Below are 55206 nucleotides of genomic sequence, written 5' to 3'. Positions count from 1 at the left end.
CGTCCGCGAAGCCCCGCACGGGGCGATGTGGAACGCCGATCCGGCCGGATACGAGGAAGCCCTGAGGCGCTTTCTCACCCCTCTTATGTGAAGGCCGTGTGCCGGACGGGACAGGGAGGGTGCATTCTCCCCGTATGTCCCCCTGGCGACCGGCGATAATGGCTGGTTCCGTTTGGGCTTTCGGCCGGTGACGGGCGAGACTGCTTCCGTGACGTCCCGAAAGCCTGATGAGCAGTTGGCTCGCGACTCCAGACTCCGACTCGTCTCCCCGCGTTCCGTCGCCGCGGCCCGCAAGGCGGTGACCGACCGACGCGCCCGTACCGCCTCCCGGCCCCCGGCGGGCACCCCGGCAACGGCCGAACTCGCGAACCGGGCCCGGGCCTCGCTCGCCGACGCCGTACGGCTCGCCCGCTGGGCCGAGCTCAACCTCGGCGCGGGCGACGGAGGCCGACCCGCGCCGGCGGGGGCGCTGCCCGCGCCCGATGTGGAACGGGCCGCCGCTGAACTGAACCTGACACACGGGCAGATCCGGGTCGGCTGGGACCGCGCCCGGCTCGCCGGCCTCGTGGAAGTCCACGGCGGCCACGCCCGGCCCGGCTGGCGGCTGCGCGCCTGGGACCGCGACGACACCGCCGTACTGCGCGGCTGGGTCGCCCTGTTCGACGCCTGGTCGCTGGTCCACCCGGCCCCCGCCGACATCGCGCCCGCGGTCGTCGCCGAGGTGGTCGAGGCGATGCCCCAACTGCTGTCGCTGCTCCAGCTGTCCGCCGGTCCCGTGACCGTGCCGGACCTGCTGGACCTGCTCGGCCAGCGGGTCACCGAACTGCGCGACGAGCGGTGCGAGGTCCCCTACGACACCCCGGTGCACGAGACTTCGCCCTCTGACGGGACGCCGGCCACCGCCGACGCCGGGGCGGCCGGCCTCGATGTGGCCGTCGCGGTCGCGGAAGCCGCCCACGCGGCGCCCGTCCCGCTCGCCCGGCTGCTGCGCTGGGCGCTCGGCGGACTCGCCGCCGTCGACGCCGTCACCCTCGGTCCCGCGCAGGCCACGCTCACCCCGCTCGGCAGCTGGGCCGTCTGGGTCAAGCTCGAACAGATCTGCGTCGCCGCGCAGAGCCCCGCCGGCAACATCGAGCAGTCCGCCGCCGCGATGCTGCACGGCTGCGCCCGGCTCACCCCGGGACCGGCCCGCGCCGAGTACCAGGCCTGGCTCGCCGCCCGGCCCGTCCGTCACGCCGTCAGCGAGCTGCTGCACGCCGCCCGAGGGGAGGACGCCCTGCTGCGGGGCCTGGCCTTCGAGGCCCTGCGCGTGGTCGGCGCCCCGGCCGAACCCGAGGTGCGCGCCGCCGTACGCGACGCCGCCCTGCGGCCGTACGCCCTGCTCTGGCTCGCCGAGCACGACGGGGTCGATCCCGACGAGGCCCAGGACGTGCTCACCGCCGAGGAGTCGACCTGGCTCTGGGTGGACACCGCGGCCGCCATCGCCGACCACGGCGAGGCCGACCTGCTGGCACGCCACCTCGACTCGGCCGTCCGCACCACCGTCCCGCGCCTGCTGGACGAGGTCCGCGCGGTCGGCCATCCGCGCACCGTCCAGGTCCTGGTCGCCCTGGCCGCCGCCCACCCGGACCCGGCCCTGGCCAAGGCGGTCCGCCGGGCCGCCTTCCAGGTCCACACCGGCGGCGCGTAGCGCCCGCAGGGCTGCGTACCTGAATACGGAGGAACGCGCCGCGGGTCTCAGACCTGCGGCGCGTACGTCCCGAAGCTCCAGATGTTGCCCTCGGCGTCCCTGGCCATGTAGTCGCGGGACCCGTAGTCCTGGTCGGTGGGCTCCATCAGGATCTCCACGCCGTGCTCCGCGGCCCGCCGGTGATGGGCGTCCACATCGTCGACCACCACGTAGACCCCCGCGGGACCCCCGCCCTCCATGGCCTTGTCGAAGACGCTGCCGGTGCCCTTGCTGCCCAGCATCACCAGGCCGTTGCCGTAGGCCAGTTCCGCATGCATCACCGAGCCGTCCTCGCCCTCGTACACCGCGACCTGGCTGAAGCCGAAGGCCTCGGTCAGCAGCTTGACGGCCGCCTTCGCGTCGCGATATCGCAGCGTGGGACAGATGGACGGAACGCCTGCCATGACGACCACTCCCTCTCGTGACGGTGATCTGCGTCACAGCATGGCAGGAGCCGCCGACAGTCAGCGGAAGGTGTTGCACTGGGCCATGTCGCCCGTGCGGTACCCCTGGTAGAACCACTGCTGGCGCTGCTGGGCCGAGCCGTGCGTCCAGGACTCCGGGGTCACCCGGCCCTGGAACTTCTCCTGGATCCGGTCGTCGCCGACCGCGGCCGCCGCATCCAGGCCGTCCCTGATGTCCTGGTCGACGAGGCGCGTGATCAGGGGCCGGCCCGTGGACTCGTCCGGGGTCCTCGTCGCATTGTGCGCCCAGACCCCGGCGTAGCAGTCGGCCTGGAGCTCGGCCCTGACCGCGTTGCTGTTCGCGCCCGGCTGTCCGCCCAGGGTCTTCTGCAGGGTGCCGGTCAGGTTCTGGATGTGGTGCCCGTACTCGTGGGCGACGACATAGGCCTGGGCGAACGGGCCGCCGCTCGCGCCGAACTTCGTCCTCAGGTCGTCGAAGAAGCCGAGGTCCAGGTAGACCTGTCGGTCGGCGGGGCAGTAGAAGGGGCCGACCGCCGAGGTGGCGGTCCCGCAGGCGGTGTTCACGCGGCCGGTGAAGAAGACCGTCGACGCCGGGCCGTACCGGCCGCCGCGCCGGGTGAACTCTTCCCTCCAGAAGTCCTGGGTGCTGTTGACGACCGCGACCAGCCGGCAGTCCTCCCGCGCGTTCGCGTCCCGCCCCTTCTTGCAGGACTGTTCCACCTGACTGGCGGACGACGCGGTCGCCACCGGCTCCGGGTTCCCCGAGGACAGCCCCAGTTCGTCCGGGCCCACGCCGAAGAGCAGCCCGAGGACCAGTGCGACGAGGCCCGCGATACCGCCGCCGATGGTCGCCCGTCCGCCCGGGATGCGGCTGCCGCGTTCGTCCTTGACCTCGGAAGTGTCCAGATCGGCGTCGTCGTCGAACTGCATTCCGCACCGCCCTCGATTCCACGTGGCCGCGCCAGTGGCGCGTATCACCCGGTCCATCCTGATACGTGCCCCGGTCCGCCGGGGCGCTCCGTGGGCCGAACGGGGGGGCCGGCAGGGGTGCGGGCGGGGGTGCGGGCGGGGCGTGCGTCAAGGGCCGGACGCCCCCATAAGCAGTTGCACACCCCCGGTAGAATGAATCCCATGGCAAATCTCCTCGCGGATTAGCGGCGTCGAAGCATCGCGTCCTGCCCCCCTTCCGCCGTCCCCCCGCCCTGGAGTATTTCCGTGATCACCGCCACCGGCATCGAGCTGCGCGCCGGCGCCCGCGTCCTCATCGAGTCCGCCTCGTTCCGCATCGCCAAGGGCGACCGCATCGGCCTGGTCGGCCGCAACGGAGCGGGCAAGACCACCCTCACCAAGTGCCTGGCCGGCGAGGGCCAGCCCGCCGCCGGCTCCATCGCCCGCTCGGGTGAGGTCGGGTACCTCCCGCAGGACCCGCGCACCGGCGACCTGGACGTGCTCGCCCGCGACCGGATCCTGTCCGCCCGCGGTCTCGACGTCCTGATCAAGAAGATGCGGATGAACGAGGAGCGCATCGCCACCGGCTCCGGTGCGACCCGTGAGAAGGCGCTCAAGCAGTACGAGCGCCAGGAGACCGAGTTCCTCACCAAGGGCGGGTACGCCGCCGAGTCCGAGGCCGCGACCATCTCGGCCGCCCTCAGCCTGCCCGACCGGGTCCTCGGCCAGCCGCTGCACACCCTCTCCGGCGGTCAGCGCCGCCGCGTCGAGCTCGCCCGGATCCTCTTCTCGGACGCAGACACCCTGCTCCTCGACGAGCCGACCAACCACCTCGACGCCGACTCGATCGTCTGGCTGCGCGACTACCTGAAGAACTACCGCGGCGGCTTCGTCGTGATCTCCCACGACGTCGACCTGGTCGAGACCGTGGTCAACAAGGTCTTCTACCTGGACGCCAACCGCTCCCAGATCGACGTCTACAACATGGGCTGGAAGCTCTACCAGCAGCAGCGCGAGGCCGACGAGAAGCGTCGCAAGCGCGAGCGCCAGAACGCCGAGAAGAAGGCCGCGGCCCTGAACTCGCAGGCCGACAAGATGCGCGCCAAGGCGACCAAGACCGTCGCCGCGCAGAACATGGCCAAGCGCGCCGAGCGCCTGCTGTCCGGTCTCGAGGCCGTCCGCGTCTCCGACAAGGTCGCCAAGCTGCGCTTCCCGGACCCGGCGCCCTGCGGGAAGACCCCGCTGACCGCCGAGGGCCTGTCGAAGTCCTACGGCTCCCTGGAGATCTTCACCGACGTCGACCTGGCCATCGACAAGGGCTCCCGCGTCGTCATCCTCGGCCTCAACGGCGCCGGCAAGACCACCCTGCTGCGCCTGCTCTCCGGCACCGAGAAGCCGGACACCGGCACGGTCGTCCCCGGCCACGGCCTCAAGCTCGGCTACTACGCCCAGGAGCACGAGACCCTGGACCCGGAGCGCACGGTCCTGGAGAACATGCGCTCCTCGGCCCCCGACCTGGACCTGGTCGCCGTACGCAAGACCCTCGGCTCCTTCCTCTTCTCCGGCGACGACGTGGACAAGCCGGCCGGGGTCCTCTCCGGCGGCGAGAAGACCCGGCTGGCCCTGGCCACGCTGGTCGTCTCCTCGGCGAACGTGCTGCTGCTCGACGAGCCCACCAACAACCTCGACCCGGCCAGCCGCGAGGAGATCCTGGGCGCGCTGCGCACGTACAAGGGCGCGGTCATCCTCGTCACGCACGACGAGGGCGCGGTCGAGGCGCTGGAGCCGGAGCGGATCATCCTGCTCCCGGACGGCGTCGAGGACCTGTGGGGCCCGGACTACCGGGACCTCGTCTCCCTCGCCTGAGGCTCGCCGGGGGTGCCCGGCGACTGCCCGGCGGGTTGATCCAGTTCCTTATGGATCATTCGGCTCAGGCGTGATCCATCATCTGAGTGAGACGGTCTCGTACCTCTGCGCTCTGTACGACGGCCCCGGCCGTGCCCGCCGGGGCACGCGGCCGGGGCCTTCTTTTTTCGGCGTCCGGCCCCTGACCTGGCGATTCCCGGCGAGGGTGGAGAAGTGTGACGGACGTCATGCAGCGGAAGAGAAGATTCCGTTCTGCTGATGTGTCCACCGGTCGAGAAATGCCGCCGTACCGACCTTGCTGAATGGGTGGCCAGGAAGCCGGGGAGGGGTGATCATGAGAAGTCCAGAGCGCACTTCCCATGAGGAGGCACGGGTGGCCGAGACTCTGAAGAAGGGCAGCCGGGTAACCGGCGCCGCGCGCGACAAGCTCGCGGCAGACCTGAAGAAGAAGTACGACTCCGGTGCGAGTATCCGGGCGCTGGCCGAGGAAACCGGCCGGTCCTACGGATTCGTCCACCGGATGCTCAGCGAGTCCGGAGTCGTGCTGCGTGGTCGCGGTGGCGCGACGCGTGGCAAGAAGGCGGCTTCGGCCTGACCCTGAACCCTGGCCGTCAGGCCCGGGGCCGGGGCGGAAGACGCTTGCCTGCCCACACCGCGGTTCCTTCGGTGACCCCCGGTCGGCCGTGTGGCCGATCGGGTGGTTACTGTGCAGTCACTTAGGCCGGGATTGCGGCCGACTGCACACCGGAGGCACCAGATGGCTCTGCTCGACAAGGACGGCGTACGGCTCACCGTGGACGACTCGGTCGCCACGGTGACACTGACCAATCCGGCCAAGCGAAACGCTCAGTCCCCCGCGCTCTGGCGGGCGTTGACGGAGGCCGGAAGGTCGTTGCCGGGCACCGTCCGGGTCGTGGTGCTGCGCGGTGAGGGCAAGTCCTTCTCCGCCGGACTCGACCGGCAGGCGTTCACCCCCGAGGGTTTCGAGGGTGAGCCGTCCTTCCTCGATCTGGCGCGCGGTTCGGACGAAATGCTCGACTCGACCATCGCCGAGTACCAGGAGGCTTTCACCTGGTGGCGACGCAGTGACATCGTCTCCATCGCCGCCGTACAGGGCCATGCGATCGGCGCCGGCTTCCAGCTCGCGCTGGCGTGTGACCTGCGGGTGGTCGCCGACGACGTGCAGTTCGCCATGCGCGAGACCAGCCTGGGCCTCGTGCCGGACCTGGCGGGCACGCAGCCGCTGACCTCCCTGGTGGGCTACGCCCGCGCGCTGGAGATCTGCGCGACGGGCCGCTTCGTGCATGCCGAGGAGGCGGAGCGGGTCGGGCTGGCCAACCTGGTCGTCCCGGCCGATGAGCTCGACGCGGCGGTGCAGGACCTCACGACGGCGCTGCTGGCTCCGCCGCGGGATGCCGTGATCGAGACGAAGGCGCTGCTCCGCGAGGCGGTGTCCCGCCCGTACGACGACCAGCGCTCGGCGGAACGCGCCGCCCAGGCCCGCCGCCTCCGCGACCTGGCCGGTCTCTCGGACTGACCCCCCCCGCCGACTCCGACGCCGGCAGGCTGATTCCAGCCCTGCCGGTGTCAGGGCGCGGTCCACCGGGAACGGCGGACGGGCGGGGAGGGGACGGCCCCGCACAGCGGACCGGCCCTCAGGGGATCAGAAGGGCCTTGCCCGGGATCTCGCGGGCTTCGATCGCGCGGTGCGCGTCCGCGGCCCGTGCCAGGGGGAACCTCCGCGCGATCACCGGGCGCAGCCGCCCCGCCGCCGCCTCGGCCAGCGCATGGCCCGCCAGGCGGGTGATCTCCGCCGGAGGGAACTGGACCTCCGCGATCCCCCGCAGAGCGATCCCGCGCTGTTGCACCTGCGCCGGGTCCGGCTCCGTGAAGCCGCCGCCGGGGGCTCCGTGCGCCGAGACCCTCCCCCCGTCCCGGACCAGCCCGAACCCGGCCGTGCCCAGCTCGCCGCCGACCCCGTCCAGCAGGACGTCCACCGGACCGCCGACCGCCTCGGTCCAGCCCGGTTCCGTGTAGTCCACCGCCCGGTCCGCGCCCAGCTCCCGGACCAGCGCCAGCTTCCGCTCGCCCCGCGCCGCCCCCACGACGTACGCCCCCGCCGCCACCGCCATCTGCACCAGCAGCGTCCCCATCCCACCGGCCGCGCCCAGGATCAGCACCCGCTCGCCCGGCTCGATCCCGACGCCCAGGGCGATGCCCGAGCCGGTCACCCCGTCGTGCGCCAGCGCCGCCGCCTCCGCCGATTCCAGTCCCTCCGGGACCGGGACCAGCAGTTCCACCGGGACCCGCACCAGTTCCGCGTACGTCCCCTTCGTACCCGGTGCGGCCACCACCCGCCGGCCCCGCCAGCCCGGGTCCACCCCCTCGCCCACCGCGACGACCGTCCCCGCGGCCGCACCGCCCGGAACGTACGGCGGGTGGATGCCGAAGGACTCGCCCCAGCCCCCGCGGATCTGCGTCTCCACGTAGATCGTGTCCACGGCCTCGGCCCGGACCAGCACCTCGCCCGGCCCCGGGACCGGGTCCGCCACCTCGACCGGTACCAGGACCTCCGGACCGCCGTACCCGTCCACCCGTATCGCCCGCATGACATCCCCCTCGTTCGCCATTCGCCATTCGGCATCCGGAACGCGCCGAGGCCTTTCGGCCTTGATCGCTGGGCCCACTCTCGGACCTCGACCGCGGTTGAGGTCAAGCGGCGGCAGGAGTCCGGTCCGGCCGACCGGCGTAGTCCCGGCGCGCCGCAGCGCCCGCGCGCTTACCGTGGTGCGGAGTGAGTCCATCCGCGCGAAGGGACACGCGATGACCGAATCCGCATCCGGGGGCGCCTCCCGCAACCCGGCCGACCGAGGCCGCACCAGCATTTCCGACGGGGTGGTCGAGAAGATCGCCGGACTCGCCGCCCGCGAGGTGGTCGGTGTCCATGCCATGGGCAGCGGCAGCGGCCTCGCCCGTACGTTCGGCGCGGTCCGCGACCGCGTCCCCGGCGGCGCGAAGTCGTCCGTCACCCGCGGGGTCAAGGCCGAGGTCGGCGAGGTGCAGACGGCCCTCGACCTGGAGATCGTCGTGGATTACGGCGTGTCGATCCGCGACGTGGCCCGGGCCGTCCGTGAGAACGTCGTCGCGGCGGTCGAGCGGATGACGAGCCTGGAGGTCGTCGAGGTCAACATCGCGGTCAGCGACGTCAAGCTCCCCGACGAGCCCGACGAAGAGCCGGAGTCCCGACTCCAGTGAGGGAGCCCGCATGAGGATGGCGGTCGTCGGCCTCTTCGCCGGCATGGCGCTGGCCTTCGCCGGATACTTCGGCGGTTTCGGGGCCTTCCTGCTGGTGGCGGCGCTCGGTGCCATCGGCTTCGTCGTGGGCCGGTTCCTGGAGGGGGACCTGGAACCCGGCGACTTCTTCCGCCCCCGCGACCGCGACAGGTGAGGCCCTGATGAGCACGCCACGGGCGACCCCGCCGCGGGTGCCGCCGGCCGAACGGGGGGCCACCCGGATCGCCGACCGGGTCGTCGCCAAGATCGCGGCCCAGGCCGCCCGGGAGGCGCTCGCCGCGCCGGCGGCCGCGGGTACCGGGCGCGCCGCCGGGCCCGCGGCCCCCGCCGGCGCCGGTCCGGCCGCCCCGCACGCCACCGTCACCGTGCACCACGACATCGCCCGGGTACGGGTGAGCCTCGAGCTCGACTACCCCGGCGACCTCGCCGCCCGGTGCGCGGCCGTACGACGCCAGGTCGTCTCCCGCATCGAGGAGTGCGCCGCCATGTCCGTACCCGAGGTCGACATCGACATCGAGCACCTGCACTCCGCGCACACCGGCTCCGTACGGGACCGGAGGAAGCTGCGGTGACGGCGCCCGCCGCCGGCCGTGCGCCGGCCCCGGACCCGGCCCCGGATCCCGGCCCCGCCCCGGTCCGCGTCGCCCGGTTCCGGTCCGCCCGGCGGGTCCCGGCCGCGCTGACCGCACTGGCCGTTCTCGGGGTGGCGGGCCTGTTCCTCTACGACCTCGCCGCCGTACGGACGGGCCGTCCCGGGATGCAGTGGCGCCGCGAACTCGCCCACCAGCTGGAGCGGCAGACCCCCGCGGACCCGTGGGTGCTCGGGTGCGCCGGGGCCCTCGTGCTGGCCGGGGCGGTGCTCCTGTTCCTCGCGCTGGCCCCCGGGCTCCGCGGGATCCTGCCGATGCGGCCGGCGGACCCGGACGCCGGGGTACGGGCCGGGCTCGGGCGCAAGGCCGCCGCGCAGGTGCTGCGGGACCGGGCCATGGAGGTGTCCGGGGTGCAGTCGGCACGGGTCGCGGTGGGCCGGTCCCGTGTCGCGGTCCGGGCCGCGTCGCACTTCCGGGAGCTGGACGACGTACGGGCCGACCTGGAGGCGGTGCTCGCGGTCGGCATCGGGGAACTGGGCCTCGCACACCCGCCGCAGCCGCGGGTACGGGTCACCCGGGCCGCCGTCGGGAAGGGGTGAGGGGATGCTCGGGACGGTGAACCGGATCCTGCTGGGGATCATCGGCCTCGTCCTGCTGGCGACGGGGGCGGTGCTGCTTGCGGCGTACCGGCCGCTCGGCGGCCGCAACGAGCCGCTGCTGACGCAGGCGACCCGGCAGCGGTTCTGGCACGCCGAGGGCTGGTGGTGGTGGGCGGTGCTCGCCGGGCTCGGGGTGTGCGTGGTGCTCGCGCTGTGGTGGCTGCTGGCCCAGCTGCGGCGCGGGCGGCTGTCCGCGCTGGCGGTGGACACCGGGGACGGGGCGTTCGCGGTGCTGCGGGGGCGGGCGCTCGAGGAGGCGGTGGCCGCCGAGGCGGGAGCGCTGGACGGGGTCGCCCGGTGCAGCGTCGCGCTGCGCGGGCGGCAGGGCGGACGCAGCCGGCGCGGTGCGCCCAAACTGCAGGTGGACCTGGAGCTGGAGCCGCACGCCGTCCCGGCCGATGCGCTGGCCGCGCTGGCCGGGCCGGTGCTGGACCACGCCCGGTGGTCGGCGGGCCTCCCGGGACTTCCCGCGGAGGCCCGCTTCCGCATCACCTCCCACCGGGCCCGCCGCGTCACCTGACGGCGGCCCGGGGGACCGGGCGGGCTCAGAAGCCGTGTCGGGAGCCGCCGTCGACCGGGAGCATGATGCCCGTCAGGTACGAGGCCGCGGGCGAGAGCAGGAACGCCGCCGAGCGGCCGAACTCCTCGGGGGTGCCGTAGCGCCGCAGCGGAATGCCGGACTCGTTGGCCGCGCGGGACGCCTCGGCGTCGCCCGACAGCGCGTCGAGCTCGCGGACGCGGTCGGTGTCGATCCGGGCCGGCAGCAGCCCGACCACGCGGATGCCGCGCGGTCCGAGCTCCACCGACAGGGACTTGGCGAAGCCCGCCAGCCCCGGCCGCAGGCCGTTGGAGATGGTCAGCCCCGGAATCGGCTCGTGGACCGAGCCCGACAGGACGAAGCCGATGACCCCGCCCTCGCCCAGCTCGGCCGCGGCCGCGCGGGCCAGCCGTACCGCGCCCAGGAACACCGACTCGAAGGCCGCCGCCCACTGCTCGTCGGTGTTGCTCGCCACGAAGCCCGGGGCGGGGCCGCCGACGCTGATGAGGATGCCGTCGAGGCGGCCGAAGCGTTCCTTCGCGGTGGCGACGAGCGCGGCCGCCGCCTGCGGGTCGGCGTTGTCCGCGGCGACGCCCACCGCGTTCGGACCCAGCGAGGCCGCCGCTTCGGCGGCGCGCGCAGCGTCTCGGCCCGTCACGATCACCTTCGCGCCGTCCGCCGCCAGTTCGCGCGCCGAGGCGAAGCCCAGGCCGCGGGTGGCGCCGGTGACGACGTAGACACGGTCTTTCAGTCCAAGATCCATGCCCGACACGCTACGCCGTCGGCGCCGGCTCCCGCTCGGGGGTGGCACCGGCCGCCGCGGCCGCCGCACGGTCGCGCTTCTCGCGCCGTACCAGGACCAGCCAGCCCACCGGCACCGACGCGGCGAACAGCCACCACTGGACGGCGTACGCCATGTGCGGGCCGATCGAGTCGTGGTCGGGGTCGGCGACCGGCTCGGGGCTGCCGCCCGCCGGCGCCGGAGAGGTGAGCTCCAGGTAGCCGCCGAGGACCGGCTTGCCCAGGTACTGCGCCTGCTGCGCGCTGTTGATCAGCATCACCTGGCGGTCCGGCAGGCCCTTGCGGTCCTTGATGCCGCTGCCGCCGCTGGTCTCGTCGGCCTTCAGCCGCCCGGTGACCGTCACCTCGCCCGCGGGCGCCACCGGCACCGGCGGGTACGCGCGCGGGTCGTCGCCGCCGGCCACCCAGCCGCGGTTGACCAGGGCCACCCGGCCGTCGGCCAGCACCAGCGGGGTCAGGACGTGGAAGCCGACCTTGTCGTCGTTGTCGGTGCGCATCCGTACGACGACCTCGTGCGCGGTGTCGTACGTCCCGGTGGCGGTGACGGCACGCCAGTAGTCGGCCCGCGGGACCGTGTGGCCGGGGGAGGTCACCTCGGTCATCGCAACCGGCTTCGCGGACAGGTTCGAGGCGATCAGTTCGTTCTGGGCGACCCGGTGCTCATGGCGGTGGTACTGCCAGAACCCCAGCTTGATCATCGCGGGGATGAGGGCGAGGGCGACGAGGGTGAGGCACACCCATTGCCGGGTCAGCACAAAGCGGTACACGCCCACGACGGTACCCCCAGCCGGGAAGACCCCGGTGGCCGGGTGGCCGTCCGGGGTCGGGAAGGGGGACGGGGGAGGGGGAACGGGGGAGCGTCACACGCGGTCGACGATGCCCACCTTCCCTTCCGCCCGGGCGCAGTGCGCCCCGCAGAACCACTGGCCCTCGACCTCGACGCCCTGCCCGATGATCTGCACACGACAGTGCTCGCAGATGGGCGCCATGCGGTGGATGGCGCAGGAGAAGCAGTCGAAGACGTGCACGCTGCCCTGCGCGTGCACTTCGAAGGACATGCCGTAATCGTTTCCGCAGACCTCACAACGTGCCATGCGCCACAGGGTGGGACCGGACGGGCGGAACGCGGAAGCGGGTGCCGGGCGAGTCGCCCGACGCTCACCCGTCTGCCGCAGCCACGTCCCGCAGCAGTTGGGTGAAGGCCGCCTCGTCGACCACCGGCGTACCGAAGGACTTCGCCTTGACCGTCTTGGAGGTGGCCGAGTCGGGGTCGTTCGTCACGAGCAGGCTCGTGAGCCGCGACACACTCGTCGCGACGTGCAGGCCGGCCTCGATCGCCCGGTCCTCCAGCAGCTCCCGGTCCACCGAGGTGTCACCCGAGAAGGCGATCCGCATGCCCTGCTTCAGCGGTTTGCCGTCCTGGAAGCGCCCCGGGTTCGGGTGCGGGCACGGCGGCCGCTTGCGCGAGGGCCGCCAGCTGCCGCTCCCGTACGAGGCCTGCTGCCCGATCCGCGGGGTGACGGGGGAGTCCGACCACTCCGTCAGCGGCCGGCATTCCAGCAGGGGCAGCCGTACGCCGTCCCGCGCGGCGGCGTGCAGCGACGGACGGAACGCCTCCGCGAGCACGCGGGCGTCGTCGAGCGCGTGGTGGGCGCGCTGCTGGACCACGCCGAAGTGCGCGGCGAGCGACTCCAGCTTGTGGTTGGGCAGCGGGAGGTTCAGCTCCTTCGACAGGGCGATGGTGCACAGCCGCTGACGGACCGGTGCGGTCGCGGCGGCCCGCGCGTACTCGCGGGCGATCATCTGCCAGTCGAAGATGGCGTTGTGTGCGACGAGCACCCGGTCCGCGAGCCGGCCGGCGAACTCCTCGGCGATGTCCTCGAAGAGCGGCGCGTCCTGGAGCACGTCGCTGGTGAGCCCGTGGATCCAGACCGGGCCCGGGTCCCGCTGCGGGTTGACCAGGGTGTACCAGTGGTCCTCCACATTGCCCTGCGCGTCGAGCCGGTAGACGGCGGCGGAGATTATCCGGTCGTCGCGAGCGAGCCCGGTCGTCTCCACGTCGACGACCGCGTACCCCTCGGGGTACGCGGTCGGCCACGTCGTCTCTGCGGTCGTACGGTCGTCGAGCATGGTCACAGAGGATATCGGCACGGAGTGACACCCGGGGCACGGTTCACCGCGGGGGCGGCGCCGACGCCAGCAGGGAGCGTACGAGGGCCCGTACGGACAGCAGGAACAGCCGTTCCGGATCCGCCGGGCGAGCCAGGGCGCGGGCGAGTTCCGGGTCGTCGGGGGCGGCGGTGGGGGTCCCCCCGGCGGAGCCGGGGGCAGGGTCCCAGAGGTCGCTCTCGGCGGGGGACTGGGCGGGGGAGCGCTCGCGGTTGCGCTCCACGAGCAGGAAGCCGACGATCTGGAACTGGACCGCGCGCACCGCGTCGGCGGCCCGGGCCCCGCGCAGGCCCGCCGCGTGCACCTCGTGGACCAGGGCCTGCTGGGCGGGCAGGAACATCCGCTCGGTGAGCCCGCGTTCGTGGACCATCGCGATCAGGTGCGGCCGCCCGCGCAGTTCGCGGCGCAGGATCCGGGCCACGGACAGGATCCGCTCGGTGGGGGTGCGCCCGGCCGGCCGGATCGCGCCCATGTCCTGGACGGTCCGCTCCACGAGGGCGTCGAGCAGCGATTCGCGGTTGCCGACGTGCCAGTAGATGGACGTGACCGCGGTGCCCAGCTCGGCGGCGAGTTTGCGCATGGTGAGGGCCGCAGGGCCGTGCTGCCTGACCAGGCGGGCGGCCGCCTCCAGCACCTCGTCACGGGTGAGCGTGGCTCTGGCCATGGCCGTCCCGCCAATCTGTCGGATCGTCAGTTCTGGTCCGTGCAGGGGTCTTTACCCTTCATCGGTGGCGGTGTAACTGTGTTACAGAACCGATCCGCTCAAGACGAGGGATGGTGCGAGACATGGCACGCGTACGGTACGGAGCGCGCACCGAGGCCGAGATCGCGGCGTCGCGCGAGAAGAGTTCCCGACTCCCCGACATCTGGTCCACCGGCGTGGTGGCGGTCTGGGAGAGCGACCCGGACGTGGTGGCGGCGGTCCTGCCGCCCCCGCTCAAGCCCGCAGAGCGGCCCCTCGTACGGGCCAACATCAGCAAGGTCGACCTGCCCGGCTACCCCCTCGGCGCCGGCTCGGTGGCCGTCGCCGCGCAGCACGGCGGGGTCGAGGGCTGGTACCCGCTCGTCATGCCGATGACCCTCGAGCGGGCCCTGATCGGCGGCCGCGAGGTCTTCGGCGAGCCGAAGAAGCTCGGTGAGGTCGACGTCGAGCGCGACGGCCTCGTCGTACGGGCCTCCCTGGCCCGGCACGGGATCGCCTTCGTGGAGGTGCGCGGGGCGGTGGACCGCGAACTGCCGCTGCCCGAGCCCGCCGCAAAGACCGACTTCTACTTCAAGTTCCTTCCGGCGGTGGACGGTTCGGGCTTCGACGCCGACCCGGTGCTCGTCCACGTCACCCGCAACGAGAAGGTCCGCAAGCTGGAGCACATCACCGGTGACGTGGTGCTGCGCGAGTCGATGTTCGACCCCGTAGCCGACCTCCCCGTACGCCGGATCGTGGAGATCACCATCGGCGAGAAGACCACCGACCAGAAGGGCCGCGTCGTCGAGCGGGTCAGCGCCCGGGCCCTCCTCCCGTACGTCCACCAGCGCTACGACGACCCGATGCAGATCCTCGACGGCCCGCCCGAGGGGAGCGTCTGATGCGGCTCGAACCGGGACAGGTGGCCGTCGTCACCGGCGCCGCGAGCGGCATCGGCCTCGCCATGGCCCGCCGCTTCGCCGCCGAGGGGCTGAAGGTCGTCCTCGCCGACGTGGAGGAGGGCGCCCTGCACAAGGCCGCCGGCGAACTGGCCGCCGACGGCGCCCGGGTGCTCGCCCGGCTCGTCGACGTCAGCGACCGCGACTCCGTGGTCGCGCTGGCCGACGCCGCGTACGACACCTTCGGCGCCGTGCACGTGCTCTGCAACAACGCGGGCGTCGGCTCGGGCGCCGAAGGCCGGATGTGGGAGCACGAGCCCAACGACTGGAAATGGGCCTTCTCCGTCAACGTGTGGGGCGTCTTCCACGGCATCCAGGCCTTCGTCCCCCGCATGATCGCGGCCGGCGGCCCCGGCCACGTCGTCAACACCTCCTCCGGCGACGGCGGCATCGCCCCGCTGCCCACCGCCTCCGTCTACGCCGTCACCAAGGCGGCCGTGGTCACCATGACCGAGTCCCTGTACGCCCACCTCAAGGCGGAGGGCGCGGCCGTAGGCGCCTCCGTCCTCTTCCCCGGACCGCACATGCTGCGCACCGGGCTGTGGGAGTCGCACCGCAACCGGCCCGAGCGGTACGCCAAGCAGCGGCCGCGCAAGACCCCGTACCGCAGCCTCGACCAGTACGAGGCCGCCATGAAGCAGGCCGGCCACGAGGTGGACTTCACCCCGGTCGAGGAGGTCGCCGAGCACGTCGTCGACGGCATCCGCGCCGACCGCTTCTGGATGCTCCCGGCGAGCGAGCACAGCGACCGGCAGATCCGCGCCCGGTCGCAGTCGATGCTCGACCGCGCCAACCCCGCCTACCTGGAGAGCTTCATCCTCGACTGAGGAGCGACCGTTGAACGACAGCAGTGCGTACGAAGACCCGTACCTGATCATCTCCTCCGACTGCCACGCGGGCCTGCCGACCGAGCAGTACCGCCCGTACCTCGACTCCCGCTTCCACCCCCGGTTCGACGAGTTCCTCGGCCAGCGCGACGCCCGCCGCGCCGAGGCCACGAAGCTCGGCGTCCGCAACGAGGCCTTCGCCGAGAAGTGGTTCCGCGACCACGAGGAAGGCCTCAGGGGCGGCTGGGACACGGCGCAGCGCCTGAAGGAACTCGACGGCGACGGGGTGGCCGCCGAGGTCGTCTTCCCCGACGCCGACGCCGTGGACAGCCAGACCGCCGCCCCCTTCGGGGTGGGCCTCGGGCTCTCCGGCGACCAGGACCCCGAGCTCGGCATGGCGGGCGCGCAGGCCCACAACCGCTGGCTGGCGGAGTTCGTCTCCCAGACCCCCGAGCGGCACTGCGGGGTCGCCCTGCTGCCCATCACGGGCGAACCGTCGAAGGTGGTCGCCGAGATCCACCGGGCCAAGGAGTCCGGGCTCGGCGCGCTGATGATCCCCGCGATGTGGGTGGACAAGGCCCCGTACCACGACCGCCGCTACGACCCCGTCTGGGCGGCCGCGGCCGAGACGCAGATGCCGATCGTCACCCACTCGGGATCCTCGCCCCGCCACGAGTACGGCGACCACCTGGGCATCTTCGTCTCCGAGGTCACCTGGTGGCCGGCCCGCCCGCTGTGGTTCCTGCTCTGGTCCGGGGTCTTCGAGCGGCACCCGGGCCTGAAGTTCGGCGTCGCCGAATCGGGCTGCTGGTGGCTGCCGAACCAGCTGTGGTTCATGGACCGGCTGTACCTGGGTGCGCACGGCGGCAAGAAGCTGTCGCCGTTCGAGGAGCTCAAGCGCCCGCCGAGCGAGTACCTGGACCGCCAGGTGTTCGTCTGCGCGACCAACACGAAGCGGCGCGAGCTCGCGCAGCGCTACGAGATCGGCGTGGACAACATCCTGTGGGGCTCGGACTTCCCGCACCCCGAGGGCACCTGGCCGAACACCCGGACCTGGCTGAAGAACACGTTCCACGACATCCCGGTCGGGGAGACGCGCCGGATGCTGGGCCTGGCGGCGGCGGACGTCTTCGGCTTCGACACGGACAGGCTGGCCCCGGTCGCCCGCCGGATCGGCCCGACCCCGGCGGAGCTGGGCCAGCCGGCCGACCAGGCGGCCGTGGAGTCCTCGTGGGCCCGCTCGCGGGAGACGGGCCGCCACTGGCTGACCGGCCACGACTTCCCCGTCCTGGGGGTGTCCTGATGGCAGACCGCTACACGGTCATCTCGGCGGACTGCCACGCGGGAGCCGACCTGCTGGACTACAAGCCGTACCTGGAGAAGCGGTACCACGACGAGTTCGACGCCTGGGCCGCCACGTACGTGAACCCGTACGAGGACCTCCTCGCGGACACCGCGGACCGCAACTGGAACTCCGCGCGCCGGCTGTCCGAGCTCGAGGCGGACGGCATCGTGGCCGAGGTCCTCTTCCCCAACACGATCCCCCCGTTCTTCCCCAAGGCCTCGCTGATGGCCCAGCCTCCGACGGCCGCGGAGTACACGCTGCGCTGGGCGGGGCTCCAGGCCCACAACCGCTGGCTGGCGGAGTTCTGCGCGGACGCGCCGGGCCGGCGGGCGGGCGTGGTCCAGATCCTGCTGAACGACGTGGACGCGGCGGTGAAGGAGATCCGCCGCACGAGGGAGGCGGGCCTGACGGGCGGCATCCTGCTGCCCGGTGTCCCGCCCGGCTCGTCGGTCCCCGAGCTGTACTCGGCCGTGTACGACCCGATCTGGGCGGTGTGCGACGAGCTGGACGTTCCGGTCAACCACCACGGCGGCTCGGCGTCCCCGCCGCTCGGCGACGAACCGGCCGCCCGGGCCGTCTTCATGGTGGAGACGACCTGGTTCTCGCACCGCGCCCTGTGGCACCTCATCTTCGGCGGTGCCTTCCGCCGCCACCCCGGTCTGAAGCTGGTCCTGACGGAGCAGGGCTCCGGCTGGATCCCGGGGGTCGTGGAGATGCTGGACTACTACCACGGCCGCCTGGTCGCGGCGTCGGCCACGGCGGAGGCCAAGTTCGGGGCGGGCCTGGCGGAGTCCATGGGCAAGGGCCCGAGCGAGGTCTGGCGGGACAACTGCTTCGTGGGGGCGAGCTTCATGCGCCCCCACGAGGTCCCGCTGCGGGAGCGGATCGGCCTCGACAAGATCATGTGGGGCAGCGACTACCCCCACGACGAGGGCACCACCCCGTTCTCCCGCGAGGGCCTGCGCATCGCCTACGCGGGTCTCGCGCGGGACGAGGTCGCCGCCATGGTCGGCGGCAACGCGGCCCGCGTGTACGGCTTCGACCTGGCCCTGCTGGACGCGGTGGCGGCGAAGCACGGCCCGCTGGTGGCGGAGATCGCGGAGCCGCTGACGCAGGTCCCCCCGGAAGCCACCAGCCCGGCCTTCGCCCGAGGGGGCTCGGTCCGGGTCTGGTGACGGGGGTGATCCCGCCGGGCGGCTCAGTTCTTGTACACGAGCCGCTCCGGCGGGATGCTCTCGGTGCCGACCACGCTGGTGCGCCGGTCCACCTCGACGACCAGCCCGTCCACGTCCGCGAAGGGCGAGAGGTCCACCGTGCCGAGGCATTCGCGCAGGACGAGCAGCCGCAGCCCGGGCAGCTCGGTCAGCGGCTCCAGCGTCCCCTCGAACACGCACCTGATCAGCACGAGTTCGGTCAGGCGCTGATACGGCACGAGAGCCGCGACCGACACGGGGGCGGCGTGCCGGATCTGCAGGGAGCCGAGCCCCGGGAGCGGGAGCGAGCGGACCAGCTGCCGGTACTGCAGGCTGCCCGCGATCGTCAGGTCCTTCACCCCCGGCCACCGTTCGATCCCGTCGAGGGTCATCCTGCGGACGCCCTGCCACAGGGCCAGGGAGGTCAGCCCCTCGGCCGCCGGGACGTCCCCGATCCACCGCTGCGCCGGCTCGAATCCGATGACCAGGGACTTGAGCCCGTCGACCGCCGCCAGCGGGGCCAGCGAGAGCCCCTCCCGGAGGTAGCCGAAGGCGAGGCTGTCCGCCGCCAGCTCGGCGACCGCCTCGATGCCCGCGACCTCCGGGCAGTCCAGCACGCCGAGGTGCCGCAGCGTCGGATGCCCGGCCAGTGGTGCGAGATCGGTCAGGCTCGGATTGCGGTGGATGACCAGCCACTCCAGGTCCCGCCGTCCGGAGATCTCCGTCGGGACGGCGCCGTTCCAGGTGAGGTGGACCCGCCGTATGTGCGGCATCCGGTCGAGCACGGCCAGCTGCTCCTGTGTGCGGACGTGCAGGTGCCCGACGCGCACGGGGGCGTCGGCCAGGACCGCGTCCGCGTACGTGTCGGTGGGGAACCGCCCCCAGGAGTCGGACAGTTCATGGACCACGTCGTAGCGGTCGTCCCTGCGGAATCCGGCGATGACCTGGAGCGCCCGCTCCCCGCCGACCAGCGCGGCCGTACGGATGACGGCGGCGGCCTGCTGCTCGTCCAGGCCCCTCGGGCCCGGCAGGAGTTCGAGGACCAGCTCGCCCGCCTTGGCCAGTTCCTCGGCCTGCCCCACCGAGTGCGGCGGCAGCAGGTGCGCCGTGCGCGCCTCCACCTCGTGCCAGACCTCGGGGTCCAGTTCCGGGGCGTGCTCCAGGCAGGCCGCGGCCAGCAGCACCAGCCGGCTGTGGTCACGCTTGACCTTGTCGGCCCGCCGCAGCAGCTGGCGGAGCAGGCGGGCGCGCTCGTCGGGGCGGGCGTGCCCCACCGCCATGCGGATCACGTCCTCCCACGCGTCCTCGTGGGCGTTGCCCACCAGCACGCCGAAGTCCCGTGCCTCCACGGCCGCCTTGGCCCCCAGGTAGTCCTGGAAGGTGCGGTGCACGAAGTGGACCGACCCGGGTACCGGCTCCCTGAGCAGCCCGCTGCGGATCAGCAGGTGCCGGAACACCTGCTCGGCGCCGGCCTGCGCCCGTACCTGGGGCATGGCGCCGAGCCATTCGCCCACCATCTCCTCGGCCTCGGTGCAGGACGCCTCCACCTGGCCGTTGCGGATGAGCCAGTACGCGAGCCGCTGGAGCAGCAGGGTCTGCTCGTCCCTGCTGAGGTACACGCCCTCGACACCGGAGATGTCCCGCTCGGTGTCCCGGCGTACCAGGAGCATGTCGAGGGCGGCGTCGTACAGCTCCTTGCGCGCCCTGGGCAGGTGCATGTGGCGGTCCCGGTTCAGGGCGCAGAGCAGGGCGCACATGAGGGGGTTCGAGGCCAGCCACCCGAGGTCCCGGCGGGAACCGACGGACCGGATCAGTGATTTCTCGTACCGGTCGAGGCTGTCCCGCTCCTCCTCGGAGCTGCACTCGGCGCGCGCGGAGTCGTGCCAGTGCGTGATGAACGCGCTGACGTCGGCCCGCTCCATCGGCAGCAGGGAGAGGAGGGAGAAGCCCTGCGCGGTCAGCCAGTCCTCCGGGACCGCCGACGGGCGGGTGGTCACCACGTAGCGGGCCCGGGGATAGGCCGCGAGCAGGGATCTGAGCCACTCCTCCGTGCGGCTGCGGAGCTTGGACGGCACCTCGTCGACGCCGTCGACCAGGACCAGTGCCCGCCCTTCGGAGAGCAGGTTCTCGACCCATCCCTCCGGGGCCCGCAGCGGCACCCCCGAGGCGCGCAGCCAGTTCTCCGGCATCGGCAGGCCCTCGGGCGAGTTGAACGAGCGCAGCCGCAGGACGAAGGGGACGAGCGTGTTCCAGTGGCGCAGGCCGAGCTTGAAGCTCCGTCTCGCCGCATTCAGGGCCAGCCACTGCACCAGGGTGCTCTTGCCCGATCCCGCCGGGCCGCGCAGCAGTACGCGCTCGGAAGTGCCGAGCGCCAGCTCGGTCTTCATCGCCGACTGGCGGCCCGGCTCCTCCAGCAGCTGCTCGCCCGTCACCGCCAGGCTGATGTACGCCAGGTCCAGCGGCCACTCCTGGCGGGCGTGGCTGAAGGTCAGGCCGAACAGCTGGAGGCGGCTGTGGGTTTCGGCGACGTAGCGCGCGTACTGCTCCTCGAAGGCGTGGGCGGCTCCGTCCGACCGCTCGCCCAGCCGGTCCACCGCGCGCGCCAGCTCGCCCGTCCGGCGGACCAGTTCCACGTCCGCCCGGGCCCCGAAGCCCGGCAGGGTCGTCATGTACTCCACCGCGTGCACACAGCACAGCCGGACCAGGTCGCGGTAGAGGGCCTCGGCCGGCCGGCTCAGGCCCGCCCCGGAGGGCGGTGGCAGCGCCGCCGCCAGGGCCTGCGGGTCCAGGTCCGCCGCGAAGAGGGACTGCGCGTCCAGCGGGCCCAGCGCCGCGAAGGCGTCGCCCACCGCGTCGAGGGCCGCCAGGCGCTCGTGCTCCGGCAGGCCGCGCGTGGCCGCGCCCAGCCTGGCCGCCAGGGTCTCGGCGAGGCGGCGCACCTCCACCGCCCCCAGCTGCGCCGGCCGGCGCCAGCGCGGGACCGGAGCGGCCGGATCCGCCGCCAGCCCGGCCCCCGGGGACCGGCTCAGCAGGGACTTCACCAGTGCCCCCGCCGCCGTACCCGCCACCCGTAAGAGAACCGTTTCGAAGCCCGTCATCCCCTGCCCTCCCCTTGGCTCGGACATCATCGCGTGAACCGCCGGTAACCCCGATGGATACCGATCGGTAACAACCCCTGGCGGAGCCCCCGAACCCGCTCTATGGTGCGGGCATGCCGAACCTGCCCGATGTCGTGCTGTGGTCCATACCCGCCTTCGTACTGCTCACCGTCATCGAGGTGGTGAGCTACCGGCTCCATCCCGACGAGGATGCCGCCGGCTACGACGCCAAGGACGCGGTCACGAGCGTCGCCATGGGACTCGGCAGCATCGGCTTCGACCTGCTGTGGAAGCTCCCGGTCGTCGCCGTCTTCACCGCGGTCTACGAGCTGACCCCGCTGCGCGTGCCGTTCCTGTGGTGGACCGCCCTGCTGATGCTGCTCGTCCAGGACTTCCTCTACTACTGGCAGCACCGCGGGCACCACGTCATCCGGATCCTGTGGGCCTGCCACGTCGTCCACCACAGCAGCCGGAACTTCAACCTCACCACCGCCCTGCGCCAGCCCTGGACCAGCGCGACCACCTGGTGGTTCTACCTGCCGATGGTCGCCCTCGGCGTCCACCCGGCCGCGATCCCGTTCTGCTACGGCATCAACCTCCTCTACCAGTTCTGGGTCCACACCGAACGCATCGGCAAGCTGCCGCGGGCCTACGAGTACGTGTTCAACACCCCTTCCCACCACCGCGTCCACCACGCCTCCCAGGGCGGCTACCTGGACCGCAACTTCGGCGGGATCCTGATCATCTGGGACCGGATGTTCGGCTCCTGGGTGGGCGAGGGCGACAAGCCCGTCTACGGGCTCACCAAGAACATCAGCACCTACAACCCGCTGCGGGTCGCCACCCACGAGTACGCCGCCATCGCCCGCGACGTCCGCGCCGCCGGCAGCTGGCGCGAGCGCGCCGGACGCGTCTTCCGCGGCCCCGGCTGGCAGCCCGCCGCCCCGGCGGCAGCAGCCGAGAGCGCCGCCGCCGAGCCCGCCGCCGAGTCCGCGGCCCCCGCGAAGGCCTCGGAGCACGCCGCGTGAGCGCCACCGAGTCCCGTACGCCCTCCTGGGCCCGGCCCGCAGCGGCCGCCGCCGACGGGGTGCGCGGCCGGATCCTGCTCGTCGCCTTCGCGGCCGCCACCGCCGTCGACCTCGGCTCGCTGCTGGCCGGCTGGCACCTCGGGCACGTGCTCGCCAAACCGCTGCTGATGCCGCTGCTCGTCGCGTACGTGATCACCCGTCGGGCGCCGCGCCTGCTGGTCGCCGCCCTGCTGTTCGGGTGGGGCGGGGACCTGGCGCTGCTCTTCGACGCCGAGCCCGCCTTCCTCGTCGGCATGGGCTCCTTCGCCGCCGGGCACGTCTGCTACCTCGTGCTCTTCGGCCGGGGCAGGACGCATCGCGCGCTCGGGGGCGCGTACGCCGTCGCCCTCCTGGGGACCGTCGGCCTGCTCTGGGGCGACCTGCCGGCCGACCTGCGGATCCCGGTGGCCGGGTACAGCCTGCTGCTCACCGCCATGGCCTACCGCTCCAGCGCCCTCGGCCTGCGCGCCGGCCTCGGCGGGGCCCTGTTCCTGCTCTCCGACACGCTGATCGCCACCGGGGTCGCCGACTGGCCGCAGCTGCCGCGCCCCGACTTCTGGATCATGGCCACCTACGTCGCCGCCCAGTACCTCCTGGCCGCCGGGGCGCTCACCTCGGCGCAGGCGTACCGTAGGACAGTCCTACAAGACTGAACTACTGATCCGGAGGGCTGCACCACCATGCGTGCCACCGTCATCCACGCCCCGCACGACATCCGCGTGGAGGAGGTGCCCGACGCTGCGATCCAGCGCCCCGAGGACGCCGTCGTCCGCGTCCTGCGTGCCTGCATCTGCGGCAGCGACCTGTGGGCCTACCGCGGCGAAGCCGCGCGCCAGCCCGGCCAGCGCATCGGCCACGAGTTCCTCGGCGTCGTCGAGGAGACCGGCCCGTCCGTGTCCGGCCTGAAGGCCGGCGACCTCGTCGTCGCCCCCTTCATGTGGTCCGACGGCACCTGCGACTACTGCTCCGAGGGCCTGTACACCTCCTGCGTGCACGGCGGTTTCTGGGGCTCGGTCGGCTTCGACGGCGGCCAGGGCGAGGCCGTCCGGGTCCCGCACGCCGACGGCACCCTCGTGAAGCTGCCCGCCGAGGCCGTCTCCGACGACCAGCTGCTGACCGGCCTGCTGGCCCTCTCCGACGTCATGGGCACCGGGCACCACGCCGCCCTGGGCGCCGGCGTCCGCAAGGGTTCCACCGTGGCCGTCGTCGGTGACGGCGCCGTCGGCCTGTGCGGGGTCCTCGCCGCCAAGCGCCTCGGCGCCGAGCGGATCATCGCACTGGGCCGCCACACCGCCCGTACGGACATCGCCAAGCTCTTCGGGGCCACCGACATCGTCGCCGAGCGCGGGGAGGCCGCCGAGGCGGCCGTCCGCGAGCTGACCGGCGGCCAGGGCGCGCACGCGGTCATCGAGGCGGTCGGCACCGAGCAGTCCATGCGCACCGCCGTGAACATCACCCGCGACGGCGGGGCCATCGGTTACGTCGGCGTCCCGCACGGCAGCGGCACCGGCCTCGACCTGGGCGTGATGTTCGACCGCAACATCACCCTGCGCGGCGGCGTCGCCCCGGTGCGCGCGTACATCCCGGAGCTGCTGGAGGACGTGCTGAGCGGCGCGATCGACCCGGCGCCCGTCTTCGACCGGGCCGTGTCCCTGGACGAGGTCCCGGACGGCTACCGCGCGATGGACGACCGCAGCGCGCTGAAGGTGCTCATCAAGCCCTGACGGCCCGAATGACGACGGGAGGGGCCGGGTCGGGGGAATTCCCCCCGACCCGGCCCCTCCGTCGTTGAAGCGTTCAGGCGGGCAAGCGGTTACTTCACGGCCTTCAGCGCGTCCACCACGCCGTAGCCGTAGTAGCCGGTCTGGCCCCACTTGCTCTGGCAGGTGGTGGCGTCGACCAGCGCGCCCGTGGCGTCGTAGACCTTCTCCGGGCAGGCCGCCTTGGTGGCCTGGGCCTTCAGCATGGCCTGGAGCTGCGACGGCGTGGCCGACGGGTGCGCGCTCTTGAGCAGCGCGGCCACGCCCGCGACGTGCGGTCCGGCCATCGAGGTGCCCTGCTTGTAGCCGTAGCCGCCGCCCGGGAGGGTCGACAGCACGCGGCCGTTGGCGTCCGGCGTGGCCGGGACCTGCCACTTGTCGCCGCCGGGGGCGGCGACGTCGACGACGCCCAGGCCGAAGCTGGAGTAGTACGACTTGAAGCCCTTGTCGCCGGTCGCGCTCACCGTGACCACACCCGGCAGCTGGGTGGGCAGGTCCAGGCAGACGTGCGGGTCGATCGTGCGCGGGACCGGGGTGCCGTCGTCCGGGCTCGTGTCGTCGACGATCGCGTTCGACGCGAGGTCGTGGTTCGAGTTGCCGGCCGAGGCCACGCTGAGCACGCCCTTGCGCTCGGCGTACTTCGTCGCCCGGCCGAGGGCCTCCACCAGCGCCTTCTGGTCGTCGTCCGCCTTGCAGTTGTAGAGCCAGGGGTCGACGTAGTAGCTGTTGTTGGTCACCTCGATCCCCTTCTCGGCGGCGAACATGAAGCCGCAGACGACCGCCTCGGTGAAGAACAGGCTGGTGCCCGGCTCGCTCACCTTGATCGCGGCGACCTGCACGCCCGGCGCGACGCCCGAGATGCCGATGCCGTTGCGCGCGGCCGCGATGGTGCCGGCCACGTGGGTGCCGTGGTCGCTGCCGTCGGCGTACGGGCGCCACGCGCCCTCGGTGGTGTCCGCGACGCCGCCGACGCAGTTGGCCGACTGGCCCTTGGAGAAGTTCGGCGCGAGATCCGGGTGGGTGTCGTCGACACCCGTGTCGATGACGCCCACCGTGACGTTCCGGCTGCCATCGTTGATCTTGTGCGCCTGATCGGCCTTGATCGCCCGCAGGTCCCACTGGTTGGGCTCCAGCGGCTCCTGACCGTCCGCGGCGGCCGATGCCGCCTTGGCGGCGTCCGCCGCGCTCAGCTTCTGCGTCGTGCCCTCCTCGGTGGTCTGCACCGGCTGGAGGGGGGCCGTACGGGTGGCGCCGACCGACACGAACAGGCCGCGCTGCGCCCGCAGCTGCTTGGCGAAGTCGGGGTTCTGGGAGTGTGCGACGACGACCCCGATCTGCTCATAGGACGTCACCACCGTTCCGCCGGCGCGCTCGATGGCCTTCTGCGCGGCCTTCACCGTGGCGTACGTGTTCAGGTTCGCGACGTACGAGAGCTTGGGGCCGGTGGTGTCGGGCTTCGCCGCGGCCGCCGTACCCGCCGTGTTGCCCAGCGGGGCGGCGGAGGCCGCGACCGAGGGCAGGAAGGCGAGCGAGGCGGTGAGCGCCAGGCCGACCGGTACGGCAATGCGCCGGCGGCCAGGTCCCAGATGAGCCATGGGTTCTCCACATCATCCGTGAAAGAAGCCGTCCGCGCGTGGTCGCGCAGGACGACGGGTTCATGACAGGTGAACCTAGTGCCGCCGTTCGTCTTTGCGCCATCAGTTCGAGAAATCAGTTTCCGAAGAATCAACGGGTGTTGAACCGTCCCGCCGCGCCGGCCGTGCCGTTGGGCAGGGGGACTCAGCGCCATCGTCCCCCCACACGGAGGTTGTTTTGTCCGTCGTCCCCACCGCACCCGCGTCACAAGGAGAACCCCCCGTGACCACCGAAGCAGCGCCGCCGCACGGCAGCGCGGGAACCCCCACGGCGAGCCCCACGGCCGAAGAGTTCACAGCCGTCCAGCAGAGCGCCGAATTCGCCGAACTGCGCAGTTCCTACCGCTCCTTCGCCTTCCCGCTCACCGTGGCCTTCATCGCCTGGTACCTGCTCTACGTCCTGCTGTCCAACTACGCCGGCGGCTTCATGGGGACCAAGCTCTTCGGCAACATCAACGTCGCCCTCGTCTTCGGCCTCGCCCAGTTCGCGACGACCTTCCTCATCGCCTGGCTGTACTCCCGGCACGCCGCCGCGAAGCTCGACCCCAAGTCCGCGGCGATCAAGGCGCGGATGGAGGCCGGCGAATGAGTGACACCCTCCACCTCGCGACGAACGCGGCCGCAGGCGCCACCGAGCACCGGCCGCTGATCATCACCCTGTTCGGGCTGTTCGTCGTCGCCACCCTCATCATCACGATCTGGGCCGGCCGCCAGACCAAGGACGCCGCCGACTTCTACGCGGGCGGCCGCCAGTTCACCGGCTTCCAGAACGGCCTCGCCATCTCCGGCGACTACATGTCCGCCGCGTCGTTCCTCGGCATCGCCGGCGCCATCGCGCTCTTCGGCTACGACGGCTTCCTCTACTCGATCGGCTTCCTCGTGGCCTGGCTGGTCGCCCTGCTGCTCGTCGCCGAGCCGCTGCGCAACTCCGGCCGCTACACGATGGGCGACGTCCTCGCGTTCCGGATGCGCCAGCGGCCCGTCCGCACCGCCGCCGGCACCTCGACCATCGTCGTCTCGATCTTCTACCTGCTCGCCCAGATGGCCGGAGCCGGCGTGCTCGTCTCGCTGCTCCTCGGCATCACCAGCGACGGCGGCAAGGTCGCCGTCGTCGCGCTGGTCGGCGTACTGATGATCCTCTACGTGACCATCGGCGGTATGAAGGGCACCACCTGGGTCCAGATGATCAAGGCCGTCCTGCTCATCGCGGGCGCCCTCCTCATCACCTTCCTGGTGCTGCTGAAGTTCAACTTCAACATTTCCGACCTGCTGGGCAAGGCGGCCGAGAACAGCGGCAAGGGCACCCAGTTCCTGGAGCCCGGCCTCAAGTACGGCAAGGACGCGACGACGAAGCTGGACTTCATCTCGCTCGGCATCGCCCTGGTCCTCGGCACCGCCGGCCTGCCGCACATCCTGATCCGCTTCTACACGGTTCCCACGGCCAAGGCCGCCCGCAAGTCCGTGAACTGGGCCATCGGCATCATCGGCGCCTTCTACCTGATGACCATCGCCCTCGGATTCGGCGCCGCGGCCCTGCTCAAGCGCACCGACATCATCGCCTCCAACAAGGCCGGCAACACCGCGGCCCCGCTGGTCGCCCAGGAACTCGGCGGCGGCGCGGGCTCCACCGGCGGCGCCGTCCTGCTCGCCGTGATCTCCGCGGTCGCCTTCGCCACCATCCTCGCGGTGGTGGCCGGGCTCACCCTCGCCTCCTCCTCGTCCTTCGCCCACGACCTGTACGTGAACGTGATCCGCAAGGGCAACGCCACCGAGCAGGAGGAGGTCCGGGCGGCCCGCTGGTCCACGGTCGTGATCGGCGCCGTCGCCATCGGCCTCGGAGCCCTGGCCCGCGACCTCAACGTCGCCGGCCTCGTCGCCCTCGCCTTCGCGGTCGCCGCCTCCGCCAATCTGCCGACGATCCTCTACAGCCTCTTCTGGAAGCGGTTCAGCACCCGAGGAGCACTGTGGTCGATCTACGGCGGGCTCGTCTCCGCGGTCGTCCTCGTCCTCTTCTCCCCGGTCGTCTCCGGCAAGGAGACCTCGATGTTCAAGAACGCCGACTTCTACTGGTTCCCCCTGGAGAACCCGGGCATCGTCTCGATCCCGCTCGGCTTCCTGCTGGGCTGGCTGGGAACCGTCCTGGCCAAGGAGAAGGCCGACCCCCAGAAGTTCGCGGAACTCGAGGTCCGCTCCCTTACCGGAACCGGCGCGCACTGAGACCGTGCTCATGTGACATGGGCCGAACACACAGCGTGGCCGCGTCGTATTTCTCTACGACGCGGCCACGCCACGTCTCGTTCATTCCGGCATCCCTACGCCTCACGCGCGTCGCGTAGGCTCGATTACGGCGCCAGGCGTTTCTCCGAGGTGGCGCGAACCTCTATGGACCGGACAGGGGAGGGGGCCTGAAATGCTTCTCGACACTTACGGCCGCGTGGCCACTGACCTGCGCGTCTCACTCACCGACCGGTGCAACCTGCGCTGTACGTACTGCATGCCCGAGGAGGGTCTGCAGTGGCTCGGGAAATCGGATCTGCTGAGCGACGAGGAGATCGTCCGGCTGATCCGCATAGCCGTCACGCAGCTCGGGATCACCGAGGTCCGCTTCACCGGCGGCGAGCCGCTGCTCCGCCCCGGCCTGGTCGGGATCGTCGAGCAGTGCGCGGCCCTGGAACCCCGCCCGAAGATGTCCCTCACCACCAACGGCATCGGCCTCAAGCGCACCGCACAGGCGCTCAAGGCCGCCGGCCTGGACCGAGTGAACGTTTCGCTGGACACCCTGCGGCCCGAGGTCTTCAAGACCCTCACCCGGCGTGACCGGCACCGCGACGTCATCGACGGCATGGCCGCCGCCCGCGAGGCCGGCCTGACCCCCGTCAAGGTCAACGCCGTCCTGATGCCGGGCCTGAACGACGACGAGGCCCCCGACCTGCTCGCCTGGGCCGTGGAGAACGAGTACGAGCTCCGCTTCATCGAACAGATGCCGCTCGACGCCCAGCACGGCTGGAAGCGCGACGGCATGATCACCGCCGGGGACATCCTCGCGTCGCTGCGCACCCGCTTCGCGCTCGCCGAGGAAGGCGCCGCGGAGCGCGGATCCGCCCCGGCCGAACGCTGGCTGGTCGACGGAGGCCCGGCCACCGTCGGCGTGATCGCCTCGGTGACCAGGCCCTTCTGCAGCGCCTGCGACCGCACCCGGCTCACCGCCGACGGCCAGGTCCGTACGTGCCTGTTCGCCACCGAGGAGTCGGACCTGCGCGGAGCCCTGCGGTCCGGCGCCCCGGACGAGGAGATCGCCCGCCTGTGGAAGGTGGCGATGTGGGGCAAGAAGGCCGGGTCCGGTCTCGACGACCCGTCCTTCCTGCAGCCCGACCGCCCGATGTCCGCGATCGGCGGCTGAGGGCCCCCGGCCCGGGGGCGGCAGGACGCCCCCTAGAGGCGCTCCGAGCCCTCCGGCTGGACCCATTCGTCGAGCTTCACGACGTCCTTGAGGAACCCGCGGACCCCCAGGAACTGGGAGAGGTGTTCGCGGTGTTCCCCGCACGCCAGCCAGGTCTTGCGGCGCTCCGGGGTGTGCAGCTTCGGGTTGTTCCACGCCAGGACCCAGACGGCCGCATCGCGGCAGCCCTTGGCCGAGCAGGTGGGCGCGTCCACGGGATCGGTGGAACGGGCGGAGTCGGGGGAGTCAGGGGAGTTCACGCCTCAACCCTACAAACCCCTGTCACGGAAAGGCGACGCCGAGCAGCCACGGGGGGAGCTGCCCGGCGTCGGTCCGTCGCTCCGACGGGGGATGCGGAGCGCGTAGGCAGTATGTCACGCAGGACCCGGTGCGGTGCACCGGAACTTCATGATTGATCTGAGCTTTTATTGAGGTTTCCGGTGTTCAGTGCCGGACGCACAGGTGACGGGATGAAGTGGGAGGGCAGCGAGGGGGTCGACTCGCGCCCCGCGTTGGCGATGACCACGGCCACGTACGGCAGCAGCGCGCCCGCGATGAGCGTCACGATCGCCACATGGCGTTCCACGTTCCACAGGATCACCGTCGCCAGGACCGACAGCGTCCTGATCGACATCGAGATGACGTACCGGCGCTGGCGTCCCCGCACGTCCTCGTCGAGGCCCATCCGGGCCCCGGTGATCCGGAAGACCTCGGCCCCGTTCCGCTTCTTCCGCTCCATGCTCCACCGCCCGATCCGCCTGCCGGACACACCCCGGTCCGGATCCTCCCACCGTACGCCGCCGCTCGTGTGGCGAGGAGAGGGGGTGTCCCCCGAACGGGGCTGTCCGAAATGCGCAGTACGCCGGACGGGTTGAAACTGGGCCCACATGCGCACCACGCGCCACGAGGAGGCTCGACATGTCATGGTTGTGGGCGATCATCGTCGGTTTCGTGCTGGGCCTCATAGCCCGGGCCGTCCTGCCGGGCAAACAGCATCAGCCCCTCTGGCTGACCACCCTGTTCGGCATCGTCGGCGCCATCCTCGGCAACGCCGTCGCGGGGTGGATCGGCGTCGGTGAGACCAAGGGCATCGACTGGACCCGGCACCTGCTGCAGCTTGCCGGAGCGGTGCTCATCGTGGCTCTCGGCGAGATGGTCTACAAGTCGCTCAGGGGCGGCAGCAAGCAGATGACCTGAGGGCGGCATGACGGAGGGGCCGGCCGGACGTGGTGTCCGGACCGGCCCCTCCGCCGCGCTCGGCCGTCAGGCCCCGGGCGTCAGCCCGTGACCTCGACCGCCGCCAGGTTCTTCTTGCCGCGGCGCAGCACCAGCCAGCGCCCGTGCAGCAGGTCCTCCTTGGCGGGGACCGCGTCCTCGGCGGTGACCTTCGCGTTGTTCACGTAGGCGCCGCCCTCCTTCACGGTCCGGCGGCCGGCCGACTTGCTCGCCACCAGCCCGGTCTCCGCGAGCAGGTCCACCACCGGGCTGAGCTCGGCGACCCGCGCGTGCGGCAGCTCGGACAGGGCCGCGGCCAGCGTGGCCTCGTCCAGGTCCGCCAGCTCGCCCTGGCCGAACAGCGCCTTCGACGCGGCGATCACGGCCGCGCACTGGTCGGCGCCGTGCACCAGCGCGGTCAGCTCCTGCGCCAGCGCCTTCTGGGCGGCGCGCGCCTGCGGCCGCTCGGCGGTCTGCGCCTCCAGCTCCTCCAGCTCCTCGCGGGGCTTGAAGGAGAGGATCCGCATGTAGGTGGAGATGTCCCGGTCGTCCACGTTCAGCCAGAACTGGTAGAACGCGTACGGGGTGGTCATCTCCGGGTCCAGCCAGACGGCCCCGCCCTCGGTCTTGCCGAACTTGGTGCCGTCCGCCTTGACCATCAGCGGCGTCGCCAGCGCGTGCACCTGTGCGTGCGGCTCCAGGCGGTGGATCAGGTCGAGACCGGCCGTCAGGTTGCCCCACTGGTCGGACCCGCCCTGCTGCAGGGTGCAGCCGTAGCGCCGGTACAGCTCCAGGAAGTCCATGCCCTGGAGCAGCTGGTAGCTGAACTCGGTGTAGCTGATGCCCTGGTCGGACTCCAGCCGCCTGGCGACCGAGTCCTTCGTCAGCATCTTGTTGACGCGGAAGTGCTTGCCGATGTCCCGCAGGAACTCGATGGCGGACATGCCCGCCGTCCAGTCCAGGTTGTTCACCATGACCGCGGCGTTCTCGCCCTCGAAGGACAGGTACGGCTCGATCTGTGCGCGCAGCCGGCCCACCCAGTTGGCGACGGTCTCCGGGTCGTTCAGGGTCCGCTCGGCGGTCGGCCGGGGGTCACCGATCTGCCCGGTGGCCCCGCCGACCAGCGCCAGCGGCCGGTGACCGGCCTGCTGGAGCCGGCGTACGGTCAGCACCTGTACGAGGTGTCCCACGTGCAGCGAGGCCGCCGTCGGGTCGAAGCCGCAATAGAAGGTGACCGGACCGTCCGCGAACGCCTTGCGCAGCGCTTCTTCGTCGGTGGACAGGGCGAAGAGCCCACGCCACTTCAACTCGTCGACGATGTCCGTCACGGTTTCTCGACTCCTTCGAATGGTTTGCGTCGCGCCAAGGATTCAGTCTAGGTGGATCAGACGCCCTTGCTGACCGAGCTCATGTTGAAATCCGGGATCCGCAGCGCGGGCATCGCGGCCCGGGTGAACCAGTCGCTCCACTCGCGCGGCAGGGTCTTCTCGGTCCGGCCCGCCTCGGAGGCCCGCGACAGCAGGTCCACCGGCGATTCGTTGAACCGGAAGTTGTTCACCTCGCCCACGACCTGGCCGTTCTCCACCAGGTACACGCCGTCCCGGGTCAGGCCCGTGAGCAGCAGCGTCGCCGGGTCGACCTCGCGGATGTACCAGAGGCAGGTCAGCAGCAGGCCCCGCTCGGTGGCGGCCACCATCTCCTCCAGCGACTTGTCGCCGCCGCCGTCCAGGATCAGGTTCCCGAAGCCGGGCGAGACCGGCATCCCGGTCATGGCGGAGCTGTGCCGGGTCGTGGTCAGCCGGGACAGCCGGCCGTCGCGGATCCACTCGGTCGCCGGGACCGGCAGGCCGTTGTCGAAGACCGAGGCGTCGTCGCCCGAGCTGTGCGCGATCACGAACGGCGCGGACTCCAGGCCCGGCGCGTTCGGGTCGCTGCGCAGGGTCAGCGGCAGCTCGGACAGCTTCTCGCCGAGCCGGGTGCCGCCGCCGGGCTTGGAGAAGACCGTCCGGCCCTCCACCGCGTCCCGGGCCGCCGCGGACCACATCTGGTAGATGAGCAGGTCGGCCACCGCGGTCGGCGGCAGCAGGGTCTCGTACCGGCCGGCGGGCAGATCGATCTTCCGCTCGGCCCAGCCCAGGCGTACGGCCAGCTCCGCGTCCAGCACGGTCGGGTCCACGTCCTTGAAGTCCCGGGTGGAGCGGCCGGCCCAGGCCGAGCGCTGCCGGTCGGGGGACTTCGCGTTGAGCTCCAGCGTGCCGTTCGGCTGGTCGTGGCGCAGCCGCAGCCCGGTCGAGGTGCCGACGTACGTGGAGACCAGCTCGTGGTTGGCGAAGCCGTACAGCTCCCGGCCGCCGGCGCGGGCCCGGGCGAAGGCCTCGCCGAGGGCCGGGGCGAAGTCCGCGAACACCGCCGAGGAGGTCTCGGCCGGGGCGTCGGCGAAGTCCGGAGAGGACGGGGTTCCGGTGACCAGCGGCTGGGCGTCCTCTGCCGGGCCCGCGCCCCGTGCGGCGGCCTCGGCGGCCCGGACCAGCGGCTCCAGGTCCGCGGTGGTCACGGCGGAACGCGACACGACCCCCGAGGCCGTGCCCTCCTTGCCGTCGACCGTGGCGATGACCGTCAGGGTCCGGCCGCGGGTGACGCCGTTGGTGGTGAGCGCGTTGCCCGCCCAGCGCAGATTGGCCGTCGACTCCTCGTCGGCGATGACGACACAGCCGTCGGCGGTGGACAGCTCCAGCGCGCGCTCGACGATCTCGTGGGGACTCGTACGGCTCATCGGCCCGCCTCCTGCGTGGTGTTCAAGATGTTCACGTCGCGGAACAGCGCGGACGGGCAGCCGTGCGAGACCGCCGCGACCTGGCCCGGCTGGGCCTTGCCGCAGTTGAAGGCGCCGCCCAGGACGTACGTCTGGGGCCCGCCGACCTTCTCCATCGAGCCCCAGAAATCGGTGGTCGTGGCCTGGTAGGCGACGTCGCGCAGCTGCCCGGCCAGCTTGCCGTTCTCGATCCGGAAGAACCGCTGCCCGGTGAACTGGAAGTTGTAGCGCTGCATGTCGATCGACCAGGAGCGGTCGCCGACGACGTAGATGCCGCGCTCCACCCCGCCGATCAGGTCCTCGGTGGACAGCCCGCCCGGATCCGGCCGGAGCGAGACGTTCGCCATCCGCTGGACGGGCACGTGCCCGGGGGAATCGGCGAAGGCGCAGCCGTTGGAGCGGCCCAGGCCGGTGAGCTTCGCGATCCGCCGGTCCAGCTGGTAGCCGACCAGGGTGCCGTCCTTGACCAGGTCCCAGCTCTGCGCCTGGACGCCCTCGTCGTCGAAGCCGACGGTGGCGAGCCCGTGCTCGGCGGTGCGGTCGCCGGTCACGTTCATGATCGAGGAGCCGTACTTGAGCTTGCCGAGCTGGTCGAAGGTGGCGAAGGAGGTCCCCGCGTACGCCGCCTCGTAGCCCAGCGCCCGGTCGAGCTCGGTGGCGTGGCCGATGGACTCGTGGATGGTGAGCCAGAGGTTGGACGGGTCCACGACCAGGTCGTAGCGCCCGGCCTCGACGCTCGGCGCCCGCATCTTCTCGGCGAGCAGTACGGGGATCTGCTCCAGCTCGGCGTCCCAGTCCCAGCCGGTGCCGGTCAGGTACTCCCAGCCGCGCCCGGCCGGCGGGGCGATGGTGCGCATCGAGTCGAACTCGCCGGTGGTGGCGTCCACGGCGACCGCGGTGAGCTGCGGGTGGATCCGCACGCGCTGCTGCGTGGTCATGGTGCCGGCGGTGTCGGCGTAGAACTTGTTCTCGTGCACGGCGAGCAGCGAGGCGTCCACGTGCGCGACCCCGTCGGCGGCCAGCAGCCGGGAGCTCCAGTCGGCGAGCAGGGCCGCCTTCTCCGCGTCCGGCACCTCGAACGGGTTCACGTCGTACGCGGAGATCCACGTCTTGTCGGAGTGCACCGGCTCGTCGGCGAGCTCGACCCGCTCGTCGGAACCGGCGGCCTTGATGACCTGGGCGGACAGCTTCGCCATGGCCACGGCCTGTGAGGCCACCTTGGCGGCGCCGTCCATGGTCAGGTCCACGCCGGAGGCGAACCCCCAGCTGCCGCCGTGCACCACGCGGACCGCGTACCCGAGGTCGGTGGTGTCGGAGCCGCCGGAGGGCTTGGCGTCCCGCAGCCGCCAGGAGGCGCTGCGGATCCGCTCGAGCCGGAAGTCGGCATGGTCGCAGCCCAGCGCGCGGGCCCGGGCGAGCGCCGCGTCGGCGAGCGCCCGCAGGGGCAGCGCGGTGAAGGCCGCGTCGATGGAATGGGGCACGGAAGTCCTCCCGGAGTCGGGGCCGGTCGCCTCGATCATGTCGCGCTCGGGGCGCTTGTGCCTACATCTTTCTGTAGGGACTCGACAGAGCCCGTACCGAGGCCCTGTGGGAGATCGATTCTCCGCACGGGGGACCTGGCCTATAGGTTTTTGGTACTCAGACCGCTAGTCGAAAGGGTGATCCGTTGAGCCGCTCGGTTCTCGTCACCGGAGGAAACCGGGGCATCGGCCTCGCCATCGCCCGAGCCTTCGCACAGGCCGGCGACAAGGTCGCGATCACGTACCGGTCGGGTGAGCCGCCGCAGGAGCTCACTTCGCTCGGCGTCCTGGCGGTCCGCTGCGACATCACCGACTCCGAGCAGGTGGAGCAGGCCTACAAGCAGATCGAGGACGCGCACGGCGCGGTCGAGGTGCTGGTGGCCAACGCCGGCATCACCAAGGACACGCTGCTGATGCGCATGTCCGAGGAGGACTTCGCTTCCGTCGTCGACACCAACCTCACCGGCACCTTCCGGGTGGTCAAGCGCGCGAACCGTGGCATGCTGCGTGCCAAGAAGGGCCGCGTCGTCCTGATCTCCTCGGTCGTCGGGCTGCTGGGCTCGGCGGGCCAGGCCAACTACGCCGCCTCCAAGGCCGCGCTGGTCGGCTTCGCCCGCTCGCTCGCCCGTGAGCTCGGCTCCCGCAACATCACCTTCAACGTCGTGGCCCCCGGTTTCGTGGACACCGACATGACGAAGGTGCTCACCGACGAGCAGCGTGCGGGCATCGTGGGCCAGGTGCCCCTGGGCCGCTACGCGCAGCCCGAGGAGATCGCGGCAGCCGTGAGCTTCCTGGCGTCCGACGACGCCGCGTACATCACAGGAGCCGTCATTCCCGTTGACGGCGGATTGGGCATGGGTCACTGATCACCATGAGCGGAATTCTCGACGGCAAGCGCATCCTCATCACCGGGGTGCTGATGGAGTCGTCCATCGCCTTCCACACCGCCAAGCTGGCCCAGGAGCAGGGCGCCGAGGTCATCCTCACCGCGTTCCCGCGCCCGACGCTGACCGAGCGCATCGCCAAGAAGCTGCCGAAGCCGGTCAAGGTGATCGAGCTCGACGTCACCAACGACGAGCACCTGGCCCGCCTGGAAGGCCTCGTCCGCGACGAGCTCGGCGGCCTCGACGGGGTCGTGCACTCCATCGGCTTCGCGCCGCAGGACGCCCTGGGCGGCAACTTCCTGAACACCCCGTTCGAGTCGGTCGCGACCGCCATGCACGTCTCGGCGTTCTCGCTGAAGTCGCTGACCATGGCCTGCAAGCCGCTGTTCCCGGCGGAGGGCGCGGCCGTCGTCGGCCTCACCTTCGACGCGCAGTACGCCTGGCCGCAGTACGACTGGATGGGCCCGGCCAAGGCCGCGCTGGAGGCCACCAGCCGCTACCTCGCCCGTGACCTGGGCAAGGAGAACATCCGCTGCAACCTGGTCTCGGCCGGTCCGATCGGCTCGATGGCCGCGAAGTCCATCCCGGGCTTCTCGGAGCTGGCCGACGTCTGGAACTCCCGCTCCATGCTGGAGTGGGACATGAGCGACCCGGAGCCGGCGGGCAAGGGCGTCGTGGCCCTGCTGTCGGACTGGTTCCCGAAGACCACCGGCGAGATCGTCCACGTGGACGGCGGTCTGCACGCGATGGGTGCCTGAGCCAGGCACCGGTACGTCCGTACGGCGGCGGCCGCGTCTCCCTTCCGGGAGGCGCGGCCGCCGCCGTATCTGCCGGTGGGGGCCGGGGATTCCGGTGGGGTACTCGATCAGATTTCCGCCCTCCGGCCGGATCTTCCCGAGTCGAAAACCGGGACAGATGCCTGCAAACTGACCGGGCCGGGATCTTCCCGGCTCCGGCGGGGAGGAGGCGGGCCGTGCGTGGGAGGCGGAGCCGAGCGGTATCGCTGCTGGTCACCTCGGTGGTCCTGACGGGCCTCCTGATCCCGGGAGCCGTCGCGCAGCCCGAAGGGGGAGACCCGGCCCTCGGGCCCGAGGCGGCGGCCCCCGTCGTCGTGGACCTCGACGAGATCCCCGCAGAGCCGCCCGTACGGCCCGAGCAGCCCGCCGCCCGGGAGCTGTTCGGCGCCGACTGCGACACCCTGATCGACGGCTCGCAGGTGACGGCGACCTGCCACAACGGCTATCCGGTGACCGACACGGTCCGGCTGCACGTGGAATGCGACCGGTGGTGGGACCTGGATTCGGACAGCGCCGCCGTGGCCGTCGGGCCGGCCGGCCGGATCGAGCTCGCCGGCCGCTGCTGGAAGGAGGTCCGCTCGGCCTGGGTCACCCACCAGCGGCCGTGACGCCGGCGGGCCCGCGGATCCCGCCGCCCCGCCCGCGCCGCCTCCCGTGCCCCGCCCGCGCTACTTCCGGCCGAGGCACACGAACGGGTAGCCCGCCGCCTCGGACGCCGCCGCGTCCCCGTCGCCGAGCCGGATCGCCTCGATCAGCCGGGCGTGGTCCAGGTGCGACGCGGGATCCAGCTCCGTGCCGACGTCCGTGCGCAGCCAGTCCGCCACCAGGTCGCCGAGGTCCGCGTACAGCTCGATGAGCACCTCGTTGTGCGAGGCCGCCACCACCGCCATGTGCAGGGCCACGTCCGCTGCCACGAACCGCTCCGCCTCCCCGCTCGCCCAGGCCTCCTCGCGCCGTTCCAGCAGCGTGTCCAGCTGGACGAGGTCCCGCTCGGTCCGCCGCTCCGCCGCCAGCCGGGCCGCGGAGGACTCCAGGGTCGAGCGGAGCTCCGCGATGTGCCGCGGGTCGGCGCCCGCGAAGCGTCGGTGCATCACCCCGGCGAGCTCGCTGGTGGCGATGACGTACGTACCCGAGCCCTGCCGGATGTCCAGGAGCCCGTTGTGCGCGAGGGCCCGGACGGCCTCCCGCACGGTGTTGCGGGCGACGCCCAGCAGCTCCACCAGCTCCGGCTCGGTGGGGATGCGGGATCCGACGGGCCATTCGCCGGACGTGATCTGGTTCCTGAGCTGGGCGATCACCTGGTCGACCAGCGCAGATCGCCGGGGCGAGGTCAGCGGCATACGGGCGGGATCCTCTCGGAGGTCCAGTCTGGGGGGTGACAACCAATCATCCCATGATTCTATGATGGTGTAATGCCCGACGAAGAAATCCAGACCATCGACCGGCCCCAGGCCGCGCGCACGGTACCCGCACAGGCCCGTGGCGCCGCTCCCGCACGCCCCCAGCCCACCTGGCTCGGCCCGGTCCTCATCGTCGGCATCGTGCTGGCCGCCCTCAACCTGCGGCCCGCCATCACCAGCCTCGGCGCCCTCTTCGAGGAGGTCCGCACGGGCCTCGGCATGAGCGGCACCGTCGCCGGACTGATCACCTCCGTCCCCGCCCTCTGCTTCGCCGTCTTCGGCGTCACCGCGCCCCGGCTCTCCCGCCGCTTCGGCCCGGCCGCCGTCGTCTGCGCCGGCATGGCCGCCGTCGCCGCCGGCCTGCTGATCCGCCCCTTCACCCACAACGCCGCCGGCTTCCTCGCCGCCAGCGCACTGTCCCTGGCCGGCATAGCCCTGACCAACGTGCTGCTGCCCGTCATCGTCAAGCGCTGGTTCCCGGACCGCGTCGGCACCATGACCGGCCTGTACTCCATGGCCCTGGCCCTCGGCACCTCGCTCGCCGCCGCCGCCACCGTCCCCATGACCTCCGCCCTCGGCGGCAGCTGGCGCACCGGCCTGCTGGTCTGGGCCGTGCTCGCGGTGGTCGCCGTACTGCCCTGGCTGCCCGTCGCGGCGGCCGCCCGGCGGGAGAAGCGGGCCGCCGCCCGCGAGCCGGCCGCGCAGGTAAGGGCGGACGCCGGCCCGAAGATCGTCCGCAGCCGCACCGCCTGGGCACTGGCCTGCTACTTCGGCCTCCAGGCCACCGGCGCGTACATCACCATGGGCTGGCTCCCGCAGATCTTCCGGGACGCCGGGGTCTCCGCCTCCACCGCCGGCGTCCTGCTCGCCGTCACCATGGTCATGGGCGTCCCGCTCGCGTTCGTCATCCCCAACCTGGCCGGCCGGATGAAGAACCAGGGCGCCATCGCGGCCGCCCTCGGCGTCTTCGGCCTCGTCGGGTACACCGGCCTCCACTTCGCCCCCGCCGCCGGCGCCTGGGCCTGGGCGCTCCTGCTCGGCGTCTCCAACTGCGCCTTCCCCCTCGTCATCACGCTGATCGGGCTGCGCGCCAAGTCCCCGGCCGGCGTCGTCAAACTGTCCGCCTTCGCCCAGAGCGCCGGCTACCTCATCTCCATCCCCGGCCCGCTCCTCATCGGCGCCCTCTACCAGCACAGCGGCGGCTGGGACCTGCCCCTCACCGTGATGGCGGGCCTGCTGATCCCGCAGATCGCGCTGGGCATCCTGGCGGGCCGGGACCGCACGATCGAGGACGAATGCGGCATGCGAGACTGAGCGGCATGTCGCCCGTACTCGAACCGAACCCGCAGAACAGCCACAAGAAGCTCGGCATGGTGCTCGGCGCCATGCTCGTCGTGACCGTGATCATCTCCGTCCTCGCGACCATCGCCTCCCCCTGACAGGGGCCGTTGGTGGGGTTAACCCCACCAACCCCTAGGGGGACAGGGTCAGGGTCGAGTGGGGTGTGCCCCGGATGGGCCCCGCGCCTTCGGATCCATAGATTCGAAGAGAGCGAGCCAGTCCCACCCCGCGCACCCACGGAGGCGGCCCATGTCGGCCCCCACGACGTCCCCGCACATCCCCGGTCCCGGTCCCCGGGCCCACGGCGCGAGCGCCCGGCTGCCCTGGTGGGCGCTGGCCCTGCCCGCGCTCGCCTTCGGTCTCCTGCTGCTCCTCCTCGCCGGCTCGGCCGAGGCCCACGCCGCCTCCGGCGAGGCCTCCGCGCTCCTCCACGTCACCGAACAGATCCTGCGCGCCGTCGGCTGACCGGCTGCGCCCCGACCGTCCGCCGGGCGTCCGTACCGGCGTGCGCCGGGAGCCGCCCGCACCCGCGGCGCAGCCCCTCAACACCCTGCGCCCCATGGCCCGATCCATGCGAAGCTGGGAGCCATGAGCGCCGACACACCCCGCAGGATCGTCCTCCTCCGGCACGCCAAGGCCGACTGGCCCGAGGTGTCCGACCACGAGCGCCCGCTGGCGGAGCGAGGCCGCAAGGACGCACCGGCCGCCGGGCTGAAGCTGGCCGAGACCGGCATCGCCTTCGACCTGGCCCTCTGCTCCACCGCCGCCCGCACCCGTGAGACCTGGAAGCTCGCCGTCCAGGAGTTGCCGCACCGGCCGCGGACCTCGTACGAGGAACGGCTGTACGACGCCTCGCTGGGCGAGCTCATCGCCCTCCTGAACGAGACGTCCGACGAGGTCAAGGACCTCCTCGTCATCGGCCACAACCCGGGCATGCACGCCCTCGCCGACGCCCTCGCCGGGCGCGCGGAAGGCGACACCCTGGCCCGGATGACCCGTACCGGGTTCCCGACCGCCGCGTTCGCCGTCGTCTCCTTCACCGGCTCGTGGAAGTCCGTGGAGCACGGGGTGGGCACGCTGCTGGACTACTGGACCCCCAAGGACCACTGAGCACGTACGAGAACACGAGGACGGGCCCCGGCGCGGAACGCTCCGCGCCGGGGCCCGTCCTCGTGTGCAGGCACCTCAGGTCAGGCCCGCGGCCTCGACCTCTTCGCGGGTGACCCCCAGCAGGTACAGCACCGCGTCCAGGAACGGCACGTTCACCGCCGTGTGCGCGGCCTCGCGGACCACGGGCTTGGCGTTGAAGGCCACGCCCAGCCCGGCCGCGTTCAGCATGTCCAGGTCGTTGGCGCCGTCACCGATGGCCACCGTCTGGGACAGCGGTACGCCTGCCTCCGCGGCGAAGCGGCGCAGCAGCCGGGCCTTGCCCGCCCTGTCCACGATCTCGCCGGTGACCCGGCCGGTCAGCTTCCCGTCGACGATCTCGAGGGTGTTGGCCGAGGCGAAGTCCAGCCCCAGCCGCTCCTGCAGATCGTCCGTCACCTGGGTGAACCCGCCCGAGACCACGCCGACCTGGTAGCCGAGCTGCTTGAGGGTGCGGATCAGGGTCCGGGCACCCGGGGTGAGCCGCACCTCGGAGCGGACCTTGTCCACGACGGAGGCGTCCAGCCCGGCCAGCAGCTTCACGCGGGCGTGCAGCGACTGCTCGAAGTCCAGCTCACCGCGCATGGCCCGCTCGGTCACCTCGGCGACCTCGGCCTCGCAGCCGGCGTGCGCGGCGAACAGCTCGATGACCTCGTCCTGGATGAGGGTCGAGTCCACGTCCATGACGACCAGGCGCTGGGCCCGGCGGTGCAGGCCGGCCGAGACCACGGCCACGTCGACGCCGATGTGCGCGGCGGCGGTGGCCAGGGCGGTGCGCAGCGGCTCGGTCTCGCAGCCGGACACGGCGAACTCGACGGCCGTCACGGGGTACTTGGCGAGCCGGAAGATGCGGTCGATGTTGCCGCCGGTCGCGGTGATCCGGGAGGCGATGGCGGCCGTGGACTCGGCGGTCAGCGGGTGCCCGAGCACGGTGACGTGGGAACGGCCGCTGCCGCGCGGCCGGTTGTCACCGGTGCCGGAGAGGATCTCGGCCTGCATCTTGAGCGACTCGGCCCAGCTGTGGACGGTGGCCCGCAGCTCGCCCTCGGTGCTGCCGGCGGGCTGGGTGACGAGGGCGCACAGGACGATGCGGCCACGGGTGACGACCTGCTCGATGTCGACGACGTCGACGGAGTAGGCGGCGAGGGTGTCGAACAGCCCGGCGGTGATCCCGGGACGGTCCTTGCCGAAGATCTTGACGAGGAGGGTGGGGACGTCGGAGGTCTGCGAAGCGCTCATGGTGCCCTCACCGTATCTTCCCGCCCTCCGTGCTTGGACCCCCGTCCCACCTGCCGGAACCATTCTCCGGCGAAGCGCTCCCCGGCGCTGCCCGGTGCGGGCGCCCGGGGGACGGCGACGGGGTGAACGGGAACCGACGGGGAGGTGTCATGGGCCCTCGGGACGGACGGGCGGCCGAGCATGTTCGATTTGATACGCCCCGCCCCCCTTTATCCGACGGCTCAGCCCGGCGGCCCGAGCGGCGGCGGCGGGGGAGGGGGCGGAGGCGGGGTGAACGGCGGGCGGTGGGGCGGAGCCGGGCGCCCGGAGGGCCTGCGGGGCAGCCGCGTGATCGTGACGTCCCAGGAACCGTCGGGCTCGGCGTACGGGTCGGCGTACGGGTCGGGGTACGGCCCGGGATACGGGTTCGGCCCGGGGTCCCGGTCCGGGTACGGGCGCCCCGGCCGGGGCCGGTACGGGGCCGTCGGCGCCTCCGGCCCGGCCCCCGGCGCCGCCGGGACCGGCCGCGGCGGGCGGCGGAGCCGGGCCAGCAGCGCCCCCGCACCGCCCGCCGCGGCGCCCCAGGCCGCCCCGAGCAGCAGCGCGTACGGCGCATCGCCCCGCAGCTCCACCCCGGCGTCCACCGCGTCGACGCCGAGCACCGACAAAGAGCCGTCCAACGACACCCCCGTCAGCCACACCAGCCCCGCCAGCGCCACCCCGGTCACGGCCGACAGCCGCACCGCGCACTGCGGGATCCCGCGCCCCGGGGTCCGTACGGCGGCCAGCACACCGGCGCTGAGCAGCAGCAGCCCCACCCCCGCGACCAGCAGCCAGACCCGCGCGTCGTACTCCGCGAGCCGGGCCACCGTCACCGGCTCGCGCGCCGAGACCCCCAGCAGATCGTCCAGCGGATCCGGCAGCAGCCGGCCCAGCGTGCCCGTGGCCCGCCCGTCGAACGGCACGAACAGCCCCAGCAGCACCCCCGTCCAGGCCCCGTTCGGCGCCCCCAGCAGCGCGGCGCCCAGCACCCGCCGCGGATGCTCGTCCCCCAGTGCCGCCCACGCCGCCGCCGCCAGCCCGGCCGCCACCGCCACCAGCAGCGCCGACACCGCGGGTCGCAGCCGCGCGAACGCCGCCGGGCCGCGCCGCGAAGCCAGCAGCGCCACCGCCAGTACGGCCAGCACCCACACCGCCGCGCCCAGCAGGGTCGACCCGAACTCCACCGAGAACCCCACCCGGGCCTCGGTGTCGATCAGGTCGCCGATGCGGTCCGGGAGCAGCCCGCCGATGTCCCCGATCCCGGGGACCACCACCTTGGGCGGGGTCCTCGGCAGCCGCGGCCCGTCCAGGGTGACCACGTCGTGCCCGGCCCGGGCCAGCCCGCCCGCCGCGGCGACGAGCAGCACCGCCACCGAGACCGCCCGGGCGGCGAGTTCCCCCGGCCCCGCCCCGGTCCGCACCGAGCGCAGGAAGATCCGGGCCAGGACGAGCGCCCCGGCGAGCCCCACCCCGAGCGGCATGACGTCCAGTGAGGTCTGCGCGTCCGGCCCGGTGACCCCGAGGACCGACACGTCCCCCGACGGGGTCACCGTCCCCCCGATCGCGAGGACCACCACGGCGGCCGTCATCGCCCCGAGCGAGCCTCCCGCGGCGTCGGCGCCCAGCAGGTGGAGCCCCAGTGCGGCGACCCCGGCCATCACGACGAGGGCCCAGCCGGTGGCGGCGATGCCCGACAGGACCACGTCTCCCCAACGAATGCGGCGCATGCGTGCCCCCGATGCGTGCCGAGCGTGTGCGGCGGGTGTGGCGGGTGTGCGTGCCGGGCGGGACGGGACCGGCCAGGGCGAGAAGTCCCGTATCTCACTCTCCGGGTGACTTTCGACCCCGTCAACGGGCAGGCGTAGACGCCCCGGGAAGGCCCCGATTCCACATGTGGCCCCAGGCCTGAAATAGTTCCCCCGGATGTTCGCCATCCCTAGACTCCCTGACGTCGGACTCCCTGACGTCAGGGGGATTCTCGGGGGACCTAAGTGGGGCTGGAGTGCCGGAACTCGTACTGGAATTGAATGGAAGGACCTGGACGCTCGATCCGTCCAGGTCGTACTCGCTGGGGCGCGACCCCCAGGGAGACGTGGTGATCGATGACGCCAGGGTGTCGTGGCGGCACGCCACCATCGCCTGGAACGGCCGGGGTTGGGGCATCGAGGACCACGGCAGCACCAACGGCACCTACGTGCACGGCGCGCGGGTCCAGCAGACCGAGCTCGTGCCCGGCACGCCGGTCCACCTGGGCAACGCCACCGACGGCCCGCGGCTGAATCTGAGCGCCGCCGCCGCGCCGCAGCAGGCCGTACCGCAGAAGGCGGCCCCGGCCTACCAGGCCCCGGCGCCCGCCTACCAGGCCCCGGCCCAGCAGGCCGCCCCGGCGTACCAGGCCCCTGCCCAGGCGCAGCCGCAGCAGCAGGCCTGGCAGCAGCAGCCGCAGCAGGCCGCCGCCCACCAGCAGCCGCAGCAGCCGCACTTCCCGCAGCAGCAGGGCGGCGGCGCCGGCGTGCCCGCACAGGGTGCCGCTCCCGCGTACGGCGGTGACCGCAGCCCGACGACGTTCCACCAGATCGCCGTCGGCCGCGTCATGCGGATCGGCCGTGCGCTGGAGAACGAGCTGGTCGTCTCGGACCTCCAGGTCTCGCGCCACCACGCCGAGTTCCGCTCGGCGAACGGCCGCTTCGAGATCCACGACCTCGGCAGCCACAACGGCACCTACGTCAACGGCCAGCCGCTGCCCAAGTCCGGCACCGCGCTGCTCGGCCCGAACGACATCGTCGGCGTCGGCCACTCGACGTTCCGGATCGTCGGCGACCGGCTCGAGGAGTTCGTCGACACCGGTGACGTCTCCTTCTCGGCCCGCCACCTGACGGTGACGGTCGACGGCGGCAAGCAGATCCTCAAGGACGTCACCTTCGGCGTCCCGGAGAAGTCGCTCATCGGCGTCATCGGCCCCTCCGGCTCCGGAAAGTCCACGCTGCTCAAGGCGCTGACCGGCTACCGGCCCGCCAACGAGGGCGACGTCCTCTACGACAACCGCAACCTGTACAAGCAGTTCGCGGAGCTCCGCCAGCGCATCGGCCTGGTCCCGCAGGACGACATCCTGCACAAGGAGCTGAAGGTCAGCACGGCCCTCAAGTACGCGGCCAAGCTCCGCTTCCCCGGCGACACCGCCGAATCCGAGCGCGCCGCCCGCATCGACGAGGTCCTGCGCGAGCTCAAGCTCGACATCCACAAGGACAAGAAGATCACCGCGCTCTCGGGCGGTCAGCGCAAGCGCGTGTCCGTGGCGCTGGAGCTGCTCACCAAGCCCTCGCTGATCTTCCTGGACGAGCCCACCTCCGGCCTCGACCCGGGCATGGACCGCGACGTCATGCAGCTGCTGCGCGGCCTCGCCGACGACGGCCGCACGGTCCTGGTCGTCACCCACTCCGTGGCCGAGCTGTCGCTCTGCGACAAGCTGCTGGTCATGGCCCCGGGCGGTTCGGTCGCGTACTTCGGCCCGCCGGACGAGGCGCTGAACTTCTTCGGCTACACCACGTGGGCGGACGTCTTCTCGGCCTTCGAGAACTACCGCGACTACGACTGGGCCGGCCGCTGGAAGGGCTCGCAGCACTACCAGCTGTACGCCGCCGACCTCGACTCGGTCGCCCCGCAGCAGGTCGCGATGCCGCCGATGCAGCAGATGATGCCGCCGAAGGCGCAGGGCTGGGGCGACCAGCTGTGGACCCTGATCCGCCGCTACGTCTCGGTGATCGCGTCCGACAAGGGCTTCATGGCCCTGATGCTGATCCTGCCCGCGGTCCTGGGCATCGTCTCGACGGTCATCCCCGCGACCTTCGGCCTCGCGCCGCCGAAGCCGCCGTCCCGGTTCAACGGCGACGCCGGCACGATCATGCTGATCCTCTGCGTGGGCATGTGCTTCTCGGGCGCCGCGAACTCGGTCCGTGAGCTGATCAAGGAACGGGTCATCTACGAGCGTGAGCGCGCCACCGGTCTGTCCCGGTCGGCGTACCTCATGTCGAAGGTGATCGTCCTCGGCTTCATCACGGCCATCCAGGGCGCGGTCATCTGCGCCATCGGCTTCGTCCCGCGCGACCTGCCCACCGAGGGCCTGCTCATGCCGCCGGCCGTCGAGCTGTGCCTGTCGGTCACCGCGCTCGGCTTCACGTCGATGATGTTCGGCCTGGTGATCTCCTCGCTGGTGAAGACCGCCGAGAAGACCATGCCGCTGCTGGTCATGTTCGCGATCGTCCAGGTCGTCTTCACCGGCATCCTCTTCCAGGTGTACGACTCGCCGGGCCTGGAGCAGTTCGCCTGGCTGATGCCGTCGCGCTGGGCGGTCGCCGCCGCGGGCACCACGCTCGACCTCGGCAAGCTCATGCCGCCGTGGGACCAGCAGAACCCGACCAACACCGACCCGCTGTGGGAACACTCGGTCGCGCAGTGGGGCGTGAACATCACGATCCTGCTGCTCATCGGCGTCGCCTGCGGCTTCGCCGTGCAGAAGCTGCTGCGCCGCCACGAGCCCGAGGTCATGCGCAACTAGCCGGCACCGCTGCGCGCACCCTCCCCGCCACGAAACGCCTCAGGGCGGCACCCGGATACCGGGTGCCGCCCTGAGGCGCATGGGGGTTGCTACGCGTGCTGCCCGCCAGTGGCCCTTAGTAGGCGCTGTTGACGTTGTCGATCGAGCCGTAACGGTCGGCGGCGTAGTTGGCCGCGGCGACGATGTTGGCGACCGGGTGGTACTGGTCCAGCGGGGTGCCGGGGACGTGGTACGCGAGGAAGGTCGGCTTGATGACCTGGAGCAGGCCCTTCGAGGGGATGCCGTTCTGGGCGTTGATGTCCCAGTTGTTGATCGCCCGCGGGTTGCCGCTCGACTCGCGCATGATGTTCTTGTACAGGCCGTTGTACGTGCCCGGAATCTTGTGCGCCTTCATGATCGCCAGCGACTCCTTGATCCAGCCGTCAAGGTTGTTCGCGTAGACCGGCTTGCGGACGGTGGAGCGGCTGGCGGCCGCCTTCGCCTCGCGGTCCTTCTTCGCCTTGGCGGCGGCAGCGGCGGCGTCGGCCTTCGCCTTCGCGGCGGCGGCGGCCTTGGCCTTCACCGCGGCCTCGAGCTTCGCGGCCTCCGTGGCCAGCTTGGTCTGCGCGGAGAGGTGCTGCACGGTCTTGGCCTGGACACCCTCGACGGCCTGGGTCCACGCCACGGGGGCGGCGGCCACGGTCGTACCGGCGTCGGCGGTGCCGGCGGGGACGAGGGTGGCGGCCAGGGCGGCGGCGCCGATGGTGGCAACGGCGGCGAAGGACGTCTTGTGCGCCTTCGTCAGACGACGAATGTGGCCGGGGGTGCTGGTCTTGGACATGCGTAGCAACCTCTTCGAATAGCGGGAGCCGCAGGAAAGCACCGTTGGGATCCGAGATCCGCGGTGCTGTGCGACGGGAGCAATTCTTAGCGGCGGCAAAATCTTGTGGCAAAGGTGTGACGTACGATCCCGCTTAGTGGATCAGGGGGCGCCGACGAGCCCGGAATTCAGAGCCGTACGCTAGGCGCAGCAGTGCTGACACTGCCTTTACACGTCCACTAGGCGCCTTCGTAAGTGACGTGGGTCCTATGCGCGGGCTCACATCGGCCACGTAACGGTCTCACCATGCGTTGCTGAAGCAATGCGTTCCGTAACGGAATTCTCCACCTTGAGGACCACACACCCCCGCCGGCCCTCATACCCAAGGCAGACAAGAGCCCCGCGACCCCCTCCCCAAGGAGGAGGAAACCCCGCCCCCGGCCCTAGGGCTCGCGCCCGATCCCGCAGGTCAGAGCCGCTAGTACGGTGAGCCCATGACCGGTGATCCCGTGTTCGCAGGACCCCGCGGCGGCCTCGCCGCCGTGAGTACCGCGCTGCTCGCCATGAGCCGCCGGCTGGAGGTCCGCGACGTCCTGCGCACGATCGTCGTCTCGGCCCGCGAGCTGCTCGACGCCGAGTACGCGGCCCTGGGCGTCCCGGACGACCACGGCGGCTTCGCCCAGTTCGTCGTGGACGGCATCACCGAGGAGCAGTGGCGCCGCATCGGCCCGCTGCCCCGCCAGCACGGCATCCTCGCCGCGATGCTCCACCAGGACGGCCCCGAGCGGCTGGCCGACGTACGCGAGGACCCCCGCTTCGAGGGCTGGCCCGCCGCCCACCCCGAGATGTCCGACTTCCTCGGACAGCCCGTCCGCGACGGCGAGGAGACCCTCGGCGCCCTCTTCCTCGCGAACAAACGCAGACCCGGCGGCTTCACCGAGGAGGACGAGGAGCTCCTCGCCCTCCTCGCCCAGCACGCGGCGATCGCCCTCACCAACGCCCGGCTCTACGAGCGCAGCCGCGAGCTCACCATCGCCGAGGAGCGCTCCCGCCTCGCCCACGAGCTGCACGACGCCGTGGCCCAGAAGCTCTTCTCGCTCCGCCTGACCGCCCAGGCCGCCGCCGCCCTCGTGGACCGCGACCCGGCCCGCGCCAAGGGGGAGCTCCAGCAGATCGCCGCCCTCGCGGCGCAGGCCGCCGACGAGCTGCGCGCCGCCGTGACCGAGCTGCGCCCGGCCGCCCTCGACGAGGACGGCCTCGTCGCCACGCTCCGCGACCAGGTCCACGTACTCGACCGCGCCCACACCGCGCACGTCACCTTCACCTGTGACGGGGTACGGGCCCTCCCGGCGACCCAGGAGGAGGCGCTGCTCCGGGTCGCCCAGGAGGCCCTCCACAACGCCCTGCGCCACTCGGGCGGCGACCGCGTCGAGGTCACCCTCGCCCGCCGCGCCGCCGGAGCCGTCCTGACCGTCACGGACAACGGAAGCGGCTTCTCCCCTTCCTCGATCCGCGCGGCCGGGCGCCACCTCGGCCTGGTCTCCATGCGGGACCGGGCGAGCGGCGCCGGCGGCCGCCTCACCGTGCACTCGGAGCCCGGTACGGGCACCACGATCGAGATGGAGGTCCCCGGTGGCTGACACGCCCATCCGCGTCCTGCTCGTGGACGACCACCAGGTGGTCCGCCGCGGCCTGCGCACGTTCCTGGAGGTCCAGGACGACATCGAGGTGGTCGGGGAGGCCGCCGACGGAGAGGAGGGCGTGGCCCGCGCCGAGGAGCTGCGGCCCGACGTGATCCTCATGGACATCAAGATGCCGGGCACCGACGGCATCGAGGCCCTGCGCAGGCTGCGCGCGCTGGCGAACCCGGCGCGGGTGCTGATCGTCACCAGCTTCACCGAGCAGCGGACGGTCGTGCCGGCCCTGCGGGGCGGCGCCGCGGGATACGTCTACAAGGACATCGACCCCGACGCCCTGGCCGGAGCGATCCGCTCCGTCCACGCCGGGCACGTGCTGCTCCAGCCCGAGGTGGCGCAGGCACTGCTCTCCCAGGAGGAACAGCCCTCGTCGAGCCGGGGCGGCTCCCTGACCGAGCGGGAACGGGAGGTCCTGTCCCTGATCGCGGACGGCCGCTCCAACCGCGAGATCGCCCGTGCGCTGGTGCTGTCGGAGAAGACGGTCAAGACGCACGTCTCGAACATCCTGATGAAGCTGGACCTCACGGACCGCACCCAGGCGGCGCTGTGGGCGGTCAGGCACGGGATCACGGACTGACCGGACCGGACCGAACCGGACCGAACCGGACCGAACCGGGCCGGAGCGGGCCGGAAACGGACCGTCCAGCTCCGATCCCGGATTCATACGGTCGGGTGGATGTCGCCCACATGGCGTATCCCGTTCGTCGGATGACCGTTCTTCATGACGTGCCGCGGCGGCTGGCCGCGGCAGACGTACTGGAGGACGAAGAACGTGAAGAACATCAAGAAGGCCACTGCCGTCACCATGATCGCGGGAGGCCTCCTTGCCGCGGGCGCCGGCGTCTCCTCGGCGCACGGCGGCGCGTCGGCGGAGGGCGAGGCCGCGGGCTCGCCCGGCGTCGTCTCCGGAAACCTGATCCAGGCCCCCGTCCACGTCCCGGTGAACGTGGTCGGCAACACCGTCACCGTGATCGGCCTGCTGAACGGCGCCTGGGGCAACACCGGCGTGAACGCCTGACCCCGCCCCACCCACCGGCCCCGCTTCCCCCCACCTCTCCCCGGGAAGCGGGGCCGCGGCGCGTTCAGCCCCGCTCGCGCTCCTCCACCGCCGAGTTGTACGCCGCCACCAGCGCCCGCCGGGCCACCCGCTCCACCGGCCGCAGCGCCTGCGCCCTCGCCGCCATCTCCGACGCGGCCACCGCACCGCCCGGCCCGTGCTCGTACGCCAGCGACACCAGCAGATCCACCCGCTGCGCCAGCGACAGCACCCGCACCGCCCGCGCCGGATACCCCGGCGCCAGCACCTCCCGCCCGGCCTCCGCCCGCGCCCGGTACGCCGACAGCGCGGCCTCCGCCACCGGCCCCGACCCCGCCACGTCCAGCCGGGTCAGCACCACCGTCGCCTCGCGCAGCGCCTCCGCCAGCTCCCGCTCCGCCTCACCGAGCGACGGCACGTCCGCCGGCGGGGCCTCCCGTACCGGCAGGCAGTGCCAGGTCACCGAGACGTGCAAGTCCCCTGGGTCCGGCCCGGCCTCGGCCACCTCCGGCACCAGACCCAGCGCCGCGCCCACCGCGACCACCGCCTCCTCGGCCTCCAGGGCCCGCGCATTGAACTCCGCCGGCCCGCTCAGCCCCAGCGGATGCCCCGGCGCCGGCAGCGCCACCCGCAGCCCGGTCACCCCCAGCGCCCGCATCCGCCCGAGCGCCAGCGTGAGGCCCACCGGACCCGACTCGCCCGGCAGCCCCTCCACCCGGTGCACGGCGTCCTCGCCCACGATCGACAACACGGCCTCGTCGGGCGAGACCAGTCCGGCCAGCAGTGCGTTCCCCCAGGCGGCCAACCGCCCTGAACGTGGTTCGAAAAGCATTCCCCCACTTTACGGATCACCCCGGATCCGACCCCGCTGCGCACCTGGCGCCCGGACCCCTCGCCGAGTGGCGTAGGTTTTCCCCTGGGGCTGCGCCTACCGGTGCACAGACGAAACCGAGACTGCAAGGGGAGACAACACGCTCATGAGCGATGTTCTGGAGCTGGTGGACGTATCCGTGGTCCGCGAGGGCCGGGCTCTGGTGGACCAGGTCTCCTGGTCGGTGAAGGAGGGCGAGCGCTGGGTGATCCTCGGCCCCAACGGCGCCGGCAAGACCACGCTGCTGAACCTCGCCTCCAGCTACCTCTTCCCCACCAAGGGCTCCGCCACCATCCTCGGCAGCACCCTCGGCAAGCCCGGCAGCGACGTCTTCGAGCTGCGCCCGCGCATCGGCGTGGCCGGCATCGCGCTCGCCGACAAGCTCCCCAAGCGCCAGACCGTCCTGCAGACCGTCCTCACCGCCGCCTACGGCATGACGGCGACCTGGCAGGAGGAGTACGAGGAGATCGACGAGCAGCGCGCCCGCGCCTTCCTCGACCGCCTCGGCATGACGGACTACCTCGACCGGAAGTTCGGCACCCTCTCCGAGGGCGAGCGCAAGCGCACCCTGATCGCCCGCGCCCTCATGACCGACCCCGAGCTGCTCCTCCTCGACGAGCCCGCCGCCGGCCTCGACCTCGGCGGCCGCGAGGACCTCGTACGGCGCCTCGGCCGCCTCGCCCGCGACCCGCTCGCGCCGTCCATGGCGATGGTCACGCACCACGTCGAGGAGATCGCCCCCGGCTTCACCCACGTCCTGATGATCCGCCAGGGCAAGGTCGTCACCGCGGGCCCGATCGACCTCGAGCTGACGTCCCGCAACCTCTCGCTCTGCTTCGGCCTGCCGCTCGTCGTCGAGCGCAACGACCACGACCGCTGGACCGCCCAGGGCCTCCCGCTGCGCTAGGGGACGTCCCGGCCGATCGGCACGGCACCCCGGGCACGCTCCGGTGTGCCGTCGGGCGGGCACTGCCGGTACGGGCGCCGTCGCACCCTGTCCCGACCGGGCCCGCCCGACCTACCATGACCATGTGAACATCGACGCGTGGCTGTGGTGGCTCATCGGCGCGGTCGGACTGGGCATCCCGCTCGTCCTGACGGCGATGCCGGAGTTCGGGATGTTCGCCGTCGGTGCGCTCGCGGCCGCCGTCACGGCGGCCTTCGGCGGGGGAGTGGTCGCCCAAGCCCTGGTCTTCGTCATCGTGTCGGTGGCGCTCGTCGCCGTCGTGCGCTCGATCGCCAACCACCACCGCGAGCAGCGGCCCCAACACCGCACCGGAATCGACGCGTTGAAGGGCAGAAGCGCGCTCGTCCTCGAACGCGTCGACGGCAGCGGAGGCCGGATCAAACTCGCCGGCGAGGTCTGGTCCGCCCGCACCCTCGACGCGGACAGCAGCTTCGAACCGGGCCAGCAGGTGGACGTCGTGGAGATCGACGGAGCCACCGCGGTCGTGATGTGAGCTTGTGAGCCAAGGAGCCGACCCGCGGCGGCGAGGTCTGCGAGACTCGCCCAACGGGGCAGCACAGACAGCCGGAAGGGCACGGGGAACCGCATGTCATCGATCATCATCGTCCTGATCATTCTGGTGGTTCTGGTCTTCATCGCACTGGTCAAGACGATCCAGGTGATCCCGCAGGCCAGCGCCGCCATCGTCGAACGCTTCGGCCGCTACACGCGCACCCTCAACGCGGGCCTCAACATCGTCGTCCCGTTCATCGACTCGATCCGCAACCGCATCGACCTGCGCGAGCAGGTCGTGCCGTTCCCGCCGCAGCCGGTCATCACCCAGGACAACCTCGTCGTCAACATCGACACGGTCATCTACTACCAGGTGACCGACGCCCGCGCCGCGACGTACGAGGTCGCCAGCTACATCCAGGCCATCGAGCAGCTCACCGTCACCACCCTGCGCAACATCATCGGCGGCATGGACCTCGAGCGGACCCTGACCTCCCGCGAGGAGATCAACGCGGCCCTGCGCGGGGTCCTCGACGAGGCCACCGGCAAGTGGGGCATCCGCGTCAACCGCGTCGAGCTCAAGGCGATCGAGCCGCCGACCTCCATCCAGGACTCGATGGAGAAGCAGATGCGCGCCGACCGCGACAAGCGCGCCGCGATCCTCCAGGCCGAAGGTGTCCGGCAGTCCGAGATCCTGCGCGCCGAGGGCGAGAAGCAGTCCTCCATCCTGCGCGCCGAGGGTGAGGCCAAGGCCGCCGCGCTCAAGGCCGAGGGCGAGGCGCAGGCCATCCGCACGGTCTTCGAGTCCATCCACGCCGGCGACGCCGACCAGAAGCTCCTCGCCTACCAGTACCTCCAGATGCTCCCGAAGATCGCCGAAGGCGACGCCAACAAGCTCTGGATCGTGCCCAGCGAGATCGGAGACGCCCTCAAGGGCCTCTCGGGAGCAATGGGCAACTTCGGTCCCATGGGCGGCGGTTCCGGCTTCAACCCGCAGAACCCCGGCAAGTCCGCCGGAGCCGACGGGAACGGCGCAGGCACCGGCGCGAACGGCACCGACCGGCGCGAGCAGCCCCCGATCGACTGATCCCCGCCCACCCCGGACAGGCATCCCCTCCTGCATGATCAGTGAGGCCCCCCGACCTTCATGGCGGGGAGGCGACTCACTCATGCAAAGGGGATGGCCCAGTCCATGTCCATGTCCATCTGGGAATCAGCAGCGGTGTTCGCGGCCGGCATCGGCGCCGGCACCATCAACACCATCGTCGGCTCCGGCACGCTCATCACCTTCCCGGTGCTGCTCGCCACCGGACTCCCGCCGGTCACCGCCAACGTGTCCAACACCCTCGGCCTGGTGCCCGGTTCCCTCAGCGGGGCCATCGGCTACCGCAAGGAGCTCCAGGGCCAGCGCGGCCGCATCATCCGGCTCGGCGCCGTCTCCCTCGTCGGGGGACTCGCGGGCGCAGTCCTGCTCGTCACCCTGCCCTCGGACTCTTTCGACACGATCGTGCCCGTCCTCATCGGACTCGCCCTCGTGCTCGTCATCCTCCAGCCCCGCCTCGCCGCGGCCCTGCGACGGCGCCAGGAAGCCGCCGGAGGAGACACCGGACACCCCGACGGCAGCCCCGCCCTGCTCACCGGAATGCTGCTCTCCAGCGCGTACGGGGGCTACTTCGGCGCCGCGCAAGGCGTGCTCTACATCGGCCTGATGGGGCTGCTGCTCCACGAGGACCTGCAACGCATCAACGCCGTCAAGAACGTCATCGCAGCCCTGGTGAACGGCATCGCGGCCGTCTTCTTCCTCTTCGTCGCCGACTTCGACTGGACGGCCGTGCTCCTGATCGCCGTCGGCTCCACCCTCGGCGGCCAGATCGGCGCCAAGGTCGGCCGCCGCCTGTCGCCGACCGTGCTCCGCGCGGTCATCGTGACGGTCGGCGTCATCGCGATCGTCCAGCTGCTGATGCACTGAGCGACGTAGCGGAAGTACGTCGCCCAGCGCGCCGGCGATCATGCGTCCGGACGAGCCGGACCGGCCGGACCGGCGGCCGGAACGGCCCGACTAGGCGGAACGCTCCAGCCAGTCGGGCAGCACATCACGGCCCCCCACCCCCAGGGCCAGCAGCATGGCGTCCGCCGGAGACGGTACGAAGGGCTTCCGGAGGAGCGGCATCCCCGCCTCCTCCGGAGTCCGGGCCGCCTTGCGGTGATTGTCCTCGGCACAGGAGGCCACCGTGTTCAACCACGTGTCCCTACCGCCCTGGGCGCGGGGCAGTACGTGGTCCACGGTCGTCGCGCGCTTCCCGCAGTACGCGCACCGGTGCTGGTCCCGGACCAGCACCCCCCTCCGTGACCAGGGGGCATGTCTTCGGAACGGCACCCGTACGTACCGGCACAACCTGATCACCCGGGGCAGCGGAAGATCCATGGAGGCACCGCGCACGCGCAGTTCCGGATGCGACTGCTCGACGACGGCCTTGTCCTGGAGCACCAGGACCACAGCCCGGTTCAGCGTCACCGTCGACAGCGGCTCGAAACTCGCATTCAGCACCAGCGTGTCCCGCATCTCGCCCACCTCCCGTGTGCAGGCCCGCGACCACCCTGGCGGCAGGGCCCGCAACCACTCTGGCCGCGCGCGCCACGCGGGACAACGCAATAAAAATGCCCGGTCCTGGTCGTCTTTAGACCAGGACCGGGCAAACGCACGGCGAACGATCAGCTCGCGGGGGCCTCGTACTCACCGATCAACTGCGCCCGCCCCAACGAGTGGAAACGCAGATTGAATCCGACGACCGCCGGAGTGGTGTCGGCTCCGGGGCCCAGCTTCTCCTGGTCCACCGCGTACACGGTGAACACGTACCGGTGCCGCTCCCCGGCCGGCGGAGCCGCCCCGCCGAAGTCCCTCGTGCCGTAGTCGTTGCGTACGTGCACGGCCCCGGCGGGCAGCCCCTCGAACTTTCCGCTCCCCGCCCCGGCCGGCAGCTCGGTGACCGATGCGGGCAGATCGAAGAGCACCCAGTGCCAGAACCCGCTGCCCGTCGGGGCGTCCGGGTCGAAGCACGTCACCGCGAAGCTCTTCGTCCCCTCCGGAAACCCCTCCCACCGCAGATGCGGCGAGACGTTCCCGCCCCGCAGGACCTGGGCGTCACCCAGGTCCGCGCCGGGCTCGAGGTCCACGCTCTCCACGGAGAACGCGTGCACCCGAGGGTGGAAGTCGTGCGGAAGAGGTGCCCTGTTCTGCTCGGCCACTGCTGAACCTCCTGATCGCGAACCAGTACCGAACCAGTACCGGGCCCGAGCCTAAAGGGTGTTGCAGAAGGTCCGCCTCGGGCAGGCTGGGGTGTCGCTTGAGCTGCTGTTTCACCGCGTCGTGGTGAGGTTGTGCATGGTGGCG

58 protein-coding genes (1 of these 58 only partly in view) are annotated in these 55206 nt (G+C 72.0%); 36 read left to right on the top strand and 22 right to left on the bottom strand.

Annotation, left to right across the window (positions count from 1 at the left end; genetic code table 11):
* Both ACFYXK_RS00290 and ACFYXK_RS00285 read left to right on the top strand, forming a co-directional pair.
* Positions 1-91, top strand: partial view of an alpha/beta hydrolase family protein gene (locus tag ACFYXK_RS00290; protein ID WP_389409126.1) — the end only. Its footprint begins 1040 nt before the window's first position; 91 of the gene's 1131 nt are visible here — the last part of the coding sequence; the start codon falls outside the window, past its left edge; its stop codon occupies positions 89-91.
* A 117-nt stretch (positions 92-208) separates the two neighbouring features.
* On the top strand, positions 209-1690 hold the full coding sequence (locus ACFYXK_RS00285) for a hypothetical protein (RefSeq protein WP_389409125.1): 1482 nt from the start codon (positions 209-211) through the stop codon (positions 1688-1690).
* 47 nt (positions 1691-1737) lie between these two features.
* Here ACFYXK_RS00285 and ACFYXK_RS00280 read toward each other — a convergent pair whose 3' ends face one another.
* Together ACFYXK_RS00280 and ACFYXK_RS00275 are read right to left on the bottom strand one after the other, a co-directional pair.
* The gene (locus tag ACFYXK_RS00280) at positions 1738-2133 is read right to left on the bottom strand and encodes a VOC family protein (protein WP_389409124.1); all 396 of its coding nucleotides are present in this window, start codon (positions 2131-2133) and stop codon (positions 1738-1740) included.
* Between the two features lie 60 nt (positions 2134-2193).
* On the bottom strand, positions 2194-3084 hold the full coding sequence (locus ACFYXK_RS00275) for a neutral zinc metallopeptidase (protein WP_389409123.1): 891 nt from the start codon (positions 3082-3084) through the stop codon (positions 2194-2196).
* Between the two features lie 285 nt (positions 3085-3369).
* Between ACFYXK_RS00275 and ACFYXK_RS00270 the strand changes: the two genes are divergently transcribed.
* The 3 genes from ACFYXK_RS00270 to ACFYXK_RS00260 all read left to right on the top strand — a co-directional run bounded on the left by ACFYXK_RS00270 (position 3370) and on the right by ACFYXK_RS00260 (position 6505).
* Positions 3370-4968 (top strand): ABC-F family ATP-binding cassette domain-containing protein, encoded by a 1599-nt coding sequence (locus ACFYXK_RS00270; RefSeq protein ID WP_389409122.1) that lies wholly within the window; start codon positions 3370-3372, stop codon positions 4966-4968.
* A 373-nt stretch (positions 4969-5341) separates the two neighbouring features.
* A complete protein-coding gene (locus ACFYXK_RS00265; RefSeq protein WP_005319113.1) occupies positions 5342-5563 on the top strand; it encodes a helix-turn-helix domain-containing protein in 222 nt (73 codons plus the stop codon).
* Positions 5564-5725: 162 nt separating this feature from the next.
* Positions 5726-6505, top strand: a complete 780-nt coding sequence (locus ACFYXK_RS00260; protein WP_383508727.1) for an enoyl-CoA hydratase/isomerase family protein — start codon at positions 5726-5728, stop codon at positions 6503-6505.
* Positions 6506-6623: 118 nt separating this feature from the next.
* Here the strand turns inward: ACFYXK_RS00260 and ACFYXK_RS00255 are convergent, their stop codons facing one another.
* The gene (locus ACFYXK_RS00255; protein ID WP_389409121.1) at positions 6624-7577 is read right to left on the bottom strand and encodes a zinc-binding dehydrogenase; all 954 of its coding nucleotides are present in this window, start codon (positions 7575-7577) and stop codon (positions 6624-6626) included.
* A 214-nt stretch (positions 7578-7791) separates the two neighbouring features.
* Here ACFYXK_RS00255 and ACFYXK_RS00250 point away from each other — a divergent pair, with 214 nt between their 5' ends.
* Genes ACFYXK_RS00250 through amaP form a run of 5 tightly spaced genes read left to right on the top strand, consistent with a single transcriptional unit; the run spans position 7792 to position 10031 of the window.
* Complete coding sequence (locus tag ACFYXK_RS00250) at positions 7792-8223, top strand: Asp23/Gls24 family envelope stress response protein (protein WP_389409120.1); 432 nt, start codon at positions 7792-7794, stop codon at positions 8221-8223.
* A gap of 10 nt (positions 8224-8233) precedes the next feature.
* Positions 8234-8416 (top strand): hypothetical protein, encoded by a 183-nt coding sequence (locus ACFYXK_RS00245; RefSeq protein ID WP_053790244.1) that lies wholly within the window; start codon positions 8234-8236, stop codon positions 8414-8416.
* Between the two features lie 7 nt (positions 8417-8423).
* On the top strand, positions 8424-8834 hold the full coding sequence (locus tag ACFYXK_RS00240; RefSeq protein ID WP_389409119.1) for a hypothetical protein: 411 nt from the start codon (positions 8424-8426) through the stop codon (positions 8832-8834).
* Complete coding sequence (locus tag ACFYXK_RS00235) at positions 8831-9451, top strand: DUF6286 domain-containing protein (protein WP_389409118.1); 621 nt, start codon at positions 8831-8833, stop codon at positions 9449-9451. Before ACFYXK_RS00240 ends, ACFYXK_RS00235 begins: the two co-directional genes overlap by 4 nt.
* Before the next feature lie 4 nt (positions 9452-9455).
* Positions 9456-10031 carry an alkaline shock response membrane anchor protein AmaP gene (gene amaP, locus ACFYXK_RS00230; RefSeq protein ID WP_389409117.1) on the top strand — a complete coding sequence of 192 codons (576 nt, stop codon included), beginning with the start codon at positions 9456-9458 and terminating at the stop codon, positions 10029-10031.
* A 25-nt stretch (positions 10032-10056) separates the two neighbouring features.
* Here amaP and ACFYXK_RS00225 read toward each other — a convergent pair whose 3' ends face one another.
* From ACFYXK_RS00225 to ACFYXK_RS00205, 5 genes are all read right to left on the bottom strand, one after another.
* A complete protein-coding gene (locus ACFYXK_RS00225) occupies positions 10057-10812 on the bottom strand; it encodes an SDR family oxidoreductase (protein WP_389409116.1) in 756 nt (251 codons plus the stop codon).
* 10 nt (positions 10813-10822) lie between these two features.
* Complete coding sequence (locus ACFYXK_RS00220) at positions 10823-11617, bottom strand: SURF1 family protein (RefSeq protein ID WP_389409115.1); 795 nt, start codon at positions 11615-11617, stop codon at positions 10823-10825.
* Positions 11618-11710: 93 nt separating this feature from the next.
* The gene (locus ACFYXK_RS00215; RefSeq protein WP_078613516.1) at positions 11711-11944 is read right to left on the bottom strand and encodes a hypothetical protein; all 234 of its coding nucleotides are present in this window, start codon (positions 11942-11944) and stop codon (positions 11711-11713) included.
* Positions 11945-12008: 64 nt separating this feature from the next.
* Positions 12009-12986 carry a DEDDh family exonuclease gene (locus ACFYXK_RS00210; RefSeq protein ID WP_389409817.1) on the bottom strand — a complete coding sequence of 326 codons (978 nt, stop codon included), beginning with the start codon at positions 12984-12986 and terminating at the stop codon, positions 12009-12011.
* A gap of 37 nt (positions 12987-13023) precedes the next feature.
* Entirely contained in the window at positions 13024-13683 is a 660-nt protein-coding gene (locus tag ACFYXK_RS00205; protein WP_389409114.1) for a TetR/AcrR family transcriptional regulator, read from the bottom strand.
* Between the two features lie 122 nt (positions 13684-13805).
* Between ACFYXK_RS00205 and ACFYXK_RS00200 the strand changes: the two genes are divergently transcribed.
* From ACFYXK_RS00200 to ACFYXK_RS00185, 4 genes are read left to right on the top strand one after another with little or no spacing between them, the layout of a single operon-like run.
* Complete coding sequence (locus ACFYXK_RS00200; RefSeq protein WP_389409113.1) at positions 13806-14603, top strand: acetoacetate decarboxylase family protein; 798 nt, start codon at positions 13806-13808, stop codon at positions 14601-14603.
* Positions 14603-15487, top strand: coding sequence for an SDR family NAD(P)-dependent oxidoreductase (locus ACFYXK_RS00195; protein WP_389409112.1), 885 nt, complete (start codon positions 14603-14605; stop codon positions 15485-15487). The genes ACFYXK_RS00200 and ACFYXK_RS00195 overlap by 1 nt, the downstream gene beginning before the upstream one ends.
* 10 nt (positions 15488-15497) lie before the next feature.
* Complete coding sequence (locus tag ACFYXK_RS00190; RefSeq protein WP_389409111.1) at positions 15498-16790, top strand: amidohydrolase family protein; 1293 nt, start codon at positions 15498-15500, stop codon at positions 16788-16790.
* Positions 16790-18007 (top strand): amidohydrolase family protein, encoded by a 1218-nt coding sequence (locus ACFYXK_RS00185; protein ID WP_389409110.1) that lies wholly within the window; start codon positions 16790-16792, stop codon positions 18005-18007. Before ACFYXK_RS00190 ends, ACFYXK_RS00185 begins: the two co-directional genes overlap by 1 nt.
* A gap of 23 nt (positions 18008-18030) precedes the next feature.
* Here the strand turns inward: ACFYXK_RS00185 and ACFYXK_RS00180 are convergent, their stop codons facing one another.
* Complete coding sequence (locus ACFYXK_RS00180; RefSeq protein WP_389409109.1) at positions 18031-21123, bottom strand: NACHT domain-containing protein; 3093 nt, start codon at positions 21121-21123, stop codon at positions 18031-18033.
* Positions 21124-21236: 113 nt separating this feature from the next.
* Between ACFYXK_RS00180 and ACFYXK_RS00175 the strand changes: the two genes are divergently transcribed.
* From ACFYXK_RS00175 to ACFYXK_RS00165, 3 genes are read left to right on the top strand one after another with little or no spacing between them, the layout of a single operon-like run.
* Positions 21237-22151, top strand: coding sequence for a sterol desaturase family protein (locus ACFYXK_RS00175; protein ID WP_389409108.1), 915 nt, complete (start codon positions 21237-21239; stop codon positions 22149-22151).
* Positions 22148-22843: a lysoplasmalogenase gene (locus ACFYXK_RS00170; RefSeq protein WP_389409107.1), complete on the top strand. Its 696-nt coding sequence runs from the start codon at positions 22148-22150 to the stop codon at positions 22841-22843. Before ACFYXK_RS00175 ends, ACFYXK_RS00170 begins: the two co-directional genes overlap by 4 nt.
* Before the next feature lie 27 nt (positions 22844-22870).
* A complete protein-coding gene (locus tag ACFYXK_RS00165; RefSeq protein ID WP_389409106.1) occupies positions 22871-23914 on the top strand; it encodes a zinc-dependent alcohol dehydrogenase family protein in 1044 nt (347 codons plus the stop codon).
* A gap of 89 nt (positions 23915-24003) precedes the next feature.
* On the opposite strand, the gene ACFYXK_RS00160 is transcribed toward ACFYXK_RS00165, so the two are convergent.
* Entirely contained in the window at positions 24004-25545 is a 1542-nt protein-coding gene (locus tag ACFYXK_RS00160; protein WP_383520532.1) for a S8 family serine peptidase, read from the bottom strand.
* A 262-nt stretch (positions 25546-25807) separates the two neighbouring features.
* Between ACFYXK_RS00160 and ACFYXK_RS00155 the strand changes: the two genes are divergently transcribed.
* The 3 genes from ACFYXK_RS00155 to moaA all read left to right on the top strand — a co-directional run bounded on the left by ACFYXK_RS00155 (position 25808) and on the right by moaA (position 28984).
* Positions 25808-26173: a DUF485 domain-containing protein gene (locus tag ACFYXK_RS00155; RefSeq protein ID WP_383520529.1), complete on the top strand. Its 366-nt coding sequence runs from the start codon at positions 25808-25810 to the stop codon at positions 26171-26173.
* Positions 26170-27801 carry a cation acetate symporter gene (locus tag ACFYXK_RS00150; RefSeq protein ID WP_389409105.1) on the top strand — a complete coding sequence of 544 codons (1632 nt, stop codon included), beginning with the start codon at positions 26170-26172 and terminating at the stop codon, positions 27799-27801. The genes ACFYXK_RS00155 and ACFYXK_RS00150 overlap by 4 nt, the downstream gene beginning before the upstream one ends.
* A gap of 193 nt (positions 27802-27994) precedes the next feature.
* Positions 27995-28984, top strand: coding sequence for a GTP 3',8-cyclase MoaA (moaA, locus tag ACFYXK_RS00145; protein ID WP_389409104.1), 990 nt, complete (start codon positions 27995-27997; stop codon positions 28982-28984).
* 32 nt (positions 28985-29016) lie between these two features.
* Here moaA and ACFYXK_RS00140 read toward each other — a convergent pair whose 3' ends face one another.
* Together ACFYXK_RS00140 and ACFYXK_RS00135 are read right to left on the bottom strand one after the other, a co-directional pair.
* Positions 29017-29283 carry a hypothetical protein gene (locus ACFYXK_RS00140; RefSeq protein ID WP_389409103.1) on the bottom strand — a complete coding sequence of 89 codons (267 nt, stop codon included), beginning with the start codon at positions 29281-29283 and terminating at the stop codon, positions 29017-29019.
* Positions 29284-29429: 146 nt separating this feature from the next.
* The gene (locus ACFYXK_RS00135; protein WP_037636280.1) at positions 29430-29762 is read right to left on the bottom strand and encodes a DUF3099 domain-containing protein; all 333 of its coding nucleotides are present in this window, start codon (positions 29760-29762) and stop codon (positions 29430-29432) included.
* Positions 29763-29941: 179 nt separating this feature from the next.
* Between ACFYXK_RS00135 and ACFYXK_RS00130 the strand changes: the two genes are divergently transcribed.
* The gene (locus ACFYXK_RS00130; protein ID WP_383520521.1) at positions 29942-30220 is read left to right on the top strand and encodes a GlsB/YeaQ/YmgE family stress response membrane protein; all 279 of its coding nucleotides are present in this window, start codon (positions 29942-29944) and stop codon (positions 30218-30220) included.
* Between the two features lie 80 nt (positions 30221-30300).
* Here ACFYXK_RS00130 and tyrS read toward each other — a convergent pair whose 3' ends face one another.
* The 3 genes from tyrS to ACFYXK_RS00115 are packed head-to-tail and all read right to left on the bottom strand — an operon-like array spanning position 30301 to position 34570.
* Positions 30301-31566, bottom strand: coding sequence for a tyrosine--tRNA ligase (tyrS, locus tag ACFYXK_RS00125; protein WP_389409102.1), 1266 nt, complete (start codon positions 31564-31566; stop codon positions 30301-30303).
* A 56-nt stretch (positions 31567-31622) separates the two neighbouring features.
* Complete coding sequence (locus ACFYXK_RS00120) at positions 31623-33011, bottom strand: metallopeptidase TldD-related protein (protein ID WP_389409101.1); 1389 nt, start codon at positions 33009-33011, stop codon at positions 31623-31625.
* Complete coding sequence (locus tag ACFYXK_RS00115) at positions 33008-34570, bottom strand: TldD/PmbA family protein (protein WP_389409100.1); 1563 nt, start codon at positions 34568-34570, stop codon at positions 33008-33010. The genes ACFYXK_RS00120 and ACFYXK_RS00115 overlap by 4 nt, the downstream gene beginning before the upstream one ends.
* Before the next feature lie 146 nt (positions 34571-34716).
* Here ACFYXK_RS00115 and fabG point away from each other — a divergent pair, with 146 nt between their 5' ends.
* From fabG to ACFYXK_RS00100, 3 genes are all read left to right on the top strand, one after another.
* The gene (gene fabG / locus ACFYXK_RS00110; RefSeq protein ID WP_389409099.1) at positions 34717-35436 is read left to right on the top strand and encodes a 3-oxoacyl-[acyl-carrier-protein] reductase; all 720 of its coding nucleotides are present in this window, start codon (positions 34717-34719) and stop codon (positions 35434-35436) included.
* Between the two features lie 5 nt (positions 35437-35441).
* Positions 35442-36212, top strand: coding sequence for an enoyl-ACP reductase FabI (gene fabI, locus ACFYXK_RS00105; protein WP_054221794.1), 771 nt, complete (start codon positions 35442-35444; stop codon positions 36210-36212).
* A gap of 215 nt (positions 36213-36427) precedes the next feature.
* On the top strand, positions 36428-36859 hold the full coding sequence (locus ACFYXK_RS00100; protein WP_389409098.1) for a hypothetical protein: 432 nt from the start codon (positions 36428-36430) through the stop codon (positions 36857-36859).
* 60 nt (positions 36860-36919) lie between these two features.
* On the opposite strand, the gene ACFYXK_RS00095 is transcribed toward ACFYXK_RS00100, so the two are convergent.
* Positions 36920-37591 (bottom strand): FadR/GntR family transcriptional regulator, encoded by a 672-nt coding sequence (locus ACFYXK_RS00095; RefSeq protein WP_389409097.1) that lies wholly within the window; start codon positions 37589-37591, stop codon positions 36920-36922.
* Between the two features lie 72 nt (positions 37592-37663).
* On the opposite strand from ACFYXK_RS00095, the gene ACFYXK_RS00090 reads away from it, so the two are divergent.
* From ACFYXK_RS00090 to ACFYXK_RS00075, 4 genes are all read left to right on the top strand, one after another.
* Positions 37664-38965 carry a CynX/NimT family MFS transporter gene (locus ACFYXK_RS00090; RefSeq protein ID WP_389409096.1) on the top strand — a complete coding sequence of 434 codons (1302 nt, stop codon included), beginning with the start codon at positions 37664-37666 and terminating at the stop codon, positions 38963-38965.
* 5 nt (positions 38966-38970) lie between these two features.
* A complete protein-coding gene (locus ACFYXK_RS00085) occupies positions 38971-39090 on the top strand; it encodes an SGM_5486 family transporter-associated protein (RefSeq protein WP_389409095.1) in 120 nt (39 codons plus the stop codon).
* A gap of 151 nt (positions 39091-39241) precedes the next feature.
* Positions 39242-39457 carry a hypothetical protein gene (locus ACFYXK_RS00080; RefSeq protein ID WP_389409094.1) on the top strand — a complete coding sequence of 72 codons (216 nt, stop codon included), beginning with the start codon at positions 39242-39244 and terminating at the stop codon, positions 39455-39457.
* Positions 39458-39580: 123 nt separating this feature from the next.
* On the top strand, positions 39581-40102 hold the full coding sequence (locus ACFYXK_RS00075) for a SixA phosphatase family protein (RefSeq protein WP_389409093.1): 522 nt from the start codon (positions 39581-39583) through the stop codon (positions 40100-40102).
* A gap of 75 nt (positions 40103-40177) precedes the next feature.
* Here the strand turns inward: ACFYXK_RS00075 and serB are convergent, their stop codons facing one another.
* Together serB and ACFYXK_RS00065 are read right to left on the bottom strand one after the other, a co-directional pair.
* Positions 40178-41377: a phosphoserine phosphatase SerB gene (gene serB, locus ACFYXK_RS00070; protein WP_389409092.1), complete on the bottom strand. Its 1200-nt coding sequence runs from the start codon at positions 41375-41377 to the stop codon at positions 40178-40180.
* Positions 41378-41598: 221 nt separating this feature from the next.
* Positions 41599-43125: a streptophobe family protein gene (locus ACFYXK_RS00065; RefSeq protein WP_389409091.1), complete on the bottom strand. Its 1527-nt coding sequence runs from the start codon at positions 43123-43125 to the stop codon at positions 41599-41601.
* A 275-nt stretch (positions 43126-43400) separates the two neighbouring features.
* Here ACFYXK_RS00065 and ACFYXK_RS00060 point away from each other — a divergent pair, with 275 nt between their 5' ends.
* Positions 43401-45953 (top strand): FHA domain-containing protein, encoded by a 2553-nt coding sequence (locus tag ACFYXK_RS00060; protein WP_389409090.1) that lies wholly within the window; start codon positions 43401-43403, stop codon positions 45951-45953.
* 115 nt (positions 45954-46068) lie between these two features.
* On the opposite strand, the gene ACFYXK_RS00055 is transcribed toward ACFYXK_RS00060, so the two are convergent.
* On the bottom strand, positions 46069-46773 hold the full coding sequence (locus ACFYXK_RS00055) for a transglycosylase SLT domain-containing protein (RefSeq protein WP_389409089.1): 705 nt from the start codon (positions 46771-46773) through the stop codon (positions 46069-46071).
* A 488-nt stretch (positions 46774-47261) separates the two neighbouring features.
* Here ACFYXK_RS00055 and ACFYXK_RS00050 point away from each other — a divergent pair, with 488 nt between their 5' ends.
* The 3 genes from ACFYXK_RS00050 to ACFYXK_RS00040 all read left to right on the top strand — a co-directional run bounded on the left by ACFYXK_RS00050 (position 47262) and on the right by ACFYXK_RS00040 (position 49467).
* Entirely contained in the window at positions 47262-48392 is a 1131-nt protein-coding gene (locus ACFYXK_RS00050) for a GAF domain-containing sensor histidine kinase (protein WP_389409816.1), read from the top strand.
* Positions 48385-49026, top strand: coding sequence for a response regulator (locus ACFYXK_RS00045; protein WP_389409088.1), 642 nt, complete (start codon positions 48385-48387; stop codon positions 49024-49026). The genes ACFYXK_RS00050 and ACFYXK_RS00045 overlap by 8 nt, the downstream gene beginning before the upstream one ends.
* Positions 49027-49221: 195 nt before the next feature.
* A complete protein-coding gene (locus ACFYXK_RS00040) occupies positions 49222-49467 on the top strand; it encodes a chaplin (RefSeq protein WP_053791007.1) in 246 nt (81 codons plus the stop codon).
* A 64-nt stretch (positions 49468-49531) separates the two neighbouring features.
* On the opposite strand, the gene ACFYXK_RS00035 is transcribed toward ACFYXK_RS00040, so the two are convergent.
* The gene (locus ACFYXK_RS00035) at positions 49532-50317 is read right to left on the bottom strand and encodes a hypothetical protein (protein ID WP_389409087.1); all 786 of its coding nucleotides are present in this window, start codon (positions 50315-50317) and stop codon (positions 49532-49534) included.
* Between the two features lie 145 nt (positions 50318-50462).
* Here ACFYXK_RS00035 and ACFYXK_RS00030 point away from each other — a divergent pair, with 145 nt between their 5' ends.
* From ACFYXK_RS00030 to ACFYXK_RS00015, 4 genes are all read left to right on the top strand, one after another.
* On the top strand, positions 50463-51263 hold the full coding sequence (locus tag ACFYXK_RS00030) for an ABC transporter ATP-binding protein (RefSeq protein ID WP_389409086.1): 801 nt from the start codon (positions 50463-50465) through the stop codon (positions 51261-51263).
* A gap of 124 nt (positions 51264-51387) precedes the next feature.
* Positions 51388-51816: an NfeD family protein gene (locus ACFYXK_RS00025; RefSeq protein WP_389409085.1), complete on the top strand. Its 429-nt coding sequence runs from the start codon at positions 51388-51390 to the stop codon at positions 51814-51816.
* Between the two features lie 93 nt (positions 51817-51909).
* Positions 51910-52902, top strand: a complete 993-nt coding sequence (locus tag ACFYXK_RS00020) for an SPFH domain-containing protein (protein WP_389409084.1) — start codon at positions 51910-51912, stop codon at positions 52900-52902.
* A 105-nt stretch (positions 52903-53007) separates the two neighbouring features.
* The gene (locus ACFYXK_RS00015; RefSeq protein ID WP_389409083.1) at positions 53008-53784 is read left to right on the top strand and encodes a sulfite exporter TauE/SafE family protein; all 777 of its coding nucleotides are present in this window, start codon (positions 53008-53010) and stop codon (positions 53782-53784) included.
* Between the two features lie 90 nt (positions 53785-53874).
* On the opposite strand, the gene ACFYXK_RS00010 is transcribed toward ACFYXK_RS00015, so the two are convergent.
* Both ACFYXK_RS00010 and ACFYXK_RS00005 read right to left on the bottom strand, forming a co-directional pair.
* A complete protein-coding gene (locus tag ACFYXK_RS00010; protein ID WP_389409082.1) occupies positions 53875-54378 on the bottom strand; it encodes an HNH endonuclease in 504 nt (167 codons plus the stop codon).
* 149 nt (positions 54379-54527) lie between these two features.
* Positions 54528-55061 (bottom strand): YbhB/YbcL family Raf kinase inhibitor-like protein, encoded by a 534-nt coding sequence (locus ACFYXK_RS00005; protein ID WP_389409081.1) that lies wholly within the window; start codon positions 55059-55061, stop codon positions 54528-54530.
* Positions 55062-55206: the final 145 nt, after the last annotated feature.

The sequence above is a fragment of the Streptomyces sp. NPDC002209 genome (genome assembly GCF_042890265.1).
Taxonomy (GTDB): domain Bacteria; phylum Actinomycetota; class Actinomycetes; order Streptomycetales; family Streptomycetaceae; genus Streptomyces.
Note: the sequence above shows the minus strand (reverse complement) of the source record. Positions and strands in the feature narration are given on the sequence as shown.

Coding starts and splice junctions, on each gene's coding strand:
- ACFYXK_RS00115 (WP_389409100.1), bottom strand. CDS start 34,570: ATGATCGAGGCGACCGGCCCCGACTCCGGGAGGACTTCCGTGCCCCAT.
- ACFYXK_RS00205 (WP_389409114.1), bottom strand. CDS start 13,683: ATGGCCAGAGCCACGCTCACCCGTGACGAGGTGCTGGAGGCGGCCGCC.
- moaA (WP_389409104.1), top strand. CDS start 27,995: ATGCTTCTCGACACTTACGGCCGCGTGGCCACTGACCTGCGCGTCTCA.
- ACFYXK_RS00260 (WP_383508727.1), top strand. CDS start 5,726: ATGGCTCTGCTCGACAAGGACGGCGTACGGCTCACCGTGGACGACTCG.
- ACFYXK_RS00135 (WP_037636280.1), bottom strand. CDS start 29,762: ATGGAGCGGAAGAAGCGGAACGGGGCCGAGGTCTTCCGGATCACCGGG.
- ACFYXK_RS00090 (WP_389409096.1), top strand. CDS start 37,664: ATGCCCGACGAAGAAATCCAGACCATCGACCGGCCCCAGGCCGCGCGC.
- ACFYXK_RS00280 (WP_389409124.1), bottom strand. CDS start 2,133: ATGGCAGGCGTTCCGTCCATCTGTCCCACGCTGCGATATCGCGACGCG.
- fabI (WP_054221794.1), top strand. CDS start 35,442: ATGAGCGGAATTCTCGACGGCAAGCGCATCCTCATCACCGGGGTGCTG.
- ACFYXK_RS00020 (WP_389409084.1), top strand. CDS start 51,910: ATGTCATCGATCATCATCGTCCTGATCATTCTGGTGGTTCTGGTCTTC.
- ACFYXK_RS00095 (WP_389409097.1), bottom strand. CDS start 37,591: ATGCCGCTGACCTCGCCCCGGCGATCTGCGCTGGTCGACCAGGTGATC.
- ACFYXK_RS00240 (WP_389409119.1), top strand. CDS start 8,424: ATGAGCACGCCACGGGCGACCCCGCCGCGGGTGCCGCCGGCCGAACGG.
- ACFYXK_RS00150 (WP_389409105.1), top strand. CDS start 26,170: ATGAGTGACACCCTCCACCTCGCGACGAACGCGGCCGCAGGCGCCACC.
- ACFYXK_RS00180 (WP_389409109.1), bottom strand. CDS start 21,123: ATGACGGGCTTCGAAACGGTTCTCTTACGGGTGGCGGGTACGGCGGCG.
- ACFYXK_RS00015 (WP_389409083.1), top strand. CDS start 53,008: ATGTCCATGTCCATCTGGGAATCAGCAGCGGTGTTCGCGGCCGGCATC.
- ACFYXK_RS00165 (WP_389409106.1), top strand. CDS start 22,871: ATGCGTGCCACCGTCATCCACGCCCCGCACGACATCCGCGTGGAGGAG.
- amaP (WP_389409117.1), top strand. CDS start 9,456: ATGCTCGGGACGGTGAACCGGATCCTGCTGGGGATCATCGGCCTCGTC.
- ACFYXK_RS00035 (WP_389409087.1), bottom strand. CDS start 50,317: ATGCTTTTCGAACCACGTTCAGGGCGGTTGGCCGCCTGGGGGAACGCA.
- ACFYXK_RS00085 (WP_389409095.1), top strand. CDS start 38,971: ATGTCGCCCGTACTCGAACCGAACCCGCAGAACAGCCACAAGAAGCTC.
- ACFYXK_RS00075 (WP_389409093.1), top strand. CDS start 39,581: ATGAGCGCCGACACACCCCGCAGGATCGTCCTCCTCCGGCACGCCAAG.
- ACFYXK_RS00245 (WP_053790244.1), top strand. CDS start 8,234: ATGAGGATGGCGGTCGTCGGCCTCTTCGCCGGCATGGCGCTGGCCTTC.
- ACFYXK_RS00275 (WP_389409123.1), bottom strand. CDS start 3,084: ATGCAGTTCGACGACGACGCCGATCTGGACACTTCCGAGGTCAAGGAC.
- ACFYXK_RS00055 (WP_389409089.1), bottom strand. CDS start 46,773: ATGTCCAAGACCAGCACCCCCGGCCACATTCGTCGTCTGACGAAGGCG.
- ACFYXK_RS00030 (WP_389409086.1), top strand. CDS start 50,463: ATGAGCGATGTTCTGGAGCTGGTGGACGTATCCGTGGTCCGCGAGGGC.
- ACFYXK_RS00080 (WP_389409094.1), top strand. CDS start 39,242: ATGTCGGCCCCCACGACGTCCCCGCACATCCCCGGTCCCGGTCCCCGG.
- ACFYXK_RS00200 (WP_389409113.1), top strand. CDS start 13,806: ATGGCACGCGTACGGTACGGAGCGCGCACCGAGGCCGAGATCGCGGCG.
- serB (WP_389409092.1), bottom strand. CDS start 41,377: ATGAGCGCTTCGCAGACCTCCGACGTCCCCACCCTCCTCGTCAAGATC.
- ACFYXK_RS00120 (WP_389409101.1), bottom strand. CDS start 33,011: ATGAGCCGTACGAGTCCCCACGAGATCGTCGAGCGCGCGCTGGAGCTG.
- ACFYXK_RS00195 (WP_389409112.1), top strand. CDS start 14,603: ATGCGGCTCGAACCGGGACAGGTGGCCGTCGTCACCGGCGCCGCGAGC.
- ACFYXK_RS00225 (WP_389409116.1), bottom strand. CDS start 10,812: ATGGATCTTGGACTGAAAGACCGTGTCTACGTCGTCACCGGCGCCACC.
- ACFYXK_RS00185 (WP_389409110.1), top strand. CDS start 16,790: ATGGCAGACCGCTACACGGTCATCTCGGCGGACTGCCACGCGGGAGCC.
- ACFYXK_RS00065 (WP_389409091.1), bottom strand. CDS start 43,125: ATGCGCCGCATTCGTTGGGGAGACGTGGTCCTGTCGGGCATCGCCGCC.
- ACFYXK_RS00130 (WP_383520521.1), top strand. CDS start 29,942: ATGTCATGGTTGTGGGCGATCATCGTCGGTTTCGTGCTGGGCCTCATA.
- ACFYXK_RS00215 (WP_078613516.1), bottom strand. CDS start 11,944: ATGGCACGTTGTGAGGTCTGCGGAAACGATTACGGCATGTCCTTCGAA.
- ACFYXK_RS00255 (WP_389409121.1), bottom strand. CDS start 7,577: ATGCGGGCGATACGGGTGGACGGGTACGGCGGTCCGGAGGTCCTGGTA.
- ACFYXK_RS00160 (WP_383520532.1), bottom strand. CDS start 25,545: ATGGCTCATCTGGGACCTGGCCGCCGGCGCATTGCCGTACCGGTCGGC.
- ACFYXK_RS00250 (WP_389409120.1), top strand. CDS start 7,792: ATGACCGAATCCGCATCCGGGGGCGCCTCCCGCAACCCGGCCGACCGA.
- ACFYXK_RS00175 (WP_389409108.1), top strand. CDS start 21,237: ATGCCGAACCTGCCCGATGTCGTGCTGTGGTCCATACCCGCCTTCGTA.
- ACFYXK_RS00010 (WP_389409082.1), bottom strand. CDS start 54,378: ATGCGGGACACGCTGGTGCTGAATGCGAGTTTCGAGCCGCTGTCGACG.